Consider the following 57,671-nt stretch of genomic DNA (forward strand, 5'->3'; position numbering starts at 1 on the left):
ACCCTTGGGGATTATGGATATCACTGTCAGCACGCACCAGAATAACACTGCCGATCACATTGCGACTGGTGCTGTCCAGCTCATGGCTGGAACGCAAAGAAACCAGCCAACGCAGAGGGTAGTGGTTATCAATTTGCACATATTGCGCCGGATTGGTCAGTAGAAAATCAATTCGGTTTTGCTCCACGGCACTTTTCATCGCATTTAAATCCAAGGGTAATAACTGAAAGTGCTGCCCCGCTAAGTGCTGATTAAGGCGATCGGCCAACGGTTGCCAATGGGTTTGCGCTTGGGCATCGCCGCGCAAGGCCAGCACACCGATAGTCCAGTCTCTGGCATGAACCTCTGAAACACATAAATACAGCAGTAGCACCAGTACTCTGAAGTACATGCATTGTCCTTTTTATGATCCCGATCGCGGTGCCCAATTGTCCTGGATCAAGTCGCTAAAGGGAATGTGGAAAACCACAATAGGGTTTCTGCGGTGTGATTTCTACACTCCCTTCATCAAGAAAAATCTCACTACGAATAGATTCCAACTCAATAATTTTATTTCAGTTAATTATCTGGGCAGGCACCCGGCTGAACAAACTGTTTGCACAGAGCATGATGAGGCAAAAAATGGATCAAGGGAAAAGAGCATTTCTACAACGGATCGGCGTGTTAACTGCTGGCGCAGCATTGGTGCCATTGGCGGATGCCGGCTGGCAGATGGAACCGGCACGCCAACAAGGTGATATCAAACGGCGTTACGCCATGTTGATTGATTTGCGCCGCTGTATTGGTTGCCAGGCATGTACCGTCAGTTGTGCGATTGAAAACCAACTGCCACAAGGCCAGTTTCGTACCACAGTCAATCAGTATCAAATTGCCCTGTCTGGGGCAGAAAGTGTCACCAATGTACTGCTCCCCCGGCTGTGTAACCACTGCGATAACCCGCCTTGCGTGCCCGTTTGCCCTGTACAAGCCACTTATCAGCGTCAGGATGGCATTGTGGTTGTCGATAATACCCGTTGTGTCGGTTGCGCGTATTGTGTTCAGGCTTGCCCGTATGAAGCCCGTTTTATCAATCACAGTACCCAAACTGCGGATAAATGTACTTTTTGTGTCCATCGTCTGGATGTCGGGCTACTGCCTGCTTGTGTGGAATCTTGTGTTGGCGGGGCGCGGATTATCGGCGATTTACGTGATAACAACAGTACATTGCGCAAAATGCTGCTTGAGCATGCGTCGGACATCAAGGTGTTGAAACCGGAGCAAGGTACTCACCCTCAGGTGTTTTATCTCGGGCTGAATGAGGTTTTTACCCGACCATTGCAAGGCCAACCCGCACTCTGGCAGGAGGTTCACCCATGATCCGTGAAATTTTAGCTCGTCCGCAAGATATCGCCTGGTTACCTTGGGCGGTGCAGTATTTCTTTTTTATCGGGCTGGCCTGTAGCGGGGTGTTGTTTGCCTGCTGGCAACGGGTGTCCTCTCGCCACCAGCAGAACCCACTGGAGTTTGCCGCACTGATGTTGGCAGTGACGGCGGTGGTGGTAGCGCCATTGGCGCTCAATGCCGACCTTCATCAACCGGCCCGCGTCTGGCACTTCTATGCCCACTTTACGCCGTGGTCGTGGATGTCATGGGGTTCGCTCTTCTTACCGCTATTTACCCTACTGGTGCTGTTCTATTTTCTGGCACTGACCTACAGCCGATTACGGGCAAAACCACTGGACCGAGTATTGACTGGTTTAGCATGGCTGTGTGGGTTTTCTGCTGTCAGTATTTTACTCTACACCGGCCGCGAGGTGTCAATCCTCCGTGCCCAGCCTGTGTGGTTTAGCCTATGGTTGCCGCTGTTTATCTTCCTGACCGCCTGGCAGACGATACCCCCCTTACTGGCTACCTGGTTGTGGCGTGAACCACAGTATCAGGCGGCACTGGCACGCTGGCAATTCATCAATTTAGTGCTGTTGGCGTTGGTTACTGTGCTGTGGGTCAGTGGTGATAATACCTCGGCACAAGCGTTGCGCCATTGGGCTGCGGGCGCGCAGGCTTTGGCTGCATTCCCTGTTGTGTTGTGGCTATTGCTTTTGGCAATGGCGCTAGTCAATTGGAAAAAAACGTTATCAAGCGGGGTGGTGGTGGCTCAGGTACTGGCTGCGCTGACATTGTGTTGGTCGGTGCGCTGGTTATTGCTGATGCACACTCAAACGTTGCCCAAATACAACGTGTTAGCCAATCCCTATTCGTTGCCGCTAGGCAGTGAAGGATTGTTGGCGGTTATAGGTACATTCGGGTTATGGGTCGCGGTGATTATTGCTACCCGCGAAGGTGTCAGATGGCTTGAACAACAATTCTCAAGTGAAAAAACAGTCTCTGGCGAGAAAACAGTGGAAGGAGAAATGCATCATGGCTAAGTCTACACGGCGTCAATGGTTAAAAGGCAGTTTAGCCTTGGGCGGAGTGGTTGCATTTGCTGCCAGTTATCATGCTGTGGCACGCAAAACATTGGCTGGCCTGATTGATGGCAGTGCCGGAAAGCTTACGCTCGATCCTGTTAGTGCCAATGCATTAGCGCCAGAAGGGCGTATCGGGCAGCAGTGGCAGGCCAATCCACAACAAGCGGTTTCAATGACGCAATGTTTTGGTTGTTGGACCTTGTGTGGCCTGCGGGTGCGAGTCGATACCCAGCACAATCAAATCCTGCGCATCGCCGGTAACCCCTATCACCCGTTGTCTCATGACCACCATTTTCCGTATCAATTACCGCTGAGTGAAGCGCTGCAACGTTTGGGGGGAGAGTCAGGCATGGCGGGGCGTTCAACGGCCTGTGCGCGCGGCGCGACGCTATTAGAGGGGGTCGATAGCCCCTATCGTATTACCGAACCGATGAAACGTGTCGGGCCACGGGGCAGTGGTAAATGGCAGCGTATCAGCTTTGAGCAACTGGTGACGGAAGTGACCGACGGTGGTGATTTATTTGGTGAAGGGCCGGTTGAGGGGCTACGGGCTATCCGTGACCTGATTACCCCCATCGATACTCAGCAGCCCTCACTAGGGCCGAAAGCTAATCAATTGCTCGTGACTAACGCCGGTGATGATGGGCGCGATGCTTTTATCCGGCGCTTTGCTAGTCAAGCATTCGGCACTAAAAATCTCGGTAGTCACGGGGCGTATTGCGGCTTGGCGTATCGTGCCGGTTCGGGTGCGTTGATGGGGGATTTAGACAAAAATGCCCATGTGAAGCCGGATTGGGATAACGTTCGTTTTGCCCTATTTCTGGGTACCTCACCCGCGCAATCTGGCAACCCGTTTAAGCGACAAGGGCGTCAGTTAGCCAATGCTCGCCAGCGTGATGATTTCAACTATGTGGTGGTCGCTCCCGCGCTGCCACTGACCACCACATTGGCTAATCAGCATAACCGTTGGGTTCCGGTGTTGCCAGGCACAGATGCTGCGTTGGTAATGGCGATGATCTGTTGGATTATCGAACAGAACCGTTTTAACCACGCTTACTTATCTGTTCCCGGTGATGTCGCCATGCAGGCGGCGGGTGAACGCAGTTGGACCAATGCCAGCCATCTGGTGATTACAACCGCCACTCATCCACTGGCAGGCCAGTTCCTCCGTGTCAGCCAGCTAAGTGGTGTGTCAGTGGCTGAAGGTGAAGAGAGCCAAGTCTTAGTGCAAGGGGCTGACGGCGCATTGCAGCCTGCTGCACCGGCATTACACGCTGAATTATTCGTCACGCGTGAGGTCACCTTACATGATGGCCAAATTGTACAAGTGCAATCAGGTATGGCGTGTTTGCGGCAAGCGGCAGCGCGTTTTACTCTGGCAGAATACAGCCAGCAATGTGGCGTCCCGGTAGAGACAATTATCGGTTTAGCAAAAGAATTCACCGCTTATCAGCGCCAGGCGGCCGTTATCTCCCATGGTGGCATGATGGGTGGCAATGGTTTTTATACCACTTGGGCGGTAATGATGCTCAATGCCCTGATTGGTAACCTGAATCTCAAGGGTGGGGTTTCGGTAGGGGGTGGCAAGTTTGATGGTTTTGCTGATGGTCCTCGCTATCAGTTAGCTACTTTTGCTGGAATGATCAAACCAAAAGGGTTGCCACTATCGCGCGGCAAGCAATGCTATGAACAATCGCAAGAGTATCAGCAAAAGATTCAACAGGGCCAGCCTGGCTATCCAGCCCGTGGCCCGTGGTATCCCTTTGTCGGCGGGCAATTGACCGAACAATTGGCACCGGCACTGGCGGGTTATCCCTATCCGCTTAAGGCATGGATTAGCCATATGACTAATCCGCTGTACGGGGTCGCGGGGCTGCGCAACTTGATTGAGGCGAAACTACAAGATCCTCGTCAATTGCCGCTATTTATTGCCATTGATGCTTTTATGAATGAAACCACTGCATTGGCTGACTATATCGTACCGGATACCCATAATTTTGAGAGTTGGGGATTCAGTGCGCCTTGGGCCGGGGTACTGGTGAAGGCCAGCACGGCCCGCTGGCCCGTCGTGGCATCACGCACTGCCCGCACGGCTCAAGGCGAGCCGGTGGCCATGGAGAGCTTCCTGATTGCAGTGGCCAAGGCATTGCAATTACCGGGGTTTGGTGCCAATGCAATGCAGGACAGTCAGGGGAATAACTTGCCGCTGGAGCGAGCAGAGGATTACTACTTACGCGCCGCTGCCAATATTGCTTATAGCGGTGAAAAACCACTGCCACTGGCCTCTGATGAGGAACTGAAATTAACCGGCGTGGATCGCTTATGGCCTGACTTACACCGTAGTTTGTATGTTGATGAGCAGCGCCGGGTGGCTTATCTGTTGGCGCGTGGTGGGCGTTTTGCGCCTTATGAGAAAAGCTGGAACGGTGATGCCACCGGGCCGCAGTGGAAAAAGCCACTGCAAATCTGGAGCGAAAATGTCGCGCAACATCACCATGCGATAACTGGCGAGCGTTATAGCGGCTGTCCGACCTGGTATCCACCTCGTCTGGCAGACGGTTCCGATGTCTTTACCCATTATCCGGCAGCGGACTGGCCTTTACGCTTAATGTCCTTCAAATCCCATCTAATGAGCAGTTCTACCGCGATGATTGAGCGTTTACGCGCGGTCAAACCCACCAATTTGGTGGCGATTAATCCAACTGATGCTCAGCGCTATGGGATACAGCACGGTGACAGTGTGCGCCTGACAACCCCCGGAGGTCAGATGGAGGTGCAGGTAAGTTTATTGGATGGTGTTATGCCCGGAGTGGTTGCTATTGAACATGGTTATGGACATCGCGAGATGGGGGCCAGAACACATTGGTTGGACGGGGTTATGATGGCATCAGACCCGCGTATTGGTCAGGGGAGCAATCTGAATGACTTAGGATTTACTGATCCAACGCGGGAAGTTCCCAATACCTGGCTGGATTGGGTCAGTGGTGCGGCGGTGCGGCAAGGGTTACCGGCTAAATTAGACGTAATTAGCTAGCAGGCTATCAATTTTGACTTAAATCCCTCGTTATTAAAGAGGGATTTTTCTTTCTACGTTATGATATTTCCGATGTATAAATGGATGTCATTCATTATTATCGGAGAGCCGTCGATGGCAGCAGCAAGACTCAGTGCGGGTTTATTGGTTGTCGGTGGCATATTGGGTTATATGGGGGCTTACTGGCAAACCCTCTCTTTGCTGGTTGCTGCCGGCGTTGCTTTGCTCACCGGGATCGTTCTTTCCGCTTTTACTGATCGTGATTACCGCTAAAGATGTTCCGCAGTCATGTTTCAGGTATTATATGCGCCGCACGGACTTCCCCGTGGCGAAAATCAATTCTATTATGTGATGAATTAACGTGGCTAACAGGCCGATAAATCGCATAACTTATTGAGAAATAATTAAATATTTATCAGTAACCTCTTCGAAAGACAGGAACGTACACCATGCCAGTGTTACATAACCGAATTTCTAATGAGGAACTTAAAGCGCGCATGTTGGCTGAAACCGAACCGCGCACCACAGTTTCTTTTTATAAATACTTCACTCTGGAAGATGCCAAAAGCTTCCGTGATGGCCTCTATAGTCAATTTGTTAAACTCGGCGTGTTTGGCCGGGTTTATGTGGCTAAAGAGGGGATCAATGCACAAATCAGTGTGCCCGCTAATCGTTATGATGAGTTCAAAACAGTACTGTTTGCCGCACATCCCGCGCTGGATCAGGTGCGGCTGAATGTGGCTCACGAAGATGACGGTAAGTCATTCTGGGTGCTGCGTATGAAAGTTCGCGAACGCATTGTGGCGGACGGTATTGATGATGATAGTTTCGACCCCAGCAATATCGGGCATTACCTGAAGGCCGATCAGGTCAATCAGATGATTGATGACCCTGATACTTTGTTTGTTGATATGCGAAACCATTATGAGTACGAAGTGGGCCATTTCGAAAATGCCATTGAAGTCCCTTCTGATACCTTCCGCGAACAACTGCCAATGGCGGTTGATATGTTGCAACATGACAAAGAGAAAAATATTGTTATGTATTGCACCGGCGGGATTCGCTGTGAAAAGGCCAGTGCTTATATGCTGCACAACGGCTTTAAAAATGTTTATCACGTTGAGGGCGGTATTATTGAATATGCCCGTAAAGCTAAAGAACAGGGGTTGCCGCTGAAGTTTATCGGTAAAAACTTTGTTTTTGATGAGCGCATGGGGGAGCGGATCTCTGACGATGTGATTGCCCATTGCCATCAGTGTGGCACGCCCTGTGATACGCATACCAACTGCAAGAATGATGGTTGCCACTTGCTATTTATTCAGTGTCCGGCCTGTGCGGCAAAGTTTGCTGGTTGCTGTAGTGAGATCTGTCAGGAAGAGCTGAAGTTGCCACAAGAAGAGCAACGTTCACGCCGTGCCGGGCGTGAGAATGGCATCAAGATTTTTAATAAGTCGAAGGGATTGTTGCAAACCACCATGCACATTCCGATGCCGGAAAAGAGCGCAGATAAAAAATAGTCGTAGGGCCAACCTACTGGATACACTATTAAAGTAAGACGTTGTCGGTTATTTTATTCGATAGCGTCTTTTTTATGCCATATTTAGCGCAATGGCGATTCCAATACAAGGATTGATAATGACAATACCTGGGGTGAGTAGCCAAGGGCTACGGTTAGTCACGATGCTGGCAATGCTGGTGGTTATTATGGCGGGGATAAAAGCGGCATCGCCGATCGTGGTTCCGTTCTTGCTGGCTATATTTCTTGCTATCGTATTAAATCCATTAGTGAAACTGTTGGAGAAAATAAAAATTCCCCGCACTTTAGCTATTGTCTTATTGGTCACCATTATTATTTTACTCATGGCATTGCTCTTTAGCCGCCTGGGTTCTTCATTAAATGAGTTTGCCCGTTCATTGCCACAATATCGGGGCATGATGCTGGAAAAAATGCGCGACCTGCAAGAGTTTGCGATGCGCTTTAATATTGAGTTCTCGGTGGATGACATTATGAAGCATGTCGATCCCAGCACCGCTATGAACTTTGTGACCCGCCTACTTAGTCACCTTTCTGGTGCCATGGCCAGCATGTTCTTACTGCTGATGACGGTGGTCTTTATGTTGTTTGAAGTGGAACGATTGCCTTATAAAATGCAGTTGATGTTTGATAACCCTGAGCAAGGGAATGCGATTCTCAAACGTGCGCTAAATGGCGTAACCCACTATCTGGTAATCAAAACGATTATTAGCATTGCGACGGGGATTGTTATTTGGTTATTCCTGGCCGCGATGGGGGTCCGATTCGCTTTCCTTTGGGGACTTCTGGCCTTTGTACTCAATTATATACCTAACATCGGCTCCGTATTGGCGGCTATGCCACCCATCATTCAGGCACTGTTATTTAATGGTTTTGCCGATGCATTTGCTGTTACCTGCGGGTATATTCTGATTAATCTGATTGGGGGCAATATTATTGACCCACGGATGATGGGGCGTGGCTTGGGCCTATCAACATTGGTGGTGTTCTTATCCTTGATTTTTTGGGGGTGGTTACTCGGGCCGATTGGTATGCTGCTCTCTGTTCCATTAACGATTATTGCCAAAATAGTATTAGAGTTAACACCAGACGGTTATAAAATCGCTGTGTTATTGAGTGATGGTAAACCTGCCAAGATTGAGTAGCTCAAAACTACGGATATCGTATTTATCGCTGGGCCACAGAGTGAAGCTGGCTGTTGGCCCGGCGAAAAGAACAGAAAAGTTGGGAACAAGGGCTAATAGAAAAAGAAATAAATATCTAGCGCCAATAGAATCAGCCACAAGCAGATATAGAGCAGTAGATGTTCACGAACATTATTGATAACCATCGAGAGCAATTTATTTAACATGCAGGTTGCCTGAGGCTAAAATCGTTGCCCATTATAGGGATTTTTACTTTTATAAACAATAAGCTGGAAGGTTAAATTCCGAGTCAAAACATGATTAAATTGATACTCGCCTTGGTTAATAGGCCCAGCGTGGTATGACTGAAAAAGATTGATTTATATTAGCTATGTTAAGTGAAATGTAACCGTTTTTTAAACCGCAAGCGATAACGCGCTATATTAATTCGGTTACATTATCTGTCAGAAAAAAATCACACATTCAGCAAACTGACTGGAATGGAGGCACCTTCGTTACTATAACTCTGTATACTCGTATGCTCAGTATAAATATTTAAATACGTTGTAAATAAAGCATAACTCCAAACGATTCCTGACTTTTATTTTTTCGGTGATATGCCGTTTATGTGAATAAACGGTGCTGTCGCTGATATTCAACTTCCTGGCAATGCGGTAATTGGGCATCTCCATCATCCAGTAGCACATGATTTTATGCTCTTGCGGACTGAATAGGGATGCCGGGTAGGGCGACTGCGGTTTACTGATATCCTCATCTGAAACGCTCGATAGCCTCTGTAACAACTCAGGTAAGTGTCTTTTAGCCAGAATGGATACAGAATCGGTCAGGGGTATCGGTGTTTCACTAAATGGATATGATGCATCCAGATAAATATAGACTTTAGCCCGCAGGCAACAACTCAAAAATTGTGCTAATAACGGACAATGTCCCCCATAACGACAATATTGTGTGAGATTAACAATGATGACTTCAGGATCAAACTGATGAATAGCGACAGTAGCCTGTTTAACCGTGGGTACATCCATTAAATTGAGACATGACGAATTATTTAAATAGGTATTTACACCAGATCGAGTATAAAAACATTCATCGATAATTAATATTTTCATGTGGCATACATCCTTGTCTAACAGCAACCATACCTGGCCGCATACAAGGATAAAGTAATCCCCCAGCAGCTAAAACGTCAATTCGGGATTTACGATTGTTTGTGACGGGTTTTGCGAATATAAGACTCTGCTAATTATTAAATAAATAGTATTTTATACTAATAATTAAGTGTGGATGAGAAAACAACCAACCGATGACTAAGATGAAAAAGAAGCCGTCATCGGTCGTAATCAAGTGTAGGTCTAGCCTGTTACCGCATTAAGGCTTGGCAAAACGGGACAGCGAAAAGGCAGAAATATCAATGGGTGAAGGCTTATTCTGTGCGAAAAGCGCCGCTACTTCCCCCAGTGCGGTGGCAAACTTAAACCCATGGCCGCTTAAGCCTGTCACCACCATGATATTATTGTTGTCTGGTAATGTGTCGATGATGAAATCTTCATCGGGGCTCATATCGTAACTGCATGCGGCACCGTGCAGGCATACGCCCACCCCCGGTAAGAAGCTACGTAAAAAACCAAATACTTCGGTTCCATCTTCTGCATAGCCACCAAAAGGTTTGCGCTGTGCAGCAGTTTCAATAGGCTGCCCGCCATTATGTTTACCCAGTTTCAACTCGTCATTTTGTGAGGGGAAGCCGTAATAATGAATATTATCTGGTGTCTCGACGGTGAAAGCCGGGAAATGATTCCCTTCGCTGTAGCGGCCATCGGCATGGTGCCATGAAAACACTTTACGTATGGCGGTCACCGGTAATTCGGGTAACAACTCTTTGACCCAGGTTCCGGCGGTGACAATCACTTTTTTAGCACTGTAGGTACCGTCTATCGTGACGACATCTACACCACCATCCAGCGGTTCAATCGCAGTGACTGGGCAATTGAATAAAATACCGCAGCCGGCTTCAGTGACGGCTTTAATCAGTGTTTTAATCGCTAACTCAGATCGTAAATAACCTGATTGCGGTTCGAACACACCAATATAATTATCCGGTACGCTAAATACTGGCCACTTTTCACGGATCTGTGCCGCAGTTAGGGTTTCAACCGGCAAATTATATTGTTGAGCACTGTGCTGGGCATTTTGTAGAAAAATAGAGTCATCTGGCCCCAGATTAAGGACACCGCTGGCCTGAAATAGCGACTCACCGGTTTGGGCTGATAGTTGGTCCCACAGTGCTTGGGCACGTAAAACCAGGGGAACATATTTCTCACCTTCACCATAGGCATGGCGAATGATTCGCGTATCACCGTGATGGCTACCAGCTTGATGAGGTGGCATTGCACTGTCAACCATCAGTACGTTTAAACCGGCTTGTGACGCATAGTAACCTGCAGCCGAGCCTACGGAGCCACTACCAATGACAATTAAATCATAATCCATATTTTGCACCCTGGGGGAATATCGCTACCTGGCTTTTTCAATACGGTTTGCATAAGCAAAGTGTATTTATCATGGCAATCGCCGGAACGGTTTAAATTAAAGTAGCAATAGTGCCGATAAAAATTAAAACGATAGTAATAACACGGGAGCGAAGTGAGAAAAAGTGCTGCTAGCCATATAGGGTGAGAACGGTTAATAAAAAGGCACCAAGTGATATTCACTGGTGCCTTTTTTGGCGAACACGAAACATGTTATCTGGTGGACAAAAATTAATGTTTACGATGATCAAGATCTTGATATTCTGATGACTCAATTTTAGCAATGCCTGCTTCTAAGATATTTATTAATTGGCGTGCAACATCGGTGGTTAACCAAAGCGTTCTATCAACCAGCGCATCTTCTGGCGGTTGATCCATGGAAGACAGGTAATGAAGACGTATCATCATAGCGTCGTATACATCTACAGTGCTGATATCCCAACCTACAAGCGGATGAGTCTGAATAACTTCATCATTTCTGTCCATAAAGACCCCTTATATAGTAGTTACTTACTGGAGTGACTAATGAGGATCAATGCGGCTCATTATCAAGTGAGCTTTTTCAGTATACGCAACCGCCGATGAATTGGGTGATTATCGCAAGATATTTACAAATTATTTATTTTCTGATGATTTCTTAATCAACAATAAACTGGCTAAAGGAAGTAAGGATGAGCAAGGGGGAAAGACTTTTATATAAAAAAGCCGAGGAACGACTCCCCGGCAAAAACAGCATTACAGTGGGTTAGTCCGCGTCGAACCAGTCGTCAGCGCTTTCCCATATTTCTTGTAATATTTCAGAGATCAGATCTTTATCCGTTTTGGCTCCCCCTAAAACAGAAAGATTATTTGCTCCGGCGTAACGCACTTGTACTGTGGTGGTCGTATCCGGGAATTTGGTATTTAGCCGTTTGCTCAATTCATGGGTTAGTGCTTCGATAGCACCTGCGGGTAACGGGTTTTTTTTATCAATACTGACTTCAACACGCATATTTGGCCCTCCGAATATTTATACTGGTTATTTATACAGTGTAAATATTCAGGTTGCAAGTAACTGATATAAAAATCTTCGCTGTACGGATTTAGCCCCTACAGCGAAGGTTATCAGCTTTTAACTGACCAGTTGATAGTTTGACCGGCAAGGAAAGGAATCACAGATTCATCCCCTAATGGGATTTCTTCTGGTTGTTGGAAAGGTGCCTTAACCAATTCAACAAAGTCTTCGTTAACTGGCAGACCATAGAAGCGTGGGCCATTTAAGGAGCAGAATGCTTCAAGATGCTCTAGCGCACCCATCTCTTCAAACACGGTCGTATAAGCCGGCAGGGCTGATGGTGCGTTGAAGACGCCCGCACAGCCGCAGGATGACTCTTTACGGTGCTTGGCATGGGGAGCTGAGTCGGTTCCGAGGAAGAAACGGTCCGAACCACTGGCAACGGCCTGGCGTAACGCTTCTTGATGGGTGCTGCGTTTTAGTATTGGCAGACAGAACAAGTGGGGGCGAATACCACCAACTAGCATGTGATTGCGGTTAAACATCAGATGTTGTGGGGTGATGGTTGCTCCAAGAAAACGATTGCCTGCCAGCACGTAGTCAGCGGCATCTTTAGTCGTGATGTGCTCGAAGACAATTTTCAATTCAGGGAATTGGCGGCGTACCGGTTCCAGAATCTGATCGATAAAGCGCGCTTCGCGATCAAAAATATCAACGGCAGCTTCAGTTACTTCACCGTGAATCAGCAGCGGCATGCCAATCTTTTGCATTTGCTCAAACAGCGGGTATATCGCTGGGATATCGGATACACCGTGATTTGAGTTGGTAGTGGCATTGGCCGGATACAGTTTTGCCGCAGTAAATACGCCTTGCTCAAAACCGGTGGTCAGTTCTTTGACATCAAGTGTATTGGTCAGATAACACGTCATCAACGGCGTGAAATTGTGCCCGGCAGGTAACGCGGCCAAAATCCGTTCCCGATAAGCGATAGCACTGGCAACCGTAGTAATCGGCGGGGCCAGATTGGGCATGACAATGGCCCGGGCAAACACCTCGGAGGTATAGGGCAGCACGGTACTGAGCATTTCGTCATCACGTAAGTGAATATGCCAGTCATCCGGGCGGCGAATTTTCAGGGTTTGGGGTTGTGCAGTCATTCAACTAGCTCCGCAGTCATGATGAGATATTGGGGTTTTTATACTGTTTCCGGCGGGGTCTAAGGATAAGCGGAAAGTGCGCCGGATGCATCTGATTGTTAGGGTTAAGTTGAAAACAAGACAAAAAGGGCATCTTATAGAGGGGCTCGGGATAAAATTGCCCGATAGGGTGAGCTATTGATTAGCAGTAAAATACGCTAATTGAATGTACAGCATGGGAGAATAACTATGGAAGTCCGTGTCATCGCCAGTTTAGTGGCAAAACCTGAATTTATTGATGCAGTAAATGAAGCGGTTCATTTGGTAATAGAACCGAGTCGCGAGGAGAAGGGGAATCTGCAATATGATCTCCATGCCGAAAGCGGCCAGAAAGGTTCTTTTGTGTTTTTCGAACGCTGGGCATCTGATGATGCATTGGAAAAACATAATAAAACCGGGCATTTCAACGAGTTTGTCAAAGCCATTGAGGGCAAACTGGAAAGCCTTGAAATAAAGAAACTGAAACAGATAGCCTGAGAGTGATCTCTGGCTAACAATATCACCAATATAAAAAAAACCCGCCTGATGGCGGGTTTTGTCTTTGCAATGTTTGGTCTGAATAAAATTACATTTATTCGACGGATTGCGGTTTTGTTGCCGGTGCCGTTGCCTGCGTTGCAGCCGCGTGGCCACCAGCAGAACCTTTACCTGCAAAATCAAAGGCTGGGCGTTCCCATTGGCCTTTAGTTGGTGACTCTGGCGCGTAATCCGGTGCCGGTGCTTTCGTCATTGGTGCTGAAGCATAGTGTTTGAATACCACACCTTCAGGATGAGCGACAACCGGCTGTTGTGGCACAACAACTGGCGCCGCAACAATAACCGCGTCACTTACACGGGTTTCAACAACGGCTTCTTCAATCAGCGGCTCTTCAACTGCTGATGTTTCAACAATGGCTTCAGTTACTACCGGTGCTTCAGCTACAGCTTCTGCCACCACGGTTTCAGCAACAACAGCTTCTTCCGTCGGTGCTTCAACAATAGCAGTTTCAGCAACAATGGTTTCTTCCACCACAGTGTCTTCAGCAATTGCTTCCTCAATTATCGCTTCCTGAACAACAGGTTCAGCGATAGTTTCCGCAACTCCAGCGTCTACAATTGCAGTTTCTTCAACTTCAGATGCTGCTTCAACTTGCGCCACTTCACTCGCAGGCTCTACGGCGGTTGGCTCAACGGCAGCCGGTTCTACAGCAGGCAGTTCTACAACTACGGGCGCGACAACAGGAGCACGGCCTGGTACAGCGGCGGCTGAAGATGAAGAACCACCTGGTTTATGCTGCGACGCAGGGGCTGGAGCGACTGTTTCGGTCACGATAGCAACAGGCGCTGCGGCAACAACTGGGGCTGCTACAATCACGGCTGGGATATTAACCGGAGTCTCTACCGCTGCAACTTCTACTGGCAATGGTTGTTCAACCGGGTTTGCTACAAAAGCAGGTTCAACTGTCTGAGCAACTGGGTAACGAACCCACACTTTGCCTGAAGCCATTTCTGGTGAGGCAAAAGCACCAGCCAGCGGCATAGCAGATTGTGTCGGGTAACGCTCATCACGATAACGACGGCGACGCTGACCACTGACGCGCAGATGGCGAGGTGAGCGGCGCGAACGACGTGGCATGCCATTTTCATTATTGGCATTGCGATCGTGAGACCCTTCATCATCGCTTTGAGCTGTGGCTTGTGGCAGTAATTTCACTTCTTCCTGCACAACTGGCGCTGCAATGTTTGCCACCGGGGTACTAACCGGACTTTCCTGCACTGCATTTTCCAGCACATTCAGCTCATTATTTGCAGATTGAATACGGACTTTCTGATTCAATTGACGGCGTTGACGACGCTGCATAACCTGTTGACGTTCTTCTTGCTCAGGTTGCACTTCTTCGACCACACTGACTGCTGCCACTTCTACTTCGGCTTTGACTTCCTGCGCTACCTGACGTTTATCATCCTGACGACGGCGTTGGCGATCACCCCGACGCTGTGGTTGCTGCTCGTCGCGTGGTGCTTTATCAGCTTCGACAACGTCAGTTTGCGCTTGCGGCGCAGCAGTTTGTGGCGCAGGGCGCTTGTTGCGACGCTGATCTTCACGACCTTCGCGGTTCGCATTGTCACGACTATTGCTGTCACGACCACCATTGTTGTCACGCGCGCTGTTATCACGGCCTTCACGCAGCGTGCGATCACCTCTCTCTTTACGGCCATTATTCTGGCGGCGAGGATTGCGACGATCATTACGGCGGTTTTCGTTGGTTTCGGTTTTCTCAACCTCTACCGGTTTAACTTCTTCTTCCGATGTGCCGAATATACCTTTTAGGCCACTGAACAAACGGCTAAAGAAGCCGGGTTGTTCTGGTGCAGCAGCAGATGCCGTTACTTGTGGCGCAACGCTTGGTTTAGCATTGACGTTAGCAGGTGCGGCTTCTGGTGGCACTTCGGTTGGCAGAGAGAACGTTGCCAACGCTGGCTGTTCTGGACGTTTACGCTCAATCGTTGCTTCTTCCAACGGTTGTGCCATCTCTGCTTCATGCAGTTGTGGCAACAGGTAGCTAAGAGAAGGAACCTCTTCGCCTTTACGTACCCGAAGAACAGAATAGTGTGGTGTTTGCATCTGATCGTTTGGCACGATCACCGCGCGCACACCACCTTGACGTTTTTCAATGGCGTTGACGGACTCACGTTTTTCGTTGAGCAGATACGACGCAATCTGTACCGGAACAATTGCATGAACTTCATGGGTATTTTCTTTCAGCGCTTCTTCTTCAATCAGACGCAGAATAGAAAGTGACAATGATTCGTTGTCACGAACGGTACCGGTACCGCTACAGCGTGGGCAAACGTGGTGGCTTGACTCACCCAGTGACGGGCTAAGACGCTGACGGGACATTTCCAGCAAGCCAAAGCGAGAGATACGGCCAATCTGGATGCGGGCGCGGTCTTGGCGAACGGCATCACGCAGGCGGTTTTCAACTTCACGCTGGTGGCGCACTGGCGTCATATCGATGAAATCGATAACAATCAGGCCACCGAGGTCACGTAAACGTAACTGGCGGGCAATCTCATCAGCAGCTTCAAGGTTGGTGTTGAATGCGGTTTCTTCGATATCGCCACCACGTGTTGCACGCGCGGAGTTGATATCAATTGCCGTCAGGGCTTCGGTGGTATCAATAACGATAGAACCGCCGGAAGGTAGACGCACTTCACGCTGGAACGCTGACTCAATCTGAGACTCAATTTGGTAGTGGCTGAATAGGGGGATTTCACCACTATACAACTTGATTTTGCTACTGAAATCCGGGCGACCCAGAGCGGCGATATGCTCCTTTGCCAGTTCGAGAACTTTAGGGTTATCGATCAGGATCTCGCCGATGTCCGGGCGCAGGTAATCACGGAAAGCGCGGACAATCACGTTACTTTCCTGATGGATCAAGAACGGCGCAGGGCGACCTTCAGCGGCTTTTTTAATCGCATCCCAATGCTTCAGGCGGAATGACAAATCCCATTGCAGTGCATCAGCAGATTTGCCAACACCAGCAGTACGGACAATCAGACCCATGCCATCAGGCAATTGCAGGGAGGATAGGGCTTCTTTCAGTTCGGTGCGGTCATCACCCTCAATGCGGCGAGAAATACCGCCGGCACGTGGGTTGTTCGGCATCAGAACCAAATAACTGCCAGCCAGGCTGATGAAAGTGGTTAGTGCGGCACCTTTATTACCACGTTCTTCTTTATCAACCTGAACAATAACTTCTTGGCCTTCGCGCAGTACATCTTTGATGTTTGGGCGGCCATGAGAGGAATAATTACTAGGGAAATATTCGCGAGAAATTTCTTTTAATGGGAGGAAACCATGTCGTTCAGCACCGTAATCAACAAAAGCGGCTTCCAGACTGGGTTCGATTCGGGTGATTTTGCCTTTGTAAATATTCGCTTTTTTCTGTTCATGACCTGGGCTTTCAATATCCAAATCATACAGCCGCTGTCCATCTACAAGGGCAACACGCAACTCTTCTTGCTGAGTTGCGTTAATCAACATTCTTTTCATCTTTAACTTACTCGTTATTTTTACATTGGCGTTAGAACTGCGGGCAAAATAACCTCTATGGCCGGGTAAACCGATGACCCCGAGTCTTCTAGCAAAGCCGTCAACCTCACGGTTGTCGCCTGCATAGGGGCGCATTATTTCGGTAAGCCTGTGTTTCTTTCTGAAAAACAGCGCTTTTATATAAAGGGCCGCTTCTGAATATAAGACAACAGAGCAGACCCACTTGCCGGCCAAGCTGCAACCCGCAGCCCGCTAATTGCTTGATTTCACATTACGTCTTACGCCATTGCTGCGTTTTTGTGTGATCAGGCAAAGTATATTATTCCACAAGTCTCTTGGTCTAACGAGAATCAACGCAGAATTAGTGACATTATTCCATTGCTGACACTGATATAGCAAGATGACTTTACCTGTCTACGTAAAGATTCTTTTACTGTTTTCACAGTGTTGGCGGCTATCGTTGTCTTATTAAACAATAAATGCGCGCAAACGTTATCTTTAAATAGTCAGAATGACAGTTAAGCACAGAAAAAGGGGTGGCGCTAATTCCTCGGTGTATTTAGAATCGCGCACCATGAAAACGAATAATCCAGCAGTACAATTAATCACCATTTCTGCCGACGAAGCTGGTCAGCGGATCGATAACTTTTTGCTCACTAAATTGAAAGGTGTGCCAAAAAGTATGATCTACCGCATCGTGCGCAAAGGTGAGGTTCGCGTTAATAAAGGGCGCATTAAGCCAGAATATAAACTGGCTGACGGTGATGTGGTTCGTGTTCCGCCCGTGCGTATCGCTGAGCGAGAAGAGGTTCAGATTTCTGCCAAACTGGATAAAGTTGCGGCGTTGGCCGACTGTATTTTATTTGAAGATGACTATTTGTTAGTACTGAACAAACCTTCCGGTACGGCGGTTCATGGTGGCAGTGGTTTGAGTTTTGGTGTTATTGAAGCATTGCGCGCGTTACGCCCCGAAGCCCGTTTCCTTGAATTGGTTCATCGCCTTGACCGCGATACCTCCGGTGTTTTGTTGGTGGCGAAAAAACGTTCTGCGCTGCGTTCTTTACATGAGCAACTGCGGTTAAAAGGGATGCAGAAAGACTATTTGGCATTGGTGCGAGGCCAATGGCAATCTCACTGTAAAGCGGTTCAGGCACCTTTATTGAAAAATATTCTGCAAAGTGGCGAGCGGGTGGTGAAAGTCAGCAGTGAGGGCAAACCTTCAGAAACGCGGTTTAAAGTTGAAGAGCGTTTTGAGCACGCAACCCTGGTCAAAGCCAGCCCGATTACTGGCCGGACCCACCAGATCCGCGTGCATGCGCTCCATGCGGGCCACCCGATTGCTTTTGATGATCGCTACGGCGACCGTGAATTTGATCAACAATTGCAAGGCACGGGGTTGCATCGATTATTTTTACATGCGGCAGCATTACGTTTTGAGCACCCCAATAGCGGTGAAACCATGCGTATTGAAGCGCCACTGGACAATCAGTTACGCCACTGCCTGCTGATGTTACGCAAGAAAGCGGCAGAAAAGTAAATTTCAGCATTAACTCATCGAAATAGCAGGGTGCAGGTATGAAACTGCACCCTGTTTTTTTTATTCAGCATACAGTAATGGATTTACCCCTTGCTCAATCAGCATTTGGGTGAGGGCGATTAAGGGCAGACCGATAAGTGTATTGGGGTCTCGCCCTGATAATCGATCAAATAGGGTAATACCCAACCCCTCACTTTTAAAACTGCCGGCGCAATTCCACGGTTGCTCTCGCGTCAAATAACCGTCTATTTCTGCCTCGCTGAGCGCCCGGAAATAGACATCAAAAGTTTCGCACAGGCAACTAAGGCTGTTGGTTGCTGTATTTAATAGGGCCAGACCGGTATAAAAAGTGACACATTGCCCACTGGCTTGCTGCAATTGCTTCATTGCGTTTGCATAATTATGGGGTTTCCCGACGATTAAATCGTCAATCACACAGACCTGATCAGAGCCGATTATCAGATGTTGTGGAAAACGCCCCGCCAATGTCAGGGCTTTTGCACTGGCTAAGCGCTGTACCAGCGCACTGGCTGTTTCGCCTGCCAGCGGGCTTTCATCGGTCTGTGGTGCCGCAGTAACAAAGGGTAATTGCAGCTTTTCCAGCAAAGTTTGGCGATATGATGAGGTTGAAGCAAGAACCAGTTGCAGCATAATATTTTCCATAAACCGTAGCGTAATTTAATCAGGCATTTTAAACTGTCCGCCGCAACATAAGCGAATATTGGTGAAAGGTGCGGTAAAAAGGCCTTTTTCTTTGACTCTATGTCGTTACAAAGTTAATATGCGCGCCCTATGCAAAAGGTAAAATTACCCCTGACCATTGATGCGGTTCGTACCGCTCAGAAACGTTTAGATTACGCAGGTATCTATTCACCTGAGCAGGTTACACGTGTAGCCGATTCAGTGGTAAGTGTGGACAGCGATGTCGTGGCCTCATTATCGTTTAATATCGATAATCAGCGCCTGGCGGTTATTACAGGTCATGCGGACGTCGATGTAACATTGATGTGTCAGCGCTGTAATAACACGTTTGCACAACATGTTCATACAACGTATTGTTTTAGCCCGGTCGTCAATGATGAGCAGGCTGAAGCATTACCGGAAGCGTACGAGCCGATCGAAGTCGACGAATTTGGCGAAGTTGATCTGCTGGCTATGATTGAAGACGAAATTATTCTTTCACTGCCTGTCGTTCCGGTACATGATTCTGAACACTGTGAAGTGTCCGAGGCGGACATGGTATTTGGTAAACTGCCTGAAGAGGTGGAGAAACCTAATCCATTTGCCGTATTAGCCAGTTTAAAGAAAGTAATTAAGGAGTAAGGTCAATGGCCGTACAACAGAACAAACCAACTCGTTCCAAACGTGGCATGCGCCGTTCACACGATGCGCTGACCACTGCCACGCTGTCTGTGGACAAAACTTCCGGTGAAACTCACCTGCGTCACCACATCACAGCCGACGGTTTCTACCGTGGCCGCAAGGTTATCGGCTGAGTAGTACTTGCTAATCTTTAGCAAGGCGATACCTTGACTTGTCTAACCCTAGCGTTAGATGCAATGGGTGGGGATTTCGGTCCCCACGTCACAGTGCCTGCTTCATTGCAGGCGCTGGCCTCTAATCCACAGCTTAAACTTCTGCTGGTCGGGAATCCCGACACCATCACTCCGTTACTTGTTAATGCCGATCCTTTGTTGCTGGAGAGGTTACAGGTCATCCCCGCTGAGCATGTTATTGCCAGCGATGCTAAACCCTCACAAGCTATCCGTGCCAGTCGTGGTACCTCGATGCGTATAGCGCTGGAGTTGGTCAAGAACGGTGACGCAGCGGCCTGTGTGAGTGCCGGGAATACCGGGGCATTGATGGGGCTGGCGAAGATGATGATTAAGCCTCTGGATGGAATAGAGCGCCCGGCGTTAATGACTGTCATCCCTAACCAGCAACGCAGCAAGACGGTAGTGCTGGATCTAGGGGCTAACGTTGAATGTGATAGTAGAATGTTGGTGCAGTTTGCTGTCATGGGATCGGTGATGGCAGAAGAAGTTGTTGGCATTACCAACCCGCGTGTTGCTTTGCTCAATATTGGCGAAGAAGAAACCAAAGGGTTAGATAATATCCGCGAAGCCGCCGCAGTATTAAAAAATACACCGGCGATCAACTATATTGGTTATCTGGAAGGCAATGATTTGCTTACGGGTAAGACCGATGTGATGGTTTGTGACGGCTTCGTGGGTAACGTCACTCTAAAGACCATGGAAGGTGTGATAAGAATGTTCTTGTCACTGCTCAAATCATCGGGCGAAGGCAGTAAACAGTCCTGGTGGCTTAAACTCATCGGGCGCTGGCTGCAAAAACGTGTGGCAAAACGGTTCGGTCATTTGAACCCCGACCAGTATAATGGTGCATGTCTGTTAGGATTACGGGGCATCGTAATCAAGAGCCATGGCGCTGCGAATCAACGCGCATTCGCTGTCGCAATCGAACAGGCTGTGCAGGCGGTGCAGCGGCAAGTCCCTCAACGGATTGCCGCGCGCCTTGAAGCGGTATTACCCAAGAGTGACTGATCGTACATGTATACTAAGATTCTCGGTACGGGGAGTTATCTGCCCGTACAAGTGCGCAGTAATGCTGATTTAGAAAAAATGGTGGATACGTCGGACGAGTGGATTGTCACCCGTACCGGTATTCGTGAGCGGCGTATTGCCGGCCTGGATGAAACAGTCGCGACCATGGGTTTCCATGCGGCTGAAAAAGCGCTGGAGATGGCTGGCGTTAGTAAGGACCAGATTGGGCTGATTGTGGTTGCTACCACCTCGTCAAGCCATGCTTTCCCAAGCTCGGCCTGTCAGGTGCAACAAATGCTGGGCATTAAAGATGCAGCCTCTTTCGATCTGGCTGCGGCCTGTGCGGGCTTTACCTACGCGCTGAGTGTAGCTGACCAATATGTGAAAAGTGGTGCGGTTAAGCATGCCATCGTGATTGGCTCCGATATGTTATCGCGCGCACTGGACCCAGAAGATCGTGGCACCATTATTTTATTTGGTGATGGTGCAGGTGCCGTAGTATTGGGCGCATCTGAAGAACCAGGCATTCTGTCTACCCATTTGCATGCCGACGGCAGCTATGGTCAGTTGCTGGCACTGCCGTACCAAGATCGCCAACAGCAAGAGCAACCAGCCTATGTCACTATGGCCGGTAATGAAGTATTTAAAGTTGCGGTGACTGAGCTTGCCCACATTGTGGACGAAACATTGCAGGCCAATAATCTGGAGCGCACTGCGCTGGATTGGTTAGTGCCGCATCAGGCTAACCTGCGTATTATTACCGCAACGGCGAAGAAGTTAGGCATGGGGATGGATAAAGTGGTGATCACGCTTGATCGTCATGGCAACACCTCTGCGGCATCTGTTCCTGCGGCGCTGGATGAAGCGGTGCGCGATGGGCGTATTCAACGTGGGCAGCTAGTGCTGCTGGAAGCGTTTGGCGGTGGCTTTACCTGGGGCTCTGCGCTGGTTCGTTTTTGATTTAACAGTACCTTTTTTGGTTTAACAGGACTTTTTTGATTCAACAGGAAAGAAAATGTCGAAATTTGCAATGGTATTTCCAGGCCAGGGTTCGCAATCCCTTGGCATGCTGGCCGATTTGGCCGCACAATTTCCGATAGTTGAAGCGACTTTCAGTGAAGCGTCGTCGGTACTGGGTTACTCCCTCTGGCAGCTAGTGCAGCAAGGCCCGGTCGAAGAATTGAATAAAACGTGGCAGACACAACCGGCGTTGTTGGCGGCATCGGTTGCAATTTGGCGCGTCTGGCAACATCAAGGCGGCAAGCTGCCGACAATGATGGCAGGCCATAGCTTAGGTGAATATTCAGCACTGGTTTGCGCAGGTGTGATTGATTTCAAACAGGCGATCACTCTGGTTGAGTTGCGCGGCAAACTGATGCAGGAAGCGGTGCCAGCAGGCACTGGTGCAATGTATGCCATCATAGGTCTGGATAATGAATCCATTGCCAAAGCCTGTGAAGAGTCAGCACAAGGCCAGGTTGTTTCGCCCGTCAATTTTAACTCACCAGGTCAGGTAGTGATTGCCGGTAACAAAGAGGCGGTAGAACGTGCCGGGGTTGCTTGTAAAGCGGCCGGTGCCAAGCGTGCCTTACCTTTACCGGTCAGTGTGCCATCTCATTGTGCGCTAATGAAACCTGCTGCGGATAAGTTAGCCGAAGCGCTGGAAAACATTGAATTCCAGGCGCCACTGTTCCCGGTTGTCAACAACGTAGATGTGAAAACGGAAGTGTCACCAGACGCTATCCGCAGTGCGCTGGTGCGCCAGCTCTATAACCCAGTACGTTGGACTGAGAGTGTTGAATTTATGGCAGCAGAAGGTATTGAGCTGCTGTTAGAAGTTGGGCCAGGTAAAGTCTTGACTGGCTTGACCAAGCGTATCGTGGATACTTTAACTGCAGCACCGGTAAACGATGTTGCTACGCTGACCAGCGCGCTTGAAAACTAAGAAAGAGGGTAACATGAGCTTCGAAGGAAAAGTTGCGCTGGTAACCGGCGCGAGCCGTGGTATTGGCCGTGCGATTGCAGAATTATTGGTCGAACGTGGTGCCTGTGTTATTGGTACTGCGACCAGTGAGAAGGGCGCAGACGCCATTAGCGCCTATTTGGGTGAAAATGGCAAAGGCTATATGTTGAACGTCGTGGAACCCGCGTCAATCGATGCTGTTTTGACAGCGATTCGTGCGGAATTTGGCGAAGTTGATATTTTAGTGAATAATGCAGGTATTACGCGTGATAACCTGCTGATGCGTATGAAGGATGAAGAGTGGCAAGATATTATTGACACCGATCTAACTTCTGTATTCCGCCTGTCAAAAGCGGTAATGCGCGCTATGATGAAAAAGCGGTTTGGGCGTATCATTACCATCGGGTCTGTGGTTGGGACAATGGGCAATGCGGGGCAGGTTAACTACGCGGCAGCTAAAGCGGGTCTGATTGGTTTTAGCAAGTCTTTGGCGCGTGAGGTTGCTTCACGTGGCATTACTGTCAACGTTGTGGCACCTGGCTTTATTGAGACGGACATGACGACGGCGTTGACAGATGAACAACGCGCAGGCATTTTAGCCCAAGTACCAGCTAACCGGCTTGGGCAAGCTAAAGAAATCGCCAGCGCTGTTGCATTTTTAGCCTCTGACGAGGCCAGCTACATCTCTGGTGAAACGTTACATGTCAATGGCGGCATGTATATGATTTAAAAATCACGAAAGTATTTGCATTATTTGAGGTGAAAACCGCAAAATAGCGTAAAATCGTGGTTTGACCAGCCGAGATTTAGTTGCATCTTTTTCAACATTTTATACACTACGAAAACCATCGCGAAAGCGAGTTTTGATAGGAAATTTAAGAGTATGAGCACTATCGAAGAACGCGTTAAGAAAATCATCGTTGAACAACTGGGTGTTAAAGAAGACGAAGTGAAGAACAGTGCTTCTTTCGTTGAAGATCTTGGCGCGGATTCTCTGGACACCGTTGAGCTGGTAATGGCTCTGGAAGAAGAATTTGATACTGAGATTCCAGACGAAGAAGCAGAAAAAATCACTACTGTTCAGGCAGCTATTGATTTTATCAACGCTAACCAGCAGTAAGCGAACATGCTTTAAGTTTAGATAGTTAGGCGGTCACTCGACCGCCTAAGTTTTTTTTGTCCTAAGTGTTATTTTCCCTCCTTGGAGGACAACCGTGTCTAAGCGTCGAGTTGTTGTGACTGGACTGGGCATGTTGTCTCCTGTCGGTAATACAGTAGAATCCACATGGAACGCTGTTCTTGCCGGGCAGAGTGGCATCAGCCTGATCGACCATTTTGATACTAATGCCTACGCAACGAAATTTGCTGGCTTAGTAAAAGATTTTAATTGTGAAGAGTTCATTTCGCGTAAAGATGCACGCAAAATGGATGCATTCATACAGTACGGCATTGTTGCTGGCATGCAAGCCATGCAAGACTCAGGGCTTGAAATAACCGAAGCCAATGCTCCTCGTATCGGTGCCGCTATTGGTTCTGGTATTGGTGGGTTGGGTCTGATTGAAGAGAACCACACCGCACTGGTGAATGGTGGGCCACGTAAAATTAGCCCATTCTTCGTGCCATCAACCATTGTTAACATGATTGCCGGCCATCTGACCATCATGTGTGGTATGCGTGGGCCAAGCATCTCTATCGCGACGGCCTGTACTTCTGGTGTGCATAATATCGGTCAAGCGGCACGGATCATTGCTTACAATGATGCGGATGTCATGCTGGCAGGTGGCGCTGAAAAAGCCAGTACTCCACTGGGTGTCGGTGGTTTCGGTGCCGCTCGTGCATTGTCTACTCGTAACGATAATCCGCAAGCCGCAAGCCGCCCGTGGGATAAAGACCGTGATGGTTTCGTCCTGGGTGATGGCGCAGGTATGATGGTGCTGGAAGAGTACGAACACGCGAAAAAACGTGGTGCAAAAATCTATGCTGAAGTTGTTGGGTTTGGGATGAGCAGCGATGCCTATCACATGACCTCTCCACCGGAAGACGGTTCAGGAGCAGCGCTGGCAATGGTGAATGCATTACGTGATGCGGGTGTGAGCACCTCTCAAATTGGTTATATCAATGCCCACGGCACATCGACTCCTGCGGGCGATAAAGCTGAAACGCAGGCAGTGAAGTCTGTATTTGGTGAAGATGCCCATAAAGTGATGGTCAGTTCCACCAAATCCATGACTGGGCACTTGTTAGGTGCAGCCGGTGCGGTTGAGTCTATCTTCACTGTGCTGGCGTTGCGTGATCAAGCTATTCCGCCAACCATAAATCTGGATAACCCGGATGAAGGTTGTGATTTGGATTTTGTTCCGCATGAAGCCCGTCAGGTAAAAGACATTGAGTATACCTTGTGTAACTCCTTCGGCTTCGGTGGCACTAACGGCTCTTTGGTTTTCCGCAAGGTATAACCTTGGCTGTTAAACTTCTGCCGCTTAAAAGGCCCGGTCTTCCGGGTCTTTTATTAGGTTAACCCCACGCATATAACAGCGCAATGCCCTGGCGTTGCAGCGCACTCCGCCGCTTCAAGTACAAAAAATATAATATCCCGCCATAATCACTGTCTCAGTAAGAGATAAATCCGAAAACAGCTATTGCCTAAATCTGCTACTGTCGGCACGTACAATTTTTATTTATCTACAGCATATATTTACTGGCAAGGTATATTCAGCAACTGAATGCATGGCAAACAATACCCCTCCTATTTAAAGAGAGTCTGAATGTTCTGGATTAATGGTATAGAGCAAAATTTGATTTCAGCTTCAGATCGCGCAGTGCAGTTTGGTGATGGCTGCTTTACAACTGCGAGGGTATCTCATGGTCGGGTGGTGTGGCTTGATAAGCACCTACAGCGCCTACAGCAGGCAACTGAGCGCCTGTTGATGCCAACAGTCAACTGGAACGCATTGACTAAGGAAATGGTTGAGGCGGCAAACCATACCGAAGATGGGGTGTTGAAAGTGATTATTAGCCGGGGTAGTGGTGGGCGAGGCTACAGCGGTACCACTTGCCAGCATCCAACGCGGCTTATTTCGCTTAGTGATTATCCCACGCATTATCATAGTTGGCGTGAACGGGGCATTTCATTGGCATTAAGCCCGGTGACGTTGGCACGTAGCCCATTGCTGGCCGGTGTTAAGCATCTGAATCGTCTTGAGCAAGTGCTGATTCGTGCGCATCTTGAGCAGACAGAGGCTGATGAGGCACTGGTGCTTGACACTGCGGGCCTGCTGGTGGAATGCTGTGCGGCTAATTTATTCTGGCGTAAAGGTGAAGTGATATTTACCCCCGACTTAAGCCTGTCAGGTGTTGATGGCATCACGCGCCAGATGATTATCGCTTGTCTGGCCGCGCATGGGCAGCAGGTGGCGATTGTGGCCCAGCCACTGGATGTACTGGCTGATGCGGATGAAATTGTCGTATGCAATGCGCTGATGCCGCTACTGCCAGTGAACCGTGCCGATAAATGGCTTTATAACTCGCGTCAGTTGTTTGATTTTCTGAATCAGCACTGTTGCGATGTATAAGTGATGGTCTCAGCATCATCATGTTGGTTTTAATGTATAGCGTTGATGACTACCTTTAATTTGAAGATGGCCGCCCGATGAAAATAAAAAGCACCCGAGTTGTAATCCTTTTTGCCGCTATCTGTTTGGGATTAGTGCTGCTGGGTTATCAGAAAATACAACACTTTGCGAACCAACCGTTGGCTATCCAGCAAGAAACCATCTTTAAACTCCCCACCGGTACGGGGCGGGTGGCATTGGAGAATTTACTGCAACGTGACCATGTGATTAAAAACACCCGTTTGTTCCCCTGGCTGTTGCGTATAGAGCCTGAATTGGCCAAGTTTAAGGCGGGGACTTACCGTTTTACTCCCGGTATGACGGTACGTGGCATGCTGGAATTACTCGCCAGTGGTAAAGAAGCACAATTTACTGTGCGCTTTATTGAGGGCAAACGGCTACGAGACTGGCTGGATGAATTGCAGCAGTCAAAGTATGTAAAACAGGTATTAGCAGGCAAAAGTGATACTGAGATTGCAGGGTTACTGGGGCTAAAAGACATCGAGCACCCTGAGGGATGGCTCTATCCTGATACCTATTCCTATACCGCCGGAACCACTGACTTGGCCTTACTCAAACGTGCCCATGTAAAGATGGAAAAAACGGTTGATGAGATTTGGCAAGGTCGGGATGAGTCTTTACCCTATAAGACACCGGGTGAGTTGGTCACCATGGCATCTATCATCGAAAAAGAAACCGCTGTAAATGAAGAACGCACTAAAGTCGCATCGGTGTTTATTAACCGCCTACGGATTGGTATGCGCCTGCAAACTGATCCTACGGTAATTTATGGTATGGGTGACAAGTACAATGGCAACATTAGTCGTAAAGACTTAGATACGCCAACACCTTATAATACCTATGTGATTTCTGGTTTGCCGCCCACCCCAATTGCCATGCCGGGGTTAGCATCACTGACGGCTGCCGCGCACCCGGCCAAAACCGCCTATCTCTACTTTGTGGCAGATGGCAAGGGCGGGCATACATTTACCACCAATTTAGCCAGTCATAACCAAGCGGTGCGGGTCTATCGTCAATCGCTCAAGGATAAAAATGAACAGTAAATTTATCGTTATTGAAGGGCTGGAAGGGGCAGGGAAAACCACCGCCAGAGACACCGTGGTTGCCACGCTGCGTGCCCAAGGGATTAACGATATTGTTTTCACCCGGGAGCCGGGTGGGACGCCGTTGGCAGAAAAGCTGCGTGATTTGATTAAACAAGGTATTGATGGTGAAGTCCTGACCGATAAGGCCGAAGTGCTGATGCTGTATGCTGCGCGAGTGCAATTGGTTGAGAACGTCATTAAACCGGCGTTGGCGCGAGGCAGTTGGGTGGTGGGTGATCGCCATGATCTCTCATCTCAGGCGTATCAGGGAGGCGGGCGCGGCATTGATAGCCAATTGATGACGTCATTGCGTGATACCGTATTGGGTGAATTCCGCCCTGATCTGACGCTGTATCTTGATTTGCCGCCTGTGGTCGGATTAGCACGCGCTCGTGCCCGTGGCGAGTTGGATCGTATTGAACAAGAGTCGCTGGCCTTTTTTGAACGCACGCGTGCACGCTATCTCGAACTGGCCGCCGCCGATACCAGTATAAAAACCATTGATGCCTCCCAACCTCTTGAGCAAGTGAGCACATCAATCAGTCGGGTATTGACTCAATGGCTGGCCAGCCGGGAAACCGCATAATGAAATGGTATCCGTGGCTTACGGCACCTTATCGGCAGTTGATAGGGCAGCATACTGCCGGGCGCGGGCACCACGCGTTATTACTCCACGCCTTGCCCGGTAATGGTGAAGAGGCGTTGATTTATGGCCTCAGCCGCTGGCTAATGTGCCAACAGCGGCAAGGTGAGAAAAGCTGTGGTGAATGCCATAGCTGCCGTTTAATGCTGGCGGGTAACCACCCGGACTGGTATGTACTGGCACCAGAAAAAGGCAAAAGTAGTATTGGGGTTGAGCTGGTGCGTCAGCAGATCGATAAGCTCTATTCCCATGCACAACAAGGCGGGGCTAAGGTGGTGTGGTTGCCACACGCCGAACTGCTGACCGATGCGGCGGCGAATGCCTTGTTGAAAACCTTGGAAGAGCCACCGGAGAAAACCTATTTCCTGCTGGACTGCCATCAACCTGCCAGTTTGTTAGCTACGCTACGTAGCCGCTGTTTTTACTGGTATTTGGCCTGCCCGGATACCGCACTCAGTTTGCAATGGTTGCAACGGCAAGTTCAGGCAGAACCGGTGATGGCGCTGGCTGCGCTTAAATTGAGTGAGGGCGCACCCTTGGCAGCCGAGCGGTTGTTGCAACCGGAGCGGTGGACGCTACGTACTGCGCTGTGTAGCGCCCTTAGCGGTGCACTGAACAGTTCGGATCTACTGTCACTGTTAGTGCAGTTGAACCATGATGATGCGGCTGAGCGCCTCCAATGGCTCTCTTCACTGCTGCTGGATGCCTTGAAATGGCAACAAGGTGCTGGTGAGTTTGCGGTCAATCAGGATCAATTGTCGTTGGTACAACAGTTGGCGCAAATGGCCAGTACACCAATGTTGCTTCAGTCAACAAAACAACTGGCAAAATGCCGCCATCAATTATTATCTGTCGTCGGTGTTAACCGTGAATTGTTACTCACTGAGTTGCTACTTAACTGGGAAACCGCACTGTCCACGGGCACCTATTCCACCTCACCTTGATTGAATATTCAACGTAATTGGTGTTGCAGCGGCCGGCCTAAGGATGAGGCGAGTAACGAATATAGCGCGCCCTGCGGCTTCAAATGCGAAGAGTATGGAAGAGTTTAATATTATGTTGTTAGTTGATTCACACTGCCATCTTGATAGCCTTGACTACCAGACGCTACACAGCAGCGTCGATGATGTGTTAGCCAAAGCAAATGCGCGGGATGTCGGTTTTGTCCTGGCGGTAGCCACCACGTTACCGGGCTTTTCTGCCATGACCTCGCTTATTGGCGAACGCCCCAATGTGGCATTTTCATGTGGTGTTCATCCGCTGAATCTCGACGGTGGCTATGATTTCCAGCAACTCAGAAGCCTGGCTGCGGCAGATAATGTGGTGGCGATGGGCGAGACCGGGCTGGATTATTTTTATCAACAAGATAATATCCCGCTGCAACAAGCCTCTTTCCGCGAACATATTCGCATTGGTCGCGAATTAAACAAACCGGTGATTGTGCATACCCGCGATGCGCGTGAAGATACGCTCGCGATTTTGCGCGAAGAGCAGGCACAGGAGTGTGGCGGTGTTTTACATTGCTTTACAGAAGACAAAGCCACGGCAGCAACGCTGTTAGACCTTGGTTTTTACATTTCATTCTCAGGGATCCTCACCTTCCGTAATGCCGAACAACTGCGCGATGTGGCCCGTTATGTTCCGCTGGATCGGATATTAGTAGAGACCGATTCACCTTATCTGGCCCCAGTTCCTCATCGTGGCAAAGAGAACCAACCGGCCTATGTCCGTGATGTTGCAGAGTATATGGCGGTGCTGAAAGGCGTGAGTCTTGCTTCACTGGCGCAGGCGACGACTGATAACTTTTGCCGGTTATTTCATCTGGACCCTTCCCAGTTCGCCAGTGAAAATCGCTAGCATCCTTAATAATACTTTTTTTTAAGCTCGTAATTAATCAGCGAAACGAGTAATGTTCTCACCCGATTTATTGGGTGAGGGCAGGTGTTATTGACGTTTTTTTACAAAATATGCGCGATTTGATGCAAATTAAGCGCCTTCTTGAAAGAAACGTGACTGCCATCAAACATTAAGCAGGCTATTTATTTTACTCTTCGTAAAAATTAAAAGGGTGCTTTAGACATCCTTATTCGCAAAGGCTTACTCCCCCCTTTGTAACGCCAATAAACGCGAGAAACAGCAGAAAAGCACTATTACTCAGGAGCACACTCAACTATGTTTAAGAACGCATTTGCAAACCTGCAAAAGGTAGGTAAATCGCTAATGCTACCGGTATCCGTCTTACCCATCGCAGGTATTCTGCTGGGTGTCGGTTCCGCGAATTTTAGCTGGCTACCAACAGTAGTCTCTCACGTAATGGCAGAAGCGGGCGGTTCCGTCTTTGCTAACATGGCATTAATCTTTGCTATTGGCGTTGCACTCGGCTTTACCAATAACGACGGTGTATCCGCGTTGGCGGCAGTTGTTGCTTACGGCATCATGGTGAAAACCATGGCTGTGGTAGCGCCTCTGGTCTTGCATCTGCCAGCAGAAGAAATTGCGGCCAAACATTTAGCCGATACCGGGGTATTGGGCGGGATTATTGCAGGTGCTATAGCCGCCTACATGTTCAACCGCTTCTACCGTATTCAGTTACCTGAATATCTCGGTTTCTTTGCGGGCAAACGCTTTGTTCCGATTATTTCTGGTTTCACCGCTATCTTCGTTGGTGTGATCCTGTCCTTCGTATGGCCACCTATCGGTACTGCGATCCAGACTTTCTCCCAGTGGGCGGCTTATCAGAACTCAGTTGTTGCCTTTGGTATCTACGGCGTTGTTGAACGTGCGTTAGTGCCATTCGGTCTGCACCATATCTGGAACGTACCATTCCAAATGCAAATTGGTGAATACACCAACGCAGCAGGTCAGGTATTCCACGGTGACATTCCACGTTACATGGCGGGTGACCCAACTGCCGGTAAACTGTCTGGTGGCTTCTTGTTCAAAATGTACGGTCTGCCAGCCGCCGCGATTGCGATTTGGCATTCAGCCAAGCCGGAAAACCGCGCTAAAGTGGGCGGGATCATGATCTCCGCAGCGCTGACCTCATTCCTGACTGGTATCACCGAGCCAATTGAATTCTCCTTCATGTTCGTGGCGCCAATTTTGTATGTTATCCATGCAATTCTGGCCGGTCTGGCGTTCCCAATCTGTATCCTGCTTGGGATGCGTGATGGTACCAGCTTCTCCCATGGTCTGATTGACTTCATCGTTCTAAGTGGCAACAGTAGCCGTATCTGGCTGTTCCCTCTGGTGGGTATTTGCTACGGTCTGGTGTACTACACCATCTTCCGTGTGCTGATTGCCAAACTGGATCTGAAAACACCGGGTCGTGAAGAGACAACGACTGAGCAAACTGTACAGGGCGGCACAGAAATGTCAGCGGCACTGGTAAATGCGTTTGGTGGTAAAGAGAACATCACTAACCTGGATGCATGTATTACCCGTCTGCGTGTCAGCGTGGCGGATGTATCCAAGGTTGACCAAGCTGGTCTGAAGAAACTGGGTGCTGCGGGTGTTGTGGTCGCAGGTTCTGGTGTTCAGGCTATCTTCGGGACTAAATCAGATAACCTGAAAACAGATATGGACGAGTATATTCGTAACCATTGATTCAGGTTTGGGGAGTGCAAAGGGGGGGGCGAAAGCCTCCCTTTTTTTATCTTTTTTACATTGATTTTATTGGGTTATTTATTTTTGCTGTCCATATTGTGACCTCAACTCAAAGATTGACCACCTTCAGATACAAAAAAGCCTGCACGCGGCGGTTATAGCAGGCCGTGACAGCGTTTAAAAATGAATGTTGGAGAGCGTCGCGATCACGCCACTTATCCGTTACGCCAAAGCACAGCAGAAAACCGTTATTATTAGCGCAGAAATATTAGCTATTCAGGTGGTTGAGCCATTTGTGCTGTATACGGTATTCGCCCAGGCGCCACATTGTTTGAAAAAGCGGCGGCTTATGCCAGAGGCTGATTATTGAGGTTGAAATCAATAGAATTTGTCGCTCATACTACGCATTCTCTATTTTACAATGACAAAGGAAATGCGTAATGGCCGAAGAAACGATTTTCAGCAAAATTATCCGCCGTGAAATTCCTGCCGACGTGGTCTATCAGGATGAACTGGTGACGGCGTTTCGTGATATTGCCCCACAGGCACCCACCCATATCTTAATCATTCCTAATATCCTTATTCCAACTGTGAATGATGTCACCGCAGAACATGAAGCAACACTGGGCCGCATGATCACCGTGGCGGCTAAACTTGCTCAACAGGAAGGCATTGCCGAAGATGGCTATCGCCTGATCATCAACTGTAACCAACATGCCGGGCAAGTGGTCTATCATATTCATATGCACCTGGTTGGTGGTCGTGATCTGGGGTCATTGTTGTCACATAAGTAATGATGCTGCATCAATAGCGACATAATGATTGAGTCTAAATGAGGTAAGCCTATGCGCCGTGTTAAGGCGTTTTTATTACCGGTGATGGTGTTGGCGTGTATAGCGACATTGCTGGGGTGCAGCAGTCCGAAAGGGATTGCAGTAAATAAACAGCAAACCGTGGTAATGGATTCGTCGGTTCTGGCAGCAGGCATTTTGGCTTCTCAACCCGCAGTATCACTCTCTTCTGGCAACAATGTTGCACGTTCAGTTATCACGAATAGCCAGAATAAACCGATAAGAATCAATTACCGTTTTTATTGGTATGATGCGCAGGGCTTAGATGTGCCGCCACTGGAAGCGCCGCGCGTTATGGTCATTGCGCCAGGGGATGATGTTACTGTTCAATCAGTTAATAATAATTTTAATGCGCGCAGTGCACGCCTTCATTTATTTTTATAGCCGATTGATTTTCACGATTGGATTATTGGAGTAGGGCAATGAAAAGGTATTTATTTGTGGTTTTGGCAGCGTTAGTGCTGACCGGTTGTCCGTCCCGGACGCCTGTTGCGCCAACGACACCGCCAGTGACCATTGAACCGGTAACACCCCCAGTAATTGAGACACCTCCGCCGGTAGACACCGTGCCGCAGCCGCCGAAAGTGCAATCTATCGATTGGGCTATCAGTGTCGAGCCGTTGGTGGCGAAAATGGTGAATAACAACGAAGTGGCGAATGGCAGCATCCTGCTGTTGGATAGCGTTAAAAACAACACTAATGGTGCATTGCAAACGGCGAAAGCCACCGCAGCATTACATCAAGTGCTAGCGTCGAATAAAAAGTTTGTTTTGATCTCGCCACAACAATTAGCCGTTGCCAAGCAAACGCTGGGGCTTTCGGAAGAAGATAGTCTGGGATCGCGCAGCAAAGCGATTGGTTTGGCCCGTTATGTCGGCGCTCAATATGTTTTGTACAGTGATGTGAGTGGTGATGTGAAATCGCCAACCATTGAAATGCAATTGATGCAGGCGCAATCAGGCGAAATCATTTGGTCAGGTAATGGCCCGGTTCAGCGCTGATCCCTCTCTGTATGCATTCATTGGCAGCATAAATCCGGCGATGAAAATCGCCGATTATCACTTTAGTCCGGTAGCGGGGCTAACCGGTGAAAGCTGGCGTATTACGGCACCCAATATTGATTGGTTGGCGCGCCAACAGTCGGTAGCCAAGCGTCAGTTGGGAGTGAACCGGCGGCGGGAGCGAAAGCTGTTACGACACGTGGCAAATCAGCATTTCTCACCGGCCATTATTGCCGCTGATCAGCACTGGTTAGTGGTCAATTGGCTTGAAGGTGACGTTGTCACGAATGAGCAATTTGTTGAATTATCAGATAATGGGCAGTTGCCACAACTATTGGCCCGTCTGCATCATCTGCCTGCCAGTGGCTACCGTCTGGATTTGCGCGGTCAGTTAGCTCGTTATGGGCTGCTGATTGACCCAACACGCCACTCACCGGCCTGGTTGCGCCTGCAGCATGACTTTCTGCGCCGCGCGCTACCACAGCCCGTTAAACTGGCGACTTTGCATATGGATGTCCATCCCGGCAATGTGTTAATGGCCCCAACCGGGCTGAAGCTGATTGATTGGGAATATGCTGCCGATGGCGATATCGCATTAGATATTGCGGCGCTGTTTCGCAGCAATCACTGGTCATTACCGCAGCAACATATCTTTTTACAGCACTACTGCGCGAGTGAGCAGGGATATCATGACATTAACCGCTTATCCCGCCAGATACTGCGCTGGTTACCGTGGATTGATTACCTGATGCTAATGTGGTTTGAGGTGCGCTGGCAGCAAACGGGTGATGAGGTATTTTTACAATGGGCGTCGCCACTGCGCCAGCGGTTTAATTTATCGTTTTAATTTTAGCGTTACCCAAAGGCATTGGCGTTGCAGCCAGGCAAATCGAGTCCCTGTGGCACCCCGCCCGAAGGGTATTTTATTGAATGAAGTGAGGTTGTCGTGGGACCAGTAATGTTAGACGTCGCCAGCTATGAGCTGGATGCTGAAGAGCGTGAGATTTTGAAACACCCGCTGGTGGGCGGCCTGATTTTGTTCAGCCGTAATTTTCATGATGCAGAACAGTTGCGCGAGTTAGTTCGCCAAATCAGAGTGGCCTCTCGTGAGCGTCTGGTGGTGGCCGTTGATCAGGAAGGGGGCCGGGTGCAGCGTTTTCGTGATGGCTTTACTCGCCTGCCTGCGGCCCAGTCGTTTGCCGCTATTAATGATGCTGCTACTGCGGCTAAGCTGGCGCAAGAGGCCGGTTGGCTGATGGCGGCGGAGATGATAGCGATGGATATCGATATCAGTTTCGCGCCGGTACTGGATATTGGCCATGTTAGCGCGGCTATCGGTGAGCGCTCTTTCCACAGCGAGCCACAACAGGCTCTGGCGATGGCAGAATGCTTTATCCGAGGTATGCATAGTGCTGGGATGAAGACCACCGGTAAGCATTTCCCCGGCCATGGTGCGGTTACTGCAGACTCCCATAAAGAAACGCCACATGATAATCGACCACTGGCAGAAATCCGTACTCATGATATGGTTATATTTCGCGAGTTGATCGAGCGGCGATTGTTGGATGCCATCATGCCTGCTCACGTGATTTATACTGAAGCGGATGCGCGCCCAGCTAGCGGCTCGGCGTATTGGCTTCAGCAGATATTGCGCCAGGAGTTAGGCTTCGACGGCATTATCTTCTCGGATGATTTATCGATGGAAGGTGCTGCGATCATGGGCAGTTACGCCGAGCGCGGGCAGGCTTCGCTGGATGCCGGTTGCGATATGATTCTGGTGTGTAATAACCGTCAGGGTGCCATCAGCGTGTTAGATAACCTGTCTCCGGTCAAAGCGGATCAGGTTGCGCGCTTATATCATTCTGGGCAGTTTGAGCGCCGCTCGTTGATGGAGTCATCACGCTGGCAACAGGCGAACAAGGCATTAACCGCACTCAGCGAACGTTGGGATGCGCATAAGAGCCAATTGAAATAAGTTATATACTTTAAATAATTCGAGTTGCAGCCAACGTACATGCGACTTGAAGTCTGACGAGTATAAGTCGCGAGGATAAATATGATCGTCTATTTACATGGTTTTGATTCCAATAGCCCCGGCAATCACGAGAAAGTCCTGCAACTGCAATTTATCGATCCAGATGTGCGCTTTATCAGTTACAGCACCTTGCATCCTCGACACGATATGCAGCATTTACTGAAAGAGGTGGATAAAGCTATTCAGCAGGGCGGTGATGCCAACTCACTGATCTGTGGTGTTGGTTTAGGTGGGTTTTGGGCTGAACGCATTGGTTTCCTGTGCGGTATCCGCCAGGTTGCTTTCAACCCGAATCTGTATCCGCAGGACAATATGGGCGGTAAAATCGATCGCCCAGAAGAGTATGTTGATATCGCCAGCAAGTGTATTAATGACTTTCGCGAGAAAAATCGCGATCGTTGTCTGGTGGTATTGTCTCGCCATGATGAAATGCTTGATAGCAAGCGTACTGCGAATGACTTACACCCTTATTATGAAATTGTGTGGGACGAGAAACAAAAGCACAAGTTTAAAGATCTTTCGCCACATCTTCAGCGCATTAAAGCCTTTAAAACCCTTGGCTAGCGTAAAGCGATTGCTGAGCCTAAAATCGTCAACTTGTTAATGATTGGTTAATCATAAAGTCTGTAACGTTCTGCTAACCGGCTTGGATAAGGGAATCTAAATCCTTTCTCCAGGCCGTTTTGTTGATATAAAACGGCAAAATAAGCTTTTTCCTCACTGCAAATAGAAAATCGCCAAACTGTGACTAAACGCTAACTATTTGAATCCTATTCCAGAAAAATCCCCTATGCTGCCACTTTAATCAAAAAAAGTTGATATATATCAATTTTGGTATGACCAAATAACCCTGCATGATATTCTGGCTACAGATTATTGATTTAGCATCAGCGAACCCTATGTTATCTAAGGATATTATTCCTTTACCCTTAGCTAACAATTGGTTCACATTTAGGGGGTCATTTTGACAACGCCGAAGAAAAAAATCGTTATTATTGGTGGTGGTGCTGGCGGCCTTGAGCTGGCGACCAGCTTGGGTCATAAATTGGGTCGCAGCAAGAAAGCTGACATCGTTCTGGTTGATCGCAACCACAGCCATCTGTGGAAACCGCTGTTACACGAAGTTGCCACCGGTTCTCTGGATGATGGCGTCGATGCATTGAGCTATTTGGCTCATGCTCGTAACCACCACTTTAATTTCCAGTTAGGTTCCTTAACTGACATTAACCGTGAAACCAAAACCCTCAGTTTGGCTGAGATTTGCGATGAACACGGTGATGTACTGGTGACGCAACGTGAATTGACCTATGACATTCTGGTCATGGCATTAGGCAGTACCTCTAACGATTTTGGCACGCCGGGCGTAAAAGAGAACTGCATCTTCCTTGATAATCCGCATCAGGCGCACCGTTTCCATAATGAAATGCTGAACCTGTTCCTGAAATATTCAGCGCAGCCGGGTGAAAAAGGGAAAGTTAACATTGCGATCGTTGGTGGTGGTGCTACCGGTGTGGAACTTTCTGCGGAACTGCACAATGCGGTGAAACAACTGCATAGTTACGGTTTTGAGGGCTTAGACAATCAAGCACTGAATGTGACGCTGGTGGAAGCTGGCGAGCGGATTCTACCCGCATTACCTCCGCGTATCTCAGCCGCCGCGCATCAGGAGCTGATTAAACTCGGCGTACGTGTGCTGACCAAAACCATGGTGACCAGCGCGGATAAGAAAGGGTTGAATACCAAAGAGGGTGAGTTCATTAACGCTGACCTGATGGTATGGGCGGCAGGTATCAAAGCACCGGACTTTATGAAAGATATCGCTGGGCTGGAAACCAACCGTATCAATCAGTTGGTGGTGGAACCAACACTGCAAACGACGCGTGATCCGAATATCTTTGCTATCGGTGATTGTGCTTCTTGCCCGCAGCCAAGCGGCGGTTTTGTCCCTCCGCGCGCGCAGTCGGCGCACCAGATGGCTAGCCGTTGCTACAGCAACATTCTGGCGTTGCTTAATGAGCAGCCGCTGAAGCCGTACATCTATAAAGACCACGGTTCACTGGTTTCACTGTCGAAGTTCAGTACAGTTGGTAGCCTGATGGGTAATCTGATGCGTGGTTCAATGATGGTCGAAGGGCGTGTTGCCCGTGTGGTGTATATCTCGTTGTATCGTATGCACCAAGTGGCATTACACGGTTATACCAAGACGGGCCTGATGATGCTGGTGGGTGGAATTAATCGGGTTATTCGCCCGCGCCTGAAATTGCACTAATCGCCTTGGTACTTAAACAAACCGCTGCCGCTAATGAAGGGTAGCGGTTTTTATTTGCCAGACCTTAGCGCACTTAAATTTAAACGTATTCGCATGTAATGTTAAATTTGCAGCATAAAATTTCGCAGTCGCAAATTCCCGCAGTCGGATTCCTCCTAAACATATCCATTCACACCTGTTATATGGATGTTTAGTCCATTTGTCTTATTGCTAGCTCAAACGACTTTGTGCAGACTCCATGGTGTTTACAGACGGCGAGTCACGCACGCCGTATTCCGCTAATCAGAGACAGCCTTTGGTGCCGGAAACTGTCAGATTTTCTGTTTTTACGCTGGAATTCTGAGGCAGAAGATGCGTGGTAACACTTTCAGGAGGATTTCCTGTGAACAAATCAATGTTAGCAGGCGTGGGTATCGGTATTGCGGCCGCTCTGGGAATTGCCGCAGTTGCGAGTATGAATGTTTTCTCTGGCGCACCGCAATATGCACAAGTTATTGCGGCGACACCGATTAAAGAAACGGTCAAAACGCCTCGGCAGGAATGTCGTAATGTCACTGTTACGCACCGTAAACCCGTACAAGACGAGAATCAGATTGCTGGCTCAGTGTTGGGTGCGGTTGCTGGTGGGGTTCTGGGACATCAGGTAGGGGGCGGGCGAGGGAAGGATATCGCTACTGTTGCCGGTGCGTTGGCTGGCGGATATGCCGGTAACCGCGTGCAAAGTAATATGCAGGAAGGTGATACCTATACCACCACTCAACAGCGTTGCCAGACTGTCTATGACAAGTCACAGAAAATGCTGGGATATGACGTAACCTACAAAATTGGTGATCAGCAAGGAAAAATTCGTATGGATCGTGATCCAGGTACGCAGATCCCGATCGATAAAAATGGTCAACTGATACTGAACGACCGAGCATAATACAAAATCTGTTGTCCAAGACCTGGTACCAAGAACCCGCGATTTAGTGCTAATTCTGATCGTTTAAACCGAACATGTTTTTGCCGCAAACCGGCAGAAAATTTAAGCGAGTGGCATTAGCATTAACGCGGGTCTCTCATTGCTGAAAAACCCACGTTAACTCGCTGATTAGCCTACCCGATGCTGCGCAAAGGCGGCCAACAGCTCACTGATAAATTTCAACCGTTGCGAGCGGTCAGTTAAATCCTGCATAAACTTCAGCTTGGTTGGCCCTTCCAGGCGGTATATCTGCGGCTGGCGCTGTAGTAGCCCAATCAGATAGACAGGATCGACTTTGTTCTTATCGCTAAACTCAATAAAACCACCGCGCTCATTGCCTTCAATTCGCTTGATACCCAATTTCTGTGCCTGCTGGCGTAACTCTGCTGTATTTAACAGGTAGCGCGCCGGATCGGGCAACTTGCCAAAACGATCGATTAACTCCACTTTTAACTCATCAAGTTCCGTCTCATTACGGGCACTGGCGATACGCTTATAGAATGAAAGCCGAACATTGACATCTGGAATGAAATCTTCCGGCAACAGCACTGGCATACGCAATTCAATTTCAGTTTGGTTGCTGGTCAAATCTTCCAGTGATGGCTCTCTGCCTTCTTTCAGGGCATCAACCGCGCTTTCCAGCAGCTCCATATAGAGCGAGAAGCCAATGGTGGTCATCTGGCCGCTTTGGTCTTCACCTAACAGTTCACCCGCGCCGCGAATTTCCAGATCATGGGTTGCCAGCGCAAAGCCAGCACCGAGATCTTCCAGTGAGGCAATCGCTTCCAGCCGCTTTTTAGCATCTGTGGTCATCGCTTTTGGATTTGGCGTCAGCAGGTAAGCATAAGCTTGATGATGTGAACGCCCAACCCGACCGCGCAATTGGTGTAACTGTGCCAGGCCAAAGTGATCCGCGCGCTCAATGATAATGGTATTGGCGCTAGGAATATCAATACCTGTTTCGATAATGGTGGTACAGACCAAAACGTTGAAGCGCTGATGATGGAAATCATTCATCACCCGCTCCAGATCCCGTTCACGCATCTGGCCGTGACCGATAGCAATGCGCGCCTCAGGAACCAGCTCTGCCAGACGTTGTGTGGCTTTCTCAATGTTTTCCACGTCGTTATACAGGTAATAAACCTGCCCACCGCGCAGAATCTCACGCAGAATGGCTTCACGAATGACCAGGCTATCGTACTCCCGCACAAAGGTTTTCACCGCCAGGCGACGCGCCGGTGGGGTAGCAATAATCGACAAGTCGCGCATGCCGCTCATCGCCATATTCAACGTGCGTGGGATCGGCGTGGCTGTCAGGGTCAGAATATCCACATCGGCACGCATCGCTTTGATCCGCTCCTTATGACGAACACCGAAGCGATGTTCCTCATCGACAATCAGCAGGCCGAGATCTTGCCAGCGCAGGTCACTTTGCAGCAACTTATGGGTGCCGATAATGATATCGACTTTACCTTCAGCGGCTTGCTCCAGAATCACTTGCTGCTCTTTGGCACTGCGGAAGCGGGACATCATTTCTATCCTTACCGGCCAGGTGGCAAAGCGATCCCGGAAGTTATCGAAATGCTGTTGGGCAAGTAGCGTGGTGGGAACCAATACGGCTACTTGCTTATTATTGGCAACCGCAAGGAATGCCGCACGCATTGCCACTTCGGTTTTACCGAAGCCAACATCACCACATACCAGGCGATCCATCGCCAGCGGCCGACACATATCGCTGAGAACCGCGTTAATAGCCTGTTCCTGATCTGGCGTGGTTTCAAACGGGAAGCTTTGGCAGAATAACTGGTATTGCTCGCGGTCATGTTTGAATTTAAAGCCAGACTTGGCGGCGCGCTGGGCATAGATATCCAGCAGTTCAGCGGCCACATCTCGCACTTTCTCGGCTGCTTTTTGTCGCGCCCGACCCCAGGCTTCTCCGCCCAGTTTATGCAGTGGCGCATTTTCATCAGCACCGCCGGAATAACGGCTGATCAGATGCAAAGATGAGACTGGCACATACAACTTATCTTCACCGGCGTAGGTCAGTATCAGGTATTCAGCTTTGATGCCGCCAGCTTCGAGTGTGGTTAACCCCAGATAGCGGCCCACACCATGCTCCAGATGAACGACTGGCTGACCGGGGCGCAGCTCGGCCAGATTGCGAATGAGGGTATCGGTATTGATGGTGCGCCGATTATCCTGCCGACGGCGGCTGACGCGCTCGCCAAGTAAGTCACTTTCACAAATCAGCGCTAACTGTTTATCGGTATCGAGGAAGCCGCGTTCGCTGGCACCGATCATCAGATAATGGCCGGGAGCCGCCACTTGTGATAACGCTGTTATCAGGCTCGGGCTGATTTTTATCCGTGCCAGCAGGTCTTGCAGCGTTTCTCGCCGGCCTTCGCTTTCGACTGAAAACACGATGCTACCACTGAATGTTTCGATAAAGCGGCGCAGGTTATCCAATGGCACTTTTTGCTGTGCTTGCACGGACACATCAGGCAGTGGCTGATAGTGCAAATTGGTATTAGCGGCTTTAGTGGGCAGTGCATCCGTCTTGAACTGGAGCCGAGGCCATTTTTTCAGTTCATTGAACAGCGAATCAACCCGTAACCAGAGCGTATCGGGTGCCAGCAATGGGCGCATTGGGTCAACACGGCGGCTTTCAAAGCGCTGGTTCACATCTAACCAGAAACGCTCGGCGGAACCCTCCAGGTCACCGGTATTCACCAATAAGGTATTTCCAGGTAAATAGCTGAACAGTGAGGGCAACGGCTGGCTAAAGAACAACGGTTGCCAATATTCGATACCGGCAGGCCAGATGCCTTTACTGACTTGCTGATAGATGTGTTCAGCGTCGCGGCGAACTTCAAATTGTTCACGCCATTGGCTGCGGAATAACTCGATTGCGGTTTTGTCTATCGGAAATTCATGGGCTGGCAGGAGGTTTATCTGCTCAACTTCGGACAGCGTGCGCTGCGAATCAACATCAAACACACGCAGACTGTCAATGTCATCATCAAAGAAATCAATTCGATACGGCTCTTCGCTACCCATAGGATACAAATCGAGCAATGCACCACGGGTTGCAAACTCACCATGTTCCATTACCTGATCAACACTGCGGTATCCTGCTTGCTCAAGTTGCGCCCGCAGCTTATCGCGCGATAGATGCTGGCCTTTTTTCATCACCAGCGCATGGCCGTGCAGGAATTCATGTGGGCATACGCGCTGCATCAGGGTATTAATCGGGAGAATAATAACACCGCGCTCCATCGCGGGCAGATGATACAAACATGAAAGGCGCGCTGAAATAATATCCTGATGCGGTGAGAAACTGTCGTAAGGCAGCGTTTCCCAATCGGATAGCGTACTTACCGGGCGGAGTGAGAATTGTTGCACCTCATCACGCAGGCGCAGCGCCGTTTGCATGTCAGGGGTAATTAACATTACCGGGCCATCATGGCGCTCAATGATTTCTGCACATTCCACCGCGCAGGCTGAGCCGGTCAACTGGCCTAACTGACGGGTATCACCAGGCCGCTGCGGCAATGAATAACGATATTGTTGGGACATAAGCAGTTAAACAGTCTCTTAGTTTGTATCCCCGTCACCCGTTAAGAGGCAGGGGGGGTGGCTGCCCTTGCTCATCTCAGCTACTTAGTTATCTAAGCGACTGAGGTTCACCCTCTGGGCTAGCATAAATGCTGTTCAAATCGGTACCCTACCGATTTGTGACTCGGTTGCCGCCTACCGGCATCATAAAATAATTGGGGCCTGGTTAACCCATGTGCCGTTCAGCATCACAGTATCCGCACGGCAGACGACAAATTATCTCGGCGGCTATCCTAGCACGTGAGGGGGCATAGCCACAGACTGGGCGCTCTGATTTGGAATAAAAGCCAGAGATATATCCAATAGATCTCAAGGTGCAGGAAGGCGGCAAGCGAGAAAATCCCGATGAGCTTACTAAAGTAAGTGATTCGGGTAAACGAGCGCGGCCAACACACCTGTAACTTGAAATATGAAGGATATAGGCGGTTAATGGTTCCATAAAGGCGTAGTACCCTTTATTATCCTCGATCACTTTGCTTTAGCAACAGGATCTAAACAGATTTCATGTATCAACCTGTCGCACTATTTATTGGCCTGCGTTATATGCGCGGGCGTGCATCTGATCGCTTTGGTCGGTTCGTCTCATGGCTCTCTACCATTGGCATCACGCTCGGCGTGATGGCGCTGATCACGGTACTGTCGGTGATGAATGGTTTTGAGCGTGATTTGCAGAATAATATTTTGGGGCTGATGCCGCAGGCGCTGATTACCACGCCACAAGGTTCTCTTGACCCGAATAAAATCCCCGCCTCAGCACTTAAATCGCTGGCTGGGGTTACCGATATTGTGCCGCTAACCACTGCGGATGTGGTATTGCAGAGTGCCCGTAATCTGGCGGCTGGTGTGATGCTGGGTGTTGATCCCGAGCGTCATGAACCACTGGCTGATTATTTGGTCAACGTGCACCTGAAAGATTTACAGCCGGGGAGTTACAATACTATCTTGGGCGAAAAACTGGCGGGCCAGTTAGGCGTTAAACGTGGTGAAACATTGCGTTTGATGGTCCCTAGCGCCAGTCAGTTCACACCAATGGGGCGTATTCCTAGCCAGCGGCTGTTTAATATCATTGGAACATTTGCCGCAGACAGTGAGGTTGATGGCTATCAAATGCTGGTTAATCAGCAGGATGCATCACGTCTGATGCGTTATCCGGCTGGCAATATTACCGGCTGGCGTCTATTCCTTTCACAACCTTTGTCCGTTGATAGCCTGAGCCAACAGGCGTTGCCTGAAGGCACGGTATGGAAAGATTGGCGGGAGCGTAAAGGCGAGTTGTTCCAGGCGGTGCGTATGGAAAAAAACATGATGGGGCTGCTACTTAGCCTGATTATTGCCGTCGCAGCCTTTAATATCATTACCTCGCTGGGCCTGTTAGTGATGGAGAAACAGGGTGAAGTGGCGATTTTGCAAACTCAAGGCCTGAGCCGCCGCCAAATCATGCTGGTCTTTATGGTGCAGGGGGCTACTGCCGGGGTAATTGGCGCATTGCTGGGGGCCGGGCTGGGTATTTTACTCGCCAGCCAATTAAACACTATCATCCCAATTCTCGGTTTATTGATCGATGGTGCCACCTTGCCAGTGGAGATTAACCCTGTACAGGTCACCGTGATTGCTCTGTTGGCGATGGCGATTGCTTTGTTGTCCACGCTTTATCCTTCCTGGCGCGCTGCCGCCGCACAACCTGCCGAGGCTTTACGCTATGAGTAACCATCCATTATTACAGTGTTTAGATCTGTGCAAGCGCTATCAGGAAGGGCAACTGCATACTGACGTATTGCGTAACGTGTCGTTCACTATCGAGTCTGGTGAACTGATGGCGATTGTCGGTAGCTCCGGTTCAGGTAAAAGTACCTTATTGCATCTGTTAGGGGGACTGGATTCCCCAACATCCGGTGAGGTCATTTATCAAGGCCGCTCACTGAATCAGCTCTCATCCAGCGCAAAAGCGGAATTACGTAACCGTGAGTTAGGTTTTATCTATCAGTTCCACCATTTACTGCCTGATTTTACCGCACTGGAAAATGTCGCAATGCCACTGTTAATCGGTGGGGCCAAACCCGCAGAGGCGCAGGATAAAGCCCGGGCGATGTTGACGGCCGTAGGGTTGGAAAAACGGAGCAAGCATCGGCCATCGGAGTTGTCTGGCGGTGAGCGTCAGCGGGTGGCGATTGCCCGTTCGCTGGTGAATAACCCGTCACTGGTTTTGGCGGATGAACCGACCGGTAACCTGGACCAACGTAATGCTGACAGCATCTTTAATCTGTTAGGTGAATTGAATGTCCGCCAGGGGACGGCATTTTTAGTGGTAACCCACGATTTGCAGTTAGCAAAACGTATGAGTCGCCAGTTGGAAATGCGCGACGGCCAGCTACAGCAACACTTGACACTGGTGGGGGCTGAGTAATGGGTGCGTCGCCACTTTCGCTTTTAATCGGCTTACGGTTTAGCCGTGGCCGCCGTCGTGGCGGTATGGTGTCATTAATTTCGGTGATATCTACCTTGGGTATCGCCTTGGGTGTCGCAGTGTTGATCGTGGGCCTAAGTGCGATGAATGGCTTCGAACGTGAGCTGAAAGATCGCATTTTGGCTGTGGTGCCACACGGTGAAATTGCGGTGGTTAATCAGCCGTTCAGTGGCTGGCCGCAAACCCTGCAACGCATTGAAAAAGCCCCCGGTATTGTGGCGGCTGCACCCTATATCAATTTCACTGGTCTGATTGAAAATGCCACACAACTGCGGGCGGTACAGGTCAAAGGTGTTGATCCGCAAGCTGAACAGCACCTTAGTGCATTGCCCAGTTTTGTTCTTGACCATGCTTGGGATAATTTCAAAGCGGGTCAGCAGCAGATTATTTTAGGTAAAGGTCTTGCTGACGCGTTAGGTGTGAAGCAGGGGTCATGGCTGACAGTGATGATTCCGAATAGCGATCCTGAAATGAAACTGCTGCAACCTAAGCGTATTCGCTTACAGGTAGCCGGTGTTTTTCAACTCAGTGGTCAGTTGGATCACAGTCTGGCACTGGTTCCTTTGGCTGATGCCCAACAATATTTGGATATGGGTGACAGTGTCACTGGTATAGCCATTAAGGTCAATGATGTATACAACGCGAATAAACTGGTGCGCAGCGCTGGCGAAGTGAGCAATGCGTATGTTTATATCAGCAGTTGGATTGGCACTTATGGCTATATGTATCGCGATATCCAGATGATTCGTACCATCATGTACTTGGCCATGGTGCTGGTGATCGGTGTTGCCAGCTTTAATATTGTGTCCACACTGGTTATGGCGGTTAAAGATAAAAGCAGCGATATTGCCGTGTTACGCACATTAGGGGCCAAAGACGGACTGATCCGCGCAATCTTTATCTGGTATGGCTTGCTGGCCGGGTTTATCGGCAGTATCAGCGGGGTGATAGTGGGGGTGATTGTCTCAATGCAATTGACCAACATTATCCGGGGGCTGGAACGGCTGATTGGTCATCAATTCTTGTCTGGCGATATCTATTTTATCGATTTCCTGCCGTCAGAATTGCACTGGTTTGATGTGGCTTGCGTATTAGCCACCGCATTGGTGCTGAGTTTGATTGCCAGTTGGTATCCTGCACGTCGTGCAAGCCGTATTGATCCTGCGCGAGTGTTAAGCGGGCAATAATTATCCCTGTTATATTTCAAGCCGCATGTGCGTTGGCCTGCTTTCGTTACTCGGCCCGTCCATGGGCCTCGCAGATAGAGGCCGCTGCAAGCAGTGTTCAACTCTGCTCCGGGCAGATTTGTCACCCCAGTCACTTGCTTTAGTAAGCGCCTGGGGACTAACTCAGTTGCCATTTTCCTACAGCTCGAATTATTTAGGGTATATAAGGACAATTCTATGTATTACGGTTTTGATATGGGCGGCACCAAGATTGAGTTAGGCGTTTTTGATGCCAATCTGCAACGAATCTGGCATAAGCGAGTCCCAACGCCCCGTGAAGATTATCAGCAGTTACTGCAAACTTTGCGTGATTTAACGCTGGAAGCTGATGCATATTGTGGTGTTAAAGGCAGTGTGGGTATTGGTATTCCCGGGTTACCCAATGCCGATGATGGCACCGTATTTACGGCCAATGTGCCATCTGCCATGGGGCAATCGTTGCAGGGTGATCTTTCCCGCCTGATTGAGCGTGAAGTTCGAATCGATAACGATGCTAACTGTTTTGCGCTGTCCGAAGCGTGGGATCCTGAATTTCGCACTTATCCAACAGTTCTGGGGTTAATTCTTGGCACGGGTGTGGGTGGTGGCCTGATTGTTAATGGCAGTATTGTTAGTGGGCGTAATCATATTACCGGCGAGTTCGGCCACTTTAGGTTACCGGTTGATGCGTTGGATATTTTAGGCGCAGATATTCCGCGCGTACCCTGTGGTTGCGGCCATAACGGCTGCATAGAGAACTATATTTCAGGGCGTGGTTTCGAATGGATGTATCAGCACTTCAACCAACAATCGCTGCCCGCAATTGAAATTATCGCCAACTATAATGCTGGTGAAGCCAAAGCTGTAGCTCATATTGAGCGTTTTATGGATGTGCTGGCGGTATGTTTGGGTAACCTATTGACGATGCTTGATCCACATCTGGTGGTCATCGGTGGTGGATTATCTAATTTTGATAATATTTATCAGGAACTACCGAAACGTTTGCCGCAGCATTTATTGCGAGTGGCTCGATTGCCACGCATTGAAAAAGCGCGTTATGGTGATGCGGGCGGCGTTCGTGGCGCTGCGTTTCTGCATTTGAGTGAGTAATAGCCGTCGCAAGCTATCTAGTTATTTCAAATAATATAGTTGTTTCAAACAATATAGTCGTAGCAAATAATAGAGTCGTCACAAACAATAACGATATCCAATATAGAGGCAAAAGTTATGCGTATTCGCCATCGGCTATGTCGGTTTCGCAAGAATAAGCATTTGCGGCATCAACGTTTTCGCTCCCGTATCTTCCATCGGGACAGTGCTGCTACAGCAGAAATGAAGAAACCGTTTGTGGTGGTGCTTACTGGTGCGGGGATTTCTGCTGAGTCAGGCATCCGTACTTTCCGTGCTGCAGATGGCTTATGGGAAGAGCATCAGGTGGAAGATGTTGCAACGCCTGAAGGGTATCGTCGCGACCCTGAGTTGGTTCAAGCTTTTTATAATGCCCGCCGCCGCCAGTTGCAGCAGCCAGAAATCGCACCCAATGCGGCGCATAAAGCGTTGGCAGATTTGGAAGCGGTGCTGGGTGATAACTTTGTTCTGATTACCCAGAATATTGATAATTTGCATGAAAGGGCGGGCAGTAAGCGTGTTATCCATATGCATGGTGAATTGCTGAAGGTGCGTTGCACGCAGTCTGGTCAGGTATTAGAGTGGCCGGGGGATCTCTCGGCTGACGAGCGTTGTCACTGCTGCCAGTTCCCATCCCCTTTGCGGCCCCACATTGTGTGGTTTGGCGAGATGCCGATGGGTATGGATGATATCTATCAGGCGCTGGCTGACGCTGATTTCTTTATCTCGATAGGAACTTCAGGCCACGTCTATCCAGCGGCTGGGTTTGTCCATGAGTCACGTTTGCATGGTGCTCATACCGTTGAGTTGAATCTGGAACCCAGTCAGGTAGAAAGTCAGTTCGATGAAAAACATTATGGGCTTGCCAGTAAAGTAGTACCGGAATATGTGCGCGAGTTTTTGACCACACGGGGTGAGAATCGCCAGGGTGGTAGCGGCAATTAGCCAAAATGGCGTATAAATAAACGATAGTCCCTGCGGGTTGATGAATAAATCACCCCGCAGGGTTTTAGCATCCCACCTTATTATTCTGGCTTAAGTTTGCCTAAAGCTGACTTGACGCAATATTTGATCATGATCACTTCCCCATAATGATATTCACTATTATGAGGGTGGGAACCATGGACAAATTACTCGACCGCTTTTTCAACTATGTCTCTTTTGATACACAAGCAAAAGCCAATGTAAAATCCGTGCCGAGCACTGAGGGGCAGCGCAAGCTTGCGCTGGCATTACAGCATGAGTTGCAGGCGCTGGGTTTTTCTCAGGTTACCTTGAGTGATCACAGTTGTGTAATGGCAACATTACCTGCAAATGTCTCTTGGCCGGTCCCCACTATTGGTTTTATTGCACATCTTGATACGTCACCTGATTTTTCGGGCAAAAATGTTAATCCGCAAATTGTGGAAAACTACCGTGGTGGGGATATTGCCTTGGGTATCGGAGACGAGGTGTTGTCACCGGTAATGTTCCCGGTGTTGCACCAGTTGCTCGGCCACACATTGATTACTACTGATGGTAAAACCTTGTTGGGAGCAGACGATAAAGCCGGTATCGCCGAGATTATTACCGCAATGGTGCGGTTAAAACACAGTAATGTGCCTCACGGGGATATCCGCATTGCATTCACTCCCGATGAAGAAGTTGGCAAAGGTGCACGTTTCTTTAATGTGGACGAGTTTGATGCTCAATGGGCTTATACCGTTGATGGTGGTGGTGTTGGCGAGTTAGAGTTTGAAAACTTTAATGCGGCGTCAGTAACGATCAAAATTGTCGGTAATAATGTCCACCCTGGCAGTGCCAAAGGGGTAATGGTTAATGCGTTATCATTGGCAACCCGTTTTCATCAGGAACTCCCTGCGGATGAAACCCCTGAATGCACTGAGGGTTACGATGGTTTTTATCATCTGCAAAGTATTAAAGGCACTGTCGAACGAGCAGAAATGCACTATATAGTACGCGATTTCAACCGTGATGGTTTTGAAGCTCGTAAGAAGAATATGGTAGATATTGCTAAGCGGGTTGGTAAAGGTTTACACCGTGACTGCTATATCGAAATTGTTATGGATGATAGCTATTACAATATGCGTGAACATATTGTTAAACACCCGCATATCATCGAACTGGCCCAGCAGGCGATGCGTGATTGTGATATCACACCCATTATGAAGCCGATACGGGGAGGCACTGATGGTGCACAATTATCCTTCCTCGGATTACCGTGCCCGAATATCTTTACCGGTGGTTATAATTATCATGGAAAACATGAGTTTATTACGCTGGAAGGAATGGAAAAAGCGGTCGCGGTCATCATGCGGATTTCTGAACTAACCGCAGCACGGGCTAAAGCATCATAAGTTGACTAGCCATTAGCTCAACAACCTATCGAAAACGCCCCGTAAATGGGGCGTTTTTGTATCTCTATTCACGGATATTAGTCGTTGAAATACCAATAACCGCTGTTAACCAGTTCTGCTAGCAGTGCCAGGAAGACCGGGTCTTCCAGTGCATCACCAAGTTGTTGAGCATCTACACTGAAATGTTGACACAAAGCATTGGCAGCACTCAAATGTGGCGTATCAATCAGTTCACCGTTAACAAAGCAGCTATCACCAATACGCAGGGCGCGCAGGCCAGTAAGGCGCTGCAATGGCTCACCTTGCTGTAGCAAATCATAGATCTCACTGACCTGATAAGGTGGTTCAGGCGGTGCAACATCCAGTTCATGCCGTGATTGAGAGGTAAACTCACCAAACCAGTTTTGGAAATGCTCAGGTTGTTGGAGTAAATCCAACATCATTGCCTGCAGTTTATCCACCTCGTGTGGCAAAATATCTGCCGGCTGGTCACGCAGTTGCAAATCAGGATCACTGTAGCGGTAACTCCCCAATTCACGCGAAAGGATATAGTCGGCAAAACCACTGACTAATTCACGGCCATTTGGTGCGCGAAAACCAACAGAGTAATTCAATGCATTTTCAAGTGCATAGCCTTCATGGGGGAAACCCGGTGGAATGTAAAGAATATCGCCCGGTTCCATTTCCTCATCAATGATGGCGTCGAAGGGATCGACTTGCAGTAAGTCAGGGTGTGGGCAATACTGCTTCATTTCAGTTTTTTCACCCACTCGCCAGCGGCGGCGGCCAGTACCCTGAATGATAAAGACATCATATTGATCAAAGTGCGGGCCTACGCCGCCACCCGGAACTGAGAAAGAGACCATCAAATCATCCATACGCCAATCAGATAGCTGACGGAAGGGGCGCATTAAAGCAGCAGCAGGTTCATGCCAATGGTCAACAGCTTGCACCAGCAGCGACCAATTATTTTCACCCAGGTGATCAAAACTCTCAAACGGGCCGTGACTCACTTGCCAACGCCCCTCTTCATGGCTTACCAAGCGGCTGTCGACTTCATTTTCCATGGCTAGCCCGGCAAGTTCATCCGGCGAAAGCGGGTCTATAAAGTTTTTAAAACCGCGTTTGAGGATAACGGGGCGTTTCTGCCAGTAACGTTGCAGAAAATCAGGCCAATCGAGGCAGAGTTGGTAATCCATATTTATTCCAGAATAGGAGGGAATTTGCTTGTGATTATAACGGAAGCCGGCCTTTAGTATCAGGGGTTGGCAGGCAAATTTTGTTAATCATCGTGATAATCATGTTGCTGGCCAAAAGTTACCATCATTTTGGCTCCACCTAACGGGCTTTCAGTGATGGAAATATCACCTTGGTACTGTTCAATAATTTCGGCGGCTACTGACAACCCTAACCCTTGTCCTGGACGTAAAGTATCAACGCGCTGCCCGCGCTGAAAAATCAGCGACCGCTTGCTTTCAGGAATTCCTGGGCCATCATCATCAACCACGATCGTTAGTTGTTTTTCAGAGTGCAGAGCAGTAATTTCAACAAATTCAAGACAATACTTGCAAGCGTTATCCAGCACGTTGCCCATCACTTCCATAAAGTCATTTTTGTCACCAAGGAAGGTGACTTCAGGTGAGATATCCAGCGTCAGTACCACCCCTTTACGCTGATAGACTTTATTCAGTGCGCTGCACAAGCTGTCTAACAGCGCCGGTACCGAGTGAATCTCTCGAACCAGTACATTTTGTTCGGAACGCATACTGGCACGGTGCAGGTAATAGCCAATTTGCTGAGAGATACGGCTTATCTGCTCTAGCATGATAGGCTCGACTTCTTCGATGGTTGTCTGCTTGCCGGTACGTAAAGAACGCAATGTAGTTTGTAATACTGCCAGCGGAGTTTTAAGGCTGTGGGTGAGGTCAGATAAGGTAGTGCGGTACTTGGTATAACGCTGACGCTCATTGGTGAGCAAAATATTGAGGTTTCGAACCAAACTTTGTAATTCACGCGGTGGATTTTCATCCAGTTGCTCGCGTTCACCTTTTTCCAACTGACTGATCTGACTGACCAGAGCTTTAATTGGCCGCAGACTCCAGTAAGCCGCCAGCCATAGTAAAGGAACCACTAATAGCAAATTAGCCAGTAACACATAGCTAAACCAATTCCACACCAAATCAGAGCGTTGTAACTCCTGTGGAATGGTGTCTACTACCACAATAGTTAATTGTGGCAAGCGGGAGGTCGCCGGATAAGTATTGACGGAGATTGAATGGGTTAGGGCGCTGTTATCCGTATCGTCGTATTTTTTGAGTTGGTCTTGGGCTTTGGGGTTATCACCTAACATCATACTACTGATGTGGGTTCCAGTATCCAACTCATAGAAGCCCGGTTTTTGTAACCAGCTTTTTTCAATATGGGATTCAAGCTCAGGCACATGACGCTGACGCCACAGAATATTGCCGTCTTTGTCGTAAATCAGAACCAACGTAGGGATGTTCAGTTCAAGTTCAGGGGGGACCGAAATACTGAGTTTATTATCATGCCACTGAGCCAAACTAAAAAATAAGTTACTTTCACCGCGATGGGCGCTGAAGGTATTTTTATCAAAGCTGACAATATAACCAACTACAGCAACCATACCATAGGATAACGACAGCGCTAAAATGACACCTGCTGTCGCCATAAGAAAACGCGCACGAAGTGAGAACGGTTTGCTATTTTTCCTGAGCATTGTGTCTAGCTGGCGTCAAAACGGTATCCCTGACCTCGGATGGTCGTAATCACTTCGCCTTCATGTTCTGCCAGTAGCTTTTTACGCAAACGGCCCATTAATACATCAATGGTGTGGCTCTCACGTAGTTCTGCATCAGGGTAGAGTTGCAGCATGAGCGTATCTTTGCTGACCACTTTACCGGCATTACGAATAAGGGTTTCGATGATAGTGTATTCAAAGGCCGTCAGTTTAATCTGTTGCTGGTTAACACACAACTCTCGACGCGAAAGGTCAATCTGAAATGGAGGGAATTCAATTACCTGAGAAGCTAAGCCAATATTGCGGCGCATCAACGCCTGCATCCGTGCGATGACTTCTTCGAGATGAAAGGGCTTAGTCACGTAATCGTCGGCACCCGCTTCCAGCACGGCAACTTTATCTTGCCAGCTTTCCCGTGCTGTGAGCACCAGAATAGGCAGATTTGTTTGATGACTGCGCCAGCGACGAATAAGACTTAAACCATCTTCCCCTGGAAGGCTGAGATCAATAATCGCGATATCCGGGGCATGCTCTTGCAAGAAATAGTCCGCCTCTTTAGCATCTTCCGCTGCATCAACTTGATGGCCCATTTCACGCATTTGCACCGTAAGATGGTGACGCAATAAAGCATTATCTTCCACAACCAGAACCCGAATACCACATTCCTCAATAAGACTTGCCGGGTAATGCAATATTACCCAGCAAGTAAACAATTAAAACCAACTACTTAGAAGTTATAACGTAAACCTGTTTGCATGGCTTGATCACTTACTTTCCAGTTATGGTAGGTGTAACCTACTTCCGCTGCAAGGTTCTGCGTCAAGGCGTAGCTTGTCGTAATTCGTGCTTCATGGAATGCACGGTGGTCATAGTTCGCCAGGCGATAGGCAACATTCATACCGATATTTTGCGTGAGTTTGCTCTTAATACCTATTTCACCGGTAGCGCTATTGTAGGTGTTGGTTTTTTCACCGTCTTTGCTGGCATCAAATACCATTGCATGGCGGCTGCCGCCCACTAAGCTATAAAAATCGATATTAGGTGAAAAAGCAAAGTGGTACCCCAAGCCGAGTACTGCTTCCGCGAGACCACGATCGTTATTGGCAATACTGTTCAGGCGGGCATCAATAAAGAGATCATTCTCAAATCCATAGCCACCATTCAGATATATGCCACCCATATCGCGATTACCGACATGGCTGTACTTTTTTTGGTCAAACTGTTTATCAAAACGGGCATTGTTGCTGATTGCACCGTATTGCAAGCCACCCGCGACATAAGTGTAATCACCCGCGATTGCGGCTGTACAGGTACCCATCAGGGCGAGAGATAATAAGGTTTGTTTCAACATATGATAATAGCTCCTGCAATTGTAACGTCCTTTTGACATTGCAGGTATTATCGATGATAGCGACTAAACCATTGCTAAACAGGCGGGAGTACACGGGAAAATAAGAAAAATCAGGGGATAATACAGGTGGCATTGGGTTACCACCTGTATTAGGGATTAAAATATTACTTTAATTCATCGACCATAGTGGCCGCCCGGCCAATATAATTAGCAGGCGTCATTGCTTTCAAGCGGATTTTTTCTTCTTCCGGTAAGGCAAGTCCATCGATAAATGCCTGCATACCAGCGGCATCCACACGCTTGCCACGGGTAAGTTCTTTTAATTTTTCATAAGGTTTTTCAATGCCATAACGGCGCATTACGGTTTGGATTGGCTCAGCCAGAACTTCCCAGTTGTGATCAAGCTCATCCCGTAGGTGCGCTTCGTTGACTTCCAACTTGCTAATGCCTTTCATCGTCGCCTGATAGGCGATCAACGCATAGCCCAAACCGACACCTAAATTGCGGAGCACGGTGGAGTCAGTCAGATCACGTTGCCAGCGGGAAACGGGCAGTTTACTGGCCAAATGCCCGAGCACCGCATTGGACAGGCCCAGATTGCCTTCGGAGTTTTCGAAATCAATTGGGTTCACTTTATGTGGCATCGTGCTTGAACCAATTTCACCGGCGATGGTTTTTTGTTTGAAATGATTTAGGGCAACGTAACCCCAAATATCACGGTCAAAATCGATCAGAATAGTATTAAAACGGGCAACGCAATCAAACAGTTCGGCAATGTAGTCATGAGGTTCAATTTGCGTGGTGTATGGGTTCCAGTTGATTCCTAGCGACGTGACAAAACTTTCGCTGAACTGATGCCAGTCAACTTCAGGATAAGCAACGATGTGAGCATTATAGTTACCTACTGCACCGTTGATTTTACCCAGAATTTCTACTTGTGACAGTTGACGGAACTGGCGCTCCATACGGTAAGCGACGTTAGCCAGTTCTTTACCGATGGTTGAAGGTGTGGCTGGCTGACCATGGGTACGGGACAGCAGTGGCAAATCACGGTACTGGTGGGCTAGCGCTTTAATTGAGTCAATAATCTGCCGCCACATTGGCAATACCACGTCCTGACGGGCGGTTTGCAACATTAAGGCATGGGATAAGTTATTGATATCTTCAGAAGTACAAGCAAAGTGAATAAATTCTGACACGGCGTGCAACGCCGGAACACTCTCTACTTTTTCTTTCAGAAAATACTCAACAGCTTTCACATCATGATTCGTCGTGCGTTCAATGGTTTTGATGCGTTGTGCATCTTGTTCGTTGAACTCTTGCACGATCTTGTCAAGGTAAGCGTTTGCGTCGGCATCAAAAGCCGGAACTTCTTTGATCTCTGTGCAGGCGGCCAGTTTTTGCAGCCAACGAACTTCGACCTGCACGCGGAATTTCAGCAAACCGAATTCGCTAAAGATTGGGCGCAGTGCGCTGACTTTGTCGCCGTAGCGACCATCAATAGGTGAAACGGCGGTCAGTGAGGATAATTCCATCGGTGGCAACTCCAATTACTTTGGTATGGTTCAATTATGAGCAAGAATACTCTGTGCCTGTTTAAAGAGACGATTTCGTGAAAACATTAACTGCAAGCGGCTTCCACCGACTTGCTGCCAAAGCACGGCTGAGCGAATACCCGCCAGCAAGGCGGCACGAACTTTTGCCTGCACCAGTGTGCTTTGTAGAATTGCAGGTGAACCGACCACTTGAATCCGTGGGCCGAGTGGGCTGATAACATCAGTATAAATCGATGCCAGCGAACTCATCATCGTTTCCGATTCAAGATCGAAATGCACCAATTGGCGATCAAGCTGACTGATTCGATCACCCAATGTATTCATGGCGGATTTATTGGCATTGAGCTTGCGCTCTAGCACCATCAGGCTCAGGGTGTAGCGGGTTAATTCTGCTGCCGGCCCCTGACGATTGGCGTTTAAGACACTTTGCAGGGTCTCTAATCCCATTTTCAGCGATTGTTCATTACCGCCGTACACCGCAATTGTTGACGGCGGGTCAGTCTGTAGTAGCCCGCCCAAGAGGGTATTCAATGCATCATTATCGCACTGGCCTTCATGAGCCAGTTGCTGAACCACGCGAGCGGACTGGCAGATCCCTGCCAGTGCCAGCGTAATATCATAATAATTCTTCGCCACGGTCACTCCTGTAAACGTTCGGGGTCATTACTAGGCTGATTTAGTTTGTTACCGCATCAGTCAGTGGATAACGCTCTTCAATGATACCGCCGCCGAGGCAGACTTCACCTTGATAGAATACAGCGGACTGCCCCGGTGTTACTGCGGCAACCGGGTTATCGAACCTGACCTCGACACGCTCATTATCCAGCGGGGTGACGGTGCAGGGAATATCCTGCTGACGGTAGCGTGTTTTCACCACACACCGAAAAGCGGCGGTGATCGGTTGACGGTCAACCCAGTGCAATTGTTGGGCTATCAGACCCACTGACATTAACCGGGGATGTTCATGTCCTTGCGCCACGAGCAAGATGTTATTAGCGACATCTTTATCTACCACATACCATGGGTCATCACCGCCATCTTTGGTGCCACCAATACCCAGCCCTTTACGTTGCCCCAAGGTGTGATACATCAACCCCTGATGCTCGCCCATATGCTGACCGTCAACCGTCATGATAGGGCCGGGTTGTGCGGGCAGATAGCGCCCCAAAAAATCACGGAATTTGCGCTCACCAATAAAGCAGATACCGGTAGAGTCTTTTTTCTTGGCGGTGACCAGCTCAAGTTGTTCGGCGATACGGCGAACTTCGGGTTTTTCCAATTCTCCGACCGGGAACAGGCTTTGGGCCAGTTGTTCGTGGCTTAATGTATAGAGGAAGTAACTTTGATCTTTATTGCCATCCAGACCGCGTAATAAACGGCTTTTGCCATCAACATCCTGGCGGCGAACATAGTGGCCAGTGGCAATATAATCGGCGCCTAAGTCTTCAGCAGCAAACTCAAGGAAGGCTTTAAACTTGATCTCTTTATTACACAGAATATCAGGGTTAGGTGTGCGCCCGGCTTTATATTCTTCCAGGAACAATTCAAACACGTTATCCCAATATTCTGCGGCAAAATTGACGGTGTGCAACTCCATGCCCAGTTTGTCGCATACTGCTTGCGCATCGGCCAAATCGGTCGCTGCGGAACAATATTCTTCGCCATCATCCTCTTCCCAGTTCTTCATGAACAAACCGGCAACTTGGTAACCCTGTTGCTGGAGCAGGTAGGCGGAAACGGAAGAGTCGACACCGCCGGACATACCGACGATTACTTTTTTCTGGCTATTATCTGACATGGGAGTCTCACTAACGTAAATACCTAAGCCTCTGATAGAGGGCCGGCCGGATAACACTATCCGAACACTTTGCCGCCACAGGCAAGGCATTATAAAAACAAGCGCCGGATTTTATCACGTTGACCGCTTGGCTGCATTCTAGATTCGCGCTCTTGACGAAATTACCTGAGTAAATCAAATCTACCTTTTATAAAGGCCAGTTAAAGGAGCCAACCAGATCAAGTGAATAACGTTCTGGCTGTTGGTAACAGCGGATACTTTCGGCCACTAGCGGTGAACGTAAATTGGCTGATTGCAGTATTTCATCAGCAGAGAGCCACAGACAGCAGTCAATGTCACTGTCATGAGGATGGGTGGGTAAGGGGGCCAGCAGCT

General features: G+C 48.9%; 54 protein-coding genes and 1 pseudogene (2 of these 55 cut by a window edge). 37 read left to right on the forward strand and 18 right to left on the reverse strand.

Annotated features, from left to right (window positions below; all coding sequences use genetic code 11):
* A protein-coding gene (gene ttrS / locus EL015_RS08880) for a tetrathionate respiration histidine kinase TtrS (protein ID WP_005183286.1) crosses the window boundary here: on the reverse strand, nt 1-391 show its beginning. The gene continues 1,370 nt to the left of window position 1, outside the view; the window shows 391 of its 1,761 coding nt (coding positions 1-391); the start codon lies at nt 389-391; the stop codon falls past the left edge of the window.
* 230 nt (nt 392-621) lie between these two features.
* Between ttrS and ttrB the strand changes: the two genes are divergently transcribed.
* The 6 genes from ttrB (at nt 622) to EL015_RS08905 (ending at nt 8,160) form a co-directional block, all read left to right on the forward strand.
* Nucleotides 622-1,356, forward strand: a complete 735-nt coding sequence (gene ttrB, locus EL015_RS08885) for a tetrathionate reductase subunit TtrB (RefSeq protein WP_005183284.1) — start codon at nt 622-624, stop codon at nt 1,354-1,356.
* Nucleotides 1,353-2,405: a tetrathionate reductase subunit TtrC gene (ttrC, locus tag EL015_RS08890; protein ID WP_032905872.1), complete on the forward strand. Its 1,053-nt coding sequence runs from the start codon at nt 1,353-1,355 to the stop codon at nt 2,403-2,405. Before ttrB ends, ttrC begins: the two co-directional genes overlap by 4 nt.
* The gene (ttrA, locus tag EL015_RS08895) at nt 2,398-5,481 is read left to right on the forward strand and encodes a tetrathionate reductase subunit TtrA (RefSeq protein ID WP_032905871.1); all 3,084 of its coding nucleotides are present in this window, start codon (nt 2,398-2,400) and stop codon (nt 5,479-5,481) included. The genes ttrC and ttrA overlap by 8 nt, the downstream gene beginning before the upstream one ends.
* A gap of 114 nt (nt 5,482-5,595) precedes the next feature.
* Nucleotides 5,596-5,754 (forward strand): hypothetical protein, encoded by a 159-nt coding sequence (locus EL015_RS21685; protein WP_005183278.1) that lies wholly within the window; start codon nt 5,596-5,598, stop codon nt 5,752-5,754.
* A 176-nt stretch (nt 5,755-5,930) separates the two neighbouring features.
* A complete protein-coding gene (trhO, locus tag EL015_RS08900; RefSeq protein ID WP_032905870.1) occupies nt 5,931-6,998 on the forward strand; it encodes an oxygen-dependent tRNA uridine(34) hydroxylase TrhO in 1,068 nt (355 codons plus the stop codon).
* 118 nt (nt 6,999-7,116) lie between these two features.
* Complete coding sequence (locus EL015_RS08905) at nt 7,117-8,160, forward strand: AI-2E family transporter (RefSeq protein ID WP_032905869.1); 1,044 nt, start codon at nt 7,117-7,119, stop codon at nt 8,158-8,160.
* Nucleotides 8,161-8,252: 92 nt separating this feature from the next.
* Here the strand turns inward: EL015_RS08905 and EL015_RS08910 are convergent, their stop codons facing one another.
* From EL015_RS08910 to pyrC, 6 genes are all read right to left on the reverse strand, one after another.
* Complete coding sequence (locus EL015_RS08910) at nt 8,253-8,366, reverse strand: DUF2770 family protein (protein ID WP_005183270.1); 114 nt, start codon at nt 8,364-8,366, stop codon at nt 8,253-8,255.
* Nucleotides 8,367-8,681: 315 nt separating this feature from the next.
* Nucleotides 8,682-9,269 (reverse strand): helix-turn-helix transcriptional regulator, encoded by a 588-nt coding sequence (locus EL015_RS08915; RefSeq protein ID WP_032905868.1) that lies wholly within the window; start codon nt 9,267-9,269, stop codon nt 8,682-8,684.
* 259 nt (nt 9,270-9,528) lie between these two features.
* Nucleotides 9,529-10,650 carry an N-methyl-L-tryptophan oxidase gene (gene solA / locus EL015_RS08920; RefSeq protein ID WP_005183264.1) on the reverse strand — a complete coding sequence of 374 codons (1,122 nt, stop codon included), beginning with the start codon at nt 10,648-10,650 and terminating at the stop codon, nt 9,529-9,531.
* A gap of 269 nt (nt 10,651-10,919) precedes the next feature.
* On the reverse strand, nt 10,920-11,174 hold the full coding sequence (gene bssS, locus EL015_RS08925) for a biofilm formation regulator BssS (RefSeq protein WP_032813201.1): 255 nt from the start codon (nt 11,172-11,174) through the stop codon (nt 10,920-10,922).
* Between the two features lie 259 nt (nt 11,175-11,433).
* Entirely contained in the window at nt 11,434-11,679 is a 246-nt protein-coding gene (gene dinI / locus EL015_RS08930) for a DNA damage-inducible protein I (protein ID WP_005183256.1), read from the reverse strand.
* A 113-nt stretch (nt 11,680-11,792) separates the two neighbouring features.
* A complete protein-coding gene (pyrC, locus tag EL015_RS08935) occupies nt 11,793-12,839 on the reverse strand; it encodes a dihydroorotase (protein ID WP_005183253.1) in 1,047 nt (348 codons plus the stop codon).
* A 228-nt stretch (nt 12,840-13,067) separates the two neighbouring features.
* Between pyrC and EL015_RS08940 the strand changes: the two genes are divergently transcribed.
* Entirely contained in the window at nt 13,068-13,355 is a 288-nt protein-coding gene (locus EL015_RS08940) for a putative quinol monooxygenase (protein ID WP_005183250.1), read from the forward strand.
* A 94-nt stretch (nt 13,356-13,449) separates the two neighbouring features.
* Here the strand turns inward: EL015_RS08940 and rne are convergent, their stop codons facing one another.
* Nucleotides 13,450-16,917 (reverse strand): ribonuclease E, encoded by a 3,468-nt coding sequence (gene rne, locus EL015_RS08945; RefSeq protein ID WP_005183246.1) that lies wholly within the window; start codon nt 16,915-16,917, stop codon nt 13,450-13,452.
* A 574-nt stretch (nt 16,918-17,491) separates the two neighbouring features.
* Between rne and rluC the strand changes: the two genes are divergently transcribed.
* The gene (gene rluC / locus EL015_RS08955; protein ID WP_032905902.1) at nt 17,492-18,454 is read left to right on the forward strand and encodes a 23S rRNA pseudouridine(955/2504/2580) synthase RluC; all 963 of its coding nucleotides are present in this window, start codon (nt 17,492-17,494) and stop codon (nt 18,452-18,454) included.
* A gap of 60 nt (nt 18,455-18,514) precedes the next feature.
* Here rluC and EL015_RS08960 read toward each other — a convergent pair whose 3' ends face one another.
* Nucleotides 18,515-19,105, reverse strand: a complete 591-nt coding sequence (locus EL015_RS08960) for a Maf family protein (protein ID WP_032905867.1) — start codon at nt 19,103-19,105, stop codon at nt 18,515-18,517.
* Between the two features lie 141 nt (nt 19,106-19,246).
* Here EL015_RS08960 and yceD point away from each other — a divergent pair, with 141 nt between their 5' ends.
* The 23 genes and pseudogenes from yceD to EL015_RS09075 all read left to right on the forward strand — a co-directional run bounded on the left by yceD (nt 19,247) and on the right by EL015_RS09075 (nt 39,025).
* The gene (yceD, locus tag EL015_RS08965; RefSeq protein WP_005183233.1) at nt 19,247-19,777 is read left to right on the forward strand and encodes a 23S rRNA accumulation protein YceD; all 531 of its coding nucleotides are present in this window, start codon (nt 19,247-19,249) and stop codon (nt 19,775-19,777) included.
* Between the two features lie 5 nt (nt 19,778-19,782).
* Complete coding sequence (rpmF, locus tag EL015_RS08970) at nt 19,783-19,950, forward strand: 50S ribosomal protein L32 (protein WP_002210931.1); 168 nt, start codon at nt 19,783-19,785, stop codon at nt 19,948-19,950.
* A gap of 33 nt (nt 19,951-19,983) precedes the next feature.
* Nucleotides 19,984-21,018: a phosphate acyltransferase PlsX gene (gene plsX / locus EL015_RS08975; RefSeq protein ID WP_071843428.1), complete on the forward strand. Its 1,035-nt coding sequence runs from the start codon at nt 19,984-19,986 to the stop codon at nt 21,016-21,018.
* Nucleotides 21,019-21,024: 6 nt separating this feature from the next.
* Complete coding sequence (locus EL015_RS08980; protein ID WP_005183226.1) at nt 21,025-21,978, forward strand: beta-ketoacyl-ACP synthase III; 954 nt, start codon at nt 21,025-21,027, stop codon at nt 21,976-21,978.
* A gap of 55 nt (nt 21,979-22,033) precedes the next feature.
* Nucleotides 22,034-22,963: an ACP S-malonyltransferase gene (gene fabD, locus EL015_RS08985; protein WP_032905865.1), complete on the forward strand. Its 930-nt coding sequence runs from the start codon at nt 22,034-22,036 to the stop codon at nt 22,961-22,963.
* Nucleotides 22,964-22,976: 13 nt separating this feature from the next.
* Complete coding sequence (gene fabG, locus EL015_RS08990; RefSeq protein WP_005183219.1) at nt 22,977-23,711, forward strand: 3-oxoacyl-ACP reductase FabG; 735 nt, start codon at nt 22,977-22,979, stop codon at nt 23,709-23,711.
* Between the two features lie 153 nt (nt 23,712-23,864).
* Entirely contained in the window at nt 23,865-24,101 is a 237-nt protein-coding gene (gene acpP / locus EL015_RS08995; RefSeq protein WP_002220787.1) for an acyl carrier protein, read from the forward strand.
* 94 nt (nt 24,102-24,195) lie between these two features.
* The gene (gene fabF, locus EL015_RS09000) at nt 24,196-25,437 is read left to right on the forward strand and encodes a beta-ketoacyl-ACP synthase II (protein ID WP_032905863.1); all 1,242 of its coding nucleotides are present in this window, start codon (nt 24,196-24,198) and stop codon (nt 25,435-25,437) included.
* A gap of 309 nt (nt 25,438-25,746) precedes the next feature.
* A complete protein-coding gene (gene pabC, locus EL015_RS09005; RefSeq protein WP_005183195.1) occupies nt 25,747-26,553 on the forward strand; it encodes an aminodeoxychorismate lyase in 807 nt (268 codons plus the stop codon).
* A gap of 77 nt (nt 26,554-26,630) precedes the next feature.
* Nucleotides 26,631-27,656 (forward strand): endolytic transglycosylase MltG, encoded by a 1,026-nt coding sequence (mltG, locus tag EL015_RS09010; RefSeq protein ID WP_005183192.1) that lies wholly within the window; start codon nt 26,631-26,633, stop codon nt 27,654-27,656.
* Entirely contained in the window at nt 27,646-28,284 is a 639-nt protein-coding gene (gene tmk, locus EL015_RS09015) for a dTMP kinase (protein WP_032905861.1), read from the forward strand. The genes mltG and tmk overlap by 11 nt, the downstream gene beginning before the upstream one ends.
* The gene (gene holB / locus EL015_RS09020; protein ID WP_005183189.1) at nt 28,284-29,285 is read left to right on the forward strand and encodes a DNA polymerase III subunit delta'; all 1,002 of its coding nucleotides are present in this window, start codon (nt 28,284-28,286) and stop codon (nt 29,283-29,285) included. Before tmk ends, holB begins: the two co-directional genes overlap by 1 nt.
* Before the next feature lie 112 nt (nt 29,286-29,397).
* Nucleotides 29,398-30,198: a metal-dependent hydrolase gene (locus tag EL015_RS09025; RefSeq protein WP_032905901.1), complete on the forward strand. Its 801-nt coding sequence runs from the start codon at nt 29,398-29,400 to the stop codon at nt 30,196-30,198.
* 315 nt (nt 30,199-30,513) lie between these two features.
* Nucleotides 30,514-31,947 carry a PTS glucose transporter subunit IIBC gene (gene ptsG, locus EL015_RS09030; protein ID WP_032905860.1) on the forward strand — a complete coding sequence of 478 codons (1,434 nt, stop codon included), beginning with the start codon at nt 30,514-30,516 and terminating at the stop codon, nt 31,945-31,947.
* A 202-nt stretch (nt 31,948-32,149) separates the two neighbouring features.
* Nucleotides 32,150-32,310: pseudogene (locus tag EL015_RS09035) on the forward strand (shikimate 5-dehydrogenase); the annotation flags it as partial.
* A gap of 77 nt (nt 32,311-32,387) precedes the next feature.
* Complete coding sequence (gene hinT / locus EL015_RS09040) at nt 32,388-32,741, forward strand: purine nucleoside phosphoramidase (protein ID WP_005183175.1); 354 nt, start codon at nt 32,388-32,390, stop codon at nt 32,739-32,741.
* Between the two features lie 51 nt (nt 32,742-32,792).
* Entirely contained in the window at nt 32,793-33,182 is a 390-nt protein-coding gene (locus EL015_RS09045; protein ID WP_005183173.1) for a YcfL family putative periplasmic lipoprotein, read from the forward strand.
* A 38-nt stretch (nt 33,183-33,220) separates the two neighbouring features.
* Nucleotides 33,221-33,799, forward strand: a complete 579-nt coding sequence (gene lpoB / locus EL015_RS09050) for a penicillin-binding protein activator LpoB (RefSeq protein ID WP_005183170.1) — start codon at nt 33,221-33,223, stop codon at nt 33,797-33,799.
* Between the two features lie 40 nt (nt 33,800-33,839).
* On the forward strand, nt 33,840-34,646 hold the full coding sequence (gene thiK, locus EL015_RS09055) for a thiamine kinase (protein WP_005183166.1): 807 nt from the start codon (nt 33,840-33,842) through the stop codon (nt 34,644-34,646).
* A gap of 111 nt (nt 34,647-34,757) precedes the next feature.
* Nucleotides 34,758-35,774: a beta-N-acetylhexosaminidase gene (nagZ, locus tag EL015_RS09060; RefSeq protein WP_005183160.1), complete on the forward strand. Its 1,017-nt coding sequence runs from the start codon at nt 34,758-34,760 to the stop codon at nt 35,772-35,774.
* Between the two features lie 81 nt (nt 35,775-35,855).
* Nucleotides 35,856-36,398 (forward strand): alpha/beta hydrolase YcfP, encoded by a 543-nt coding sequence (gene ycfP, locus EL015_RS09065; protein ID WP_005183158.1) that lies wholly within the window; start codon nt 35,856-35,858, stop codon nt 36,396-36,398.
* 400 nt (nt 36,399-36,798) lie between these two features.
* Nucleotides 36,799-38,103: an NAD(P)/FAD-dependent oxidoreductase gene (locus tag EL015_RS09070; protein ID WP_005183157.1), complete on the forward strand. Its 1,305-nt coding sequence runs from the start codon at nt 36,799-36,801 to the stop codon at nt 38,101-38,103.
* A 382-nt stretch (nt 38,104-38,485) separates the two neighbouring features.
* Nucleotides 38,486-39,025 (forward strand): glycine zipper 2TM domain-containing protein, encoded by a 540-nt coding sequence (locus EL015_RS09075; RefSeq protein WP_005183154.1) that lies wholly within the window; start codon nt 38,486-38,488, stop codon nt 39,023-39,025.
* A gap of 168 nt (nt 39,026-39,193) precedes the next feature.
* Here EL015_RS09075 and mfd read toward each other — a convergent pair whose 3' ends face one another.
* Entirely contained in the window at nt 39,194-42,640 is a 3,447-nt protein-coding gene (gene mfd / locus EL015_RS09080) for a transcription-repair coupling factor (protein WP_005183152.1), read from the reverse strand.
* A 543-nt stretch (nt 42,641-43,183) separates the two neighbouring features.
* Here mfd and lolC point away from each other — a divergent pair.
* The 6 genes from lolC (at nt 43,184) to pepT (ending at nt 49,833) form a co-directional block, all read left to right on the forward strand.
* Entirely contained in the window at nt 43,184-44,386 is a 1,203-nt protein-coding gene (lolC, locus tag EL015_RS09085; protein WP_005183149.1) for a lipoprotein-releasing ABC transporter permease subunit LolC, read from the forward strand.
* Nucleotides 44,379-45,083, forward strand: coding sequence for a lipoprotein-releasing ABC transporter ATP-binding protein LolD (gene lolD, locus EL015_RS09090; RefSeq protein WP_032905855.1), 705 nt, complete (start codon nt 44,379-44,381; stop codon nt 45,081-45,083). Before lolC ends, lolD begins: the two co-directional genes overlap by 8 nt.
* Entirely contained in the window at nt 45,083-46,330 is a 1,248-nt protein-coding gene (gene lolE, locus EL015_RS09095) for a lipoprotein-releasing ABC transporter permease subunit LolE (protein ID WP_005183138.1), read from the forward strand. Before lolD ends, lolE begins: the two co-directional genes overlap by 1 nt.
* 216 nt (nt 46,331-46,546) lie before the next feature.
* Complete coding sequence (gene nagK, locus EL015_RS09100) at nt 46,547-47,458, forward strand: N-acetylglucosamine kinase (protein ID WP_005183130.1); 912 nt, start codon at nt 46,547-46,549, stop codon at nt 47,456-47,458.
* Between the two features lie 117 nt (nt 47,459-47,575).
* Nucleotides 47,576-48,421 (forward strand): Sir2 family NAD+-dependent deacetylase, encoded by an 846-nt coding sequence (gene cobB / locus EL015_RS09105; RefSeq protein WP_005183124.1) that lies wholly within the window; start codon nt 47,576-47,578, stop codon nt 48,419-48,421.
* A 176-nt stretch (nt 48,422-48,597) separates the two neighbouring features.
* A complete protein-coding gene (pepT, locus tag EL015_RS09110) occupies nt 48,598-49,833 on the forward strand; it encodes a peptidase T (RefSeq protein ID WP_005183119.1) in 1,236 nt (411 codons plus the stop codon).
* Between the two features lie 77 nt (nt 49,834-49,910).
* Here the strand turns inward: pepT and EL015_RS09115 are convergent, their stop codons facing one another.
* From EL015_RS09115 to EL015_RS09150, 8 genes are all read right to left on the reverse strand, one after another.
* Complete coding sequence (locus EL015_RS09115; protein ID WP_005183118.1) at nt 49,911-51,032, reverse strand: ribosomal protein uL16 3-hydroxylase; 1,122 nt, start codon at nt 51,030-51,032, stop codon at nt 49,911-49,913.
* An 83-nt stretch (nt 51,033-51,115) separates the two neighbouring features.
* Entirely contained in the window at nt 51,116-52,570 is a 1,455-nt protein-coding gene (gene phoQ / locus EL015_RS09120; protein ID WP_005183115.1) for a two-component system sensor histidine kinase PhoQ, read from the reverse strand.
* 5 nt (nt 52,571-52,575) lie between these two features.
* Nucleotides 52,576-53,247, reverse strand: a complete 672-nt coding sequence (gene phoP, locus EL015_RS09125; RefSeq protein ID WP_126286824.1) for a two-component system response regulator PhoP — start codon at nt 53,245-53,247, stop codon at nt 52,576-52,578.
* A gap of 71 nt (nt 53,248-53,318) precedes the next feature.
* A complete protein-coding gene (locus EL015_RS09130; RefSeq protein WP_005183109.1) occupies nt 53,319-53,942 on the reverse strand; it encodes a YPO1635 family putative outer membrane beta-barrel protein in 624 nt (207 codons plus the stop codon).
* A 164-nt stretch (nt 53,943-54,106) separates the two neighbouring features.
* Nucleotides 54,107-55,477, reverse strand: coding sequence for an adenylosuccinate lyase (gene purB, locus EL015_RS09135; RefSeq protein WP_032905850.1), 1,371 nt, complete (start codon nt 55,475-55,477; stop codon nt 54,107-54,109).
* Between the two features lie 30 nt (nt 55,478-55,507).
* Nucleotides 55,508-56,134 (reverse strand): high frequency lysogenization protein HflD, encoded by a 627-nt coding sequence (gene hflD, locus EL015_RS09140; RefSeq protein WP_032905848.1) that lies wholly within the window; start codon nt 56,132-56,134, stop codon nt 55,508-55,510.
* 40 nt (nt 56,135-56,174) lie between these two features.
* Nucleotides 56,175-57,296, reverse strand: a complete 1,122-nt coding sequence (gene mnmA / locus EL015_RS09145; protein WP_005183104.1) for a tRNA 2-thiouridine(34) synthase MnmA — start codon at nt 57,294-57,296, stop codon at nt 56,175-56,177.
* Nucleotides 57,297-57,483: 187 nt separating this feature from the next.
* On the reverse strand, nt 57,484-57,671 hold the final stretch of the coding sequence (locus EL015_RS09150) for an NUDIX hydrolase (RefSeq protein WP_032905845.1). 259 nt of this gene lie beyond the right edge of the window; 188 of the gene's 447 nt are visible here — the last part of the coding sequence; the start codon falls outside the window, past its right edge; its stop codon occupies nt 57,484-57,486.

Origin of the sequence: Yersinia intermedia, from assembly GCF_900635455.1 — a bacterium.
Lineage (GTDB): Bacteria > Pseudomonadota > Gammaproteobacteria > Enterobacterales > Enterobacteriaceae > Yersinia > Yersinia intermedia.

What these genes read in the sequence shown, in the direction of transcription:
- trhO (WP_032905870.1), top strand. Translation starts at nt 5,931, where the DNA reads ATGCCAGTGTTACATAACCGAATTTCTAATGAGGAACTTAAAGCGCGC.
- pepT (WP_005183119.1), top strand. Translation starts at nt 48,598, where the DNA reads ATGGACAAATTACTCGACCGCTTTTTCAACTATGTCTCTTTTGATACA.
- rluC (WP_032905902.1), top strand. Translation starts at nt 17,492, where the DNA reads ATGAAAACGAATAATCCAGCAGTACAATTAATCACCATTTCTGCCGAC.
- ycfP (WP_005183158.1), top strand. Translation starts at nt 35,856, where the DNA reads ATGATCGTCTATTTACATGGTTTTGATTCCAATAGCCCCGGCAATCAC.
- pyrC (WP_005183253.1), bottom strand. Translation starts at nt 12,839, where the DNA reads ATGACTGCACAACCCCAAACCCTGAAAATTCGCCGCCCGGATGACTGG.
- yceD (WP_005183233.1), top strand. Translation starts at nt 19,247, where the DNA reads ATGCAAAAGGTAAAATTACCCCTGACCATTGATGCGGTTCGTACCGCT.
- mnmA (WP_005183104.1), bottom strand. Translation starts at nt 57,296, where the DNA reads ATGTCAGATAATAGCCAGAAAAAAGTAATCGTCGGTATGTCCGGCGGT.
- tmk (WP_032905861.1), top strand. Translation starts at nt 27,646, where the DNA reads ATGAACAGTAAATTTATCGTTATTGAAGGGCTGGAAGGGGCAGGGAAA.
- nagZ (WP_005183160.1), top strand. Translation starts at nt 34,758, where the DNA reads ATGTTAGACGTCGCCAGCTATGAGCTGGATGCTGAAGAGCGTGAGATT.
- mltG (WP_005183192.1), top strand. Translation starts at nt 26,631, where the DNA reads ATGAAAATAAAAAGCACCCGAGTTGTAATCCTTTTTGCCGCTATCTGT.
- acpP (WP_002220787.1), top strand. Translation starts at nt 23,865, where the DNA reads ATGAGCACTATCGAAGAACGCGTTAAGAAAATCATCGTTGAACAACTG.
- hinT (WP_005183175.1), top strand. Translation starts at nt 32,388, where the DNA reads ATGGCCGAAGAAACGATTTTCAGCAAAATTATCCGCCGTGAAATTCCT.
- phoQ (WP_005183115.1), bottom strand. Translation starts at nt 52,570, where the DNA reads ATGCTCAGGAAAAATAGCAAACCGTTCTCACTTCGTGCGCGTTTTCTT.
- EL015_RS09115 (WP_005183118.1), bottom strand. Translation starts at nt 51,032, where the DNA reads ATGGATTACCAACTCTGCCTCGATTGGCCTGATTTTCTGCAACGTTAC.
- EL015_RS09025 (WP_032905901.1), top strand. Translation starts at nt 29,398, where the DNA reads ATGTTGTTAGTTGATTCACACTGCCATCTTGATAGCCTTGACTACCAG.
- ttrC (WP_032905872.1), top strand. Translation starts at nt 1,353, where the DNA reads ATGATCCGTGAAATTTTAGCTCGTCCGCAAGATATCGCCTGGTTACCT.
- bssS (WP_032813201.1), bottom strand. Translation starts at nt 11,174, where the DNA reads ATGGACAGAAATGATGAAGTTATTCAGACTCATCCGCTTGTAGGTTGG.
- fabD (WP_032905865.1), top strand. Translation starts at nt 22,034, where the DNA reads ATGTCGAAATTTGCAATGGTATTTCCAGGCCAGGGTTCGCAATCCCTT.
- purB (WP_032905850.1), bottom strand. Translation starts at nt 55,477, where the DNA reads ATGGAATTATCCTCACTGACCGCCGTTTCACCTATTGATGGTCGCTAC.
- EL015_RS08940 (WP_005183250.1), top strand. Translation starts at nt 13,068, where the DNA reads ATGGAAGTCCGTGTCATCGCCAGTTTAGTGGCAAAACCTGAATTTATT.
- cobB (WP_005183124.1), top strand. Translation starts at nt 47,576, where the DNA reads ATGCGTATTCGCCATCGGCTATGTCGGTTTCGCAAGAATAAGCATTTG.
- dinI (WP_005183256.1), bottom strand. Translation starts at nt 11,679, where the DNA reads ATGCGTGTTGAAGTCAGTATTGATAAAAAAAACCCGTTACCCGCAGGT.
- lolC (WP_005183149.1), top strand. Translation starts at nt 43,184, where the DNA reads ATGTATCAACCTGTCGCACTATTTATTGGCCTGCGTTATATGCGCGGG.
- thiK (WP_005183166.1), top strand. Translation starts at nt 33,840, where the DNA reads ATGAAAATCGCCGATTATCACTTTAGTCCGGTAGCGGGGCTAACCGGT.
- EL015_RS09045 (WP_005183173.1), top strand. Translation starts at nt 32,793, where the DNA reads ATGCGCCGTGTTAAGGCGTTTTTATTACCGGTGATGGTGTTGGCGTGT.
- EL015_RS08960 (WP_032905867.1), bottom strand. Translation starts at nt 19,105, where the DNA reads ATGCTGCAACTGGTTCTTGCTTCAACCTCATCATATCGCCAAACTTTG.
- holB (WP_005183189.1), top strand. Translation starts at nt 28,284, where the DNA reads ATGAAATGGTATCCGTGGCTTACGGCACCTTATCGGCAGTTGATAGGG.
- EL015_RS09130 (WP_005183109.1), bottom strand. Translation starts at nt 53,942, where the DNA reads ATGTTGAAACAAACCTTATTATCTCTCGCCCTGATGGGTACCTGTACA.
- mfd (WP_005183152.1), bottom strand. Translation starts at nt 42,640, where the DNA reads ATGTCCCAACAATATCGTTATTCATTGCCGCAGCGGCCTGGTGATACC.
- lolD (WP_032905855.1), top strand. Translation starts at nt 44,379, where the DNA reads ATGAGTAACCATCCATTATTACAGTGTTTAGATCTGTGCAAGCGCTAT.
- ttrB (WP_005183284.1), top strand. Translation starts at nt 622, where the DNA reads ATGGATCAAGGGAAAAGAGCATTTCTACAACGGATCGGCGTGTTAACT.
- fabG (WP_005183219.1), top strand. Translation starts at nt 22,977, where the DNA reads ATGAGCTTCGAAGGAAAAGTTGCGCTGGTAACCGGCGCGAGCCGTGGT.
- rpmF (WP_002210931.1), top strand. Translation starts at nt 19,783, where the DNA reads ATGGCCGTACAACAGAACAAACCAACTCGTTCCAAACGTGGCATGCGC.
- rne (WP_005183246.1), bottom strand. Translation starts at nt 16,917, where the DNA reads ATGAAAAGAATGTTGATTAACGCAACTCAGCAAGAAGAGTTGCGTGTT.
- nagK (WP_005183130.1), top strand. Translation starts at nt 46,547, where the DNA reads ATGTATTACGGTTTTGATATGGGCGGCACCAAGATTGAGTTAGGCGTT.
- lpoB (WP_005183170.1), top strand. Translation starts at nt 33,221, where the DNA reads ATGAAAAGGTATTTATTTGTGGTTTTGGCAGCGTTAGTGCTGACCGGT.
- EL015_RS08915 (WP_032905868.1), bottom strand. Translation starts at nt 9,269, where the DNA reads ATGAAAATATTAATTATCGATGAATGTTTTTATACTCGATCTGGTGTA.
- EL015_RS08905 (WP_032905869.1), top strand. Translation starts at nt 7,117, where the DNA reads ATGACAATACCTGGGGTGAGTAGCCAAGGGCTACGGTTAGTCACGATG.
- solA (WP_005183264.1), bottom strand. Translation starts at nt 10,650, where the DNA reads ATGGATTATGATTTAATTGTCATTGGTAGTGGCTCCGTAGGCTCGGCT.
- ptsG (WP_032905860.1), top strand. Translation starts at nt 30,514, where the DNA reads ATGTTTAAGAACGCATTTGCAAACCTGCAAAAGGTAGGTAAATCGCTA.
- EL015_RS21685 (WP_005183278.1), top strand. Translation starts at nt 5,596, where the DNA reads ATGGCAGCAGCAAGACTCAGTGCGGGTTTATTGGTTGTCGGTGGCATA.
- pabC (WP_005183195.1), top strand. Translation starts at nt 25,747, where the DNA reads ATGTTCTGGATTAATGGTATAGAGCAAAATTTGATTTCAGCTTCAGAT.
- ttrA (WP_032905871.1), top strand. Translation starts at nt 2,398, where the DNA reads ATGGCTAAGTCTACACGGCGTCAATGGTTAAAAGGCAGTTTAGCCTTG.
- lolE (WP_005183138.1), top strand. Translation starts at nt 45,083, where the DNA reads ATGGGTGCGTCGCCACTTTCGCTTTTAATCGGCTTACGGTTTAGCCGT.
- EL015_RS08980 (WP_005183226.1), top strand. Translation starts at nt 21,025, where the DNA reads ATGTATACTAAGATTCTCGGTACGGGGAGTTATCTGCCCGTACAAGTG.
- EL015_RS08910 (WP_005183270.1), bottom strand. Translation starts at nt 8,366, where the DNA reads ATGTTAAATAAATTGCTCTCGATGGTTATCAATAATGTTCGTGAACAT.